Here is a 57,671-nt window from a genome sequence, read left to right as displayed (position 1 = left end):
GCTACACGGATATCGTCCCCGCCGTCCGTGGCAGTAATAGAATCATCGTTATAGATGGCTTCCATGCCCCAAGGGGTTTGATCAGAAGGGGTAGAGCTACGTTCACCCGTAGCTTGCGGCTGGTTCACTAAAGAGACTTTGTCCACTTTAGTAACGTTGAGGTTCTTATTCTTTTGCAATGCTTCATATTGTTGCTCTGTCACATTGGTCGAAAAACCTTGCTTGCCGAAGTCGTGTCGGACATCATACTTTTCCTTCGCTTGGTTTTTCGCCTGTTCATTCGTTGACTCAATCAATACACGCACCCAGTCATTTCCGTTTTCTTTCTCCGGAGATGCAAAGGCACTGACGGCAAACAGCGTCACCATCAATATGGTAGTCGTTAACGTAAAAAATGCCTTTTTCATTAACGCATGCCTCCCATTTATATTTTTGCAATAGATCGGCTGTTTTTTCGACAACCCCCTTTATTCAGAAAATTTGGTCTATTGCGTTGAATTTGATTGTAGCACAGGTTTTCAGGGGATTGATTGAGTAAGAGGAAGCAAATATATAGTTCTATATAACTATTTTGTTAAAATTTTTCGACATTTTATATAGAAATACTTGGATTATCATTGAATCTTTTGCCCTAATGTACAAAAAGAAACTGCCTGCTCCATATGGAGAAAACAGTTTCCCATTACGAATCAATTCACCAGTTGATTAACCTTCGTCAGGACAGATTCGATATCTTCTTCTGTAATGTGATAATTGGTAACAAACCGCACAGTATGAGCGCCAAATGGAACCGCTAAAATCCCCTCCGCTCTCAAGGCATCCAAAAACTGTTCTGCCGTATAGCCCGCACGCTTCGTATTGACCAGGATAATATTGGTTTCCACTTCATTTTCCACGGTCAACCCATCGAGCTCAGCAAGACCAGCAGCAAGCTTCTCCGCATGTTGATGATCTTCCACCAGCCGTTCTGTCATTTCATTCAAAGCGACTAATCCCGGTGCTGCCACAATACCGGACTGCCGAAGCCCGCCTCCAAGACGCTTTCGCCACTTTCTTGCCTGCTTAATAAAATCAGCAGAACCGGCGATAATCGAGCCCACAGGCGCTCCAAGTCCTTTCGACAAACAGAACTGCACGGTATCCGTTAATGCTGCATAGCGGTCTACCGAGATACCGGTCGCTGCTGCCGCATTGAACAACCGCGCACCATCAAGATGAATCGGAATGTGGTGCTCCCTGGCAATTTGAGCAATTGTTTTCATATTTTCTAAAGGCAGTACAGCACCACCCGCTTTGTTGTGGGTATTTTCCAGGCAAATAAGGCCGGTTTCCGGAAAATGAATGTCCTCACCGCGGATCGCCGAAGCCACATCTGCCGGGGACATCGCTCCCCTCTCTCCCTTGATCGTCCGCGGCTGCACACCTGCCAGCGCAGACATCGCCGCTCCTTCATAGACAAACAGATGGGCATCCTGCTCAAGGATCACTTCATCGCCTGGCTTGCAGTGGGTCAGGATGGCAATTTGATTGCCCTGGGTGCCGCTTGTTACAAAAAGCGCTGCATCTTTTCCCAGCATTTCCGCTGCCCGCTCCTCGAGCTTATTTACCGTCGGATCTTCTTCATATACATCATCGCCGACTTCCGCTTCATAGGCCGCCTGCCTCATCGCTTCTGTCGGTTTCGTTACTGTATCACTCCGCAAATCGATCATCGCCATTCCTCCAACTTGTTTCTTTTAGTAAAAGTGTACTAGATTACCAGATTGTTTACCAAAACGAAGCACTTTTCTGAATCATTGGATTGGTAAGCAAGTAACTTTTCCAATGGTTAATTTTGTATTAGGATGGTTAGAGTGTGTAACATCTTTAACTATTCACCGATGGAGGAAACTTTATGAAAGATCGAAATAAAGGAATCCTGTTATTGCTTATTTCTGCGTTTGGATTTTCAGTCATGGCGGCGTTCGTCAAGCTGTCAGGCGATTTGCCAACCGTGCAGAAAACCTGGTTCAGAAACGTCATATCTGTTATGATTTCATTCGCTTTTGTCATGTATTATAGAGAAAGCTTGTTTGGGAAAAAGGAAAACCAGAAGTACCTGCTCCTGCGGTCTGCGATGGGTACACTCGGCATGGTGCTGTTTTTCTATTCAATCGATGAACTCGTGCTATCCGATGCGGACATGCTGAATAAATTAAGTCCGTTTTTGACGATTATTTTCTCTGCCATTTTCCTGAAAGAGCGGGTCCAACTGTTCCAAATGGTGGCGATCATTATTGCATTCGTCGGAACGCTATTTATTATCAAGCCGCAATTTTCGGTGGATATCTTGCCTTATTTAGGCGGGATACTTGGGGCCGTGTTCGCCGCCGGAGCATATACGATGCTGCGACTTCTCGGTAATAAAGAAAAATTCTATACGGTCGTCTTCTATTTTTCCTTTTTCACCACGATGTCCCTGCTGCCCTTTGTGATCATTTTCTGGGAGCCAATGACCATGCAGCAGTTGATCTACCTGCTGTTAGCAGGCGTATTTGCGACGATGGGCCAATTCGGTATTACCGTTGCTTATAAGTTCGCACCAGCCAAGGAAATCTCGATTTTCTTCTATTCTACCGTGGTCTTTTCCACGCTGATCAGTATCGTCGTCATCAAACAGGTGCCCGACTTCATGAGCATCATAGGATACATCGTTATCTTCGGGGCATTGTTCTATATGTTCATCAAAAACAATCAGCTCGACAAGAAATATCAGGAAAAACAAAGCTAAAACGGCGGTCCTTAGGAAGGACACGCCGTTTTTTATTTTTCACTCTCTATTAAATCTGCTATTAAGATGTACCTATCCGGTGCAGAACCAATGAAGTCGAATGGGTAACAGGTAGATACAGTCAACGTAGCTTTGGGTTTTGGAACAATCACAGTACGATCGTCCTGATCAACAATTCTCACTTTCCTTACGCGATACGTGAACGCACCCGCTTCTGTTCTGACAGTCAATTCATCTCCGACGCCTACTTCACCCAGCCGCCGGAACACCGTATCCCGGTGTCCGGAAAGGACGGTGTTATCCTGCTCCCCTGGCAGCACGCTGCCAGCGAAGTGCCCGACACCTCTTTCTAATTCATCCTCATCCGTACCATGATAGATCGGCAGGCTTGTATAGAGCTTTGGAATAATCAGCTCACCCATATGGTCCCCCACCTCAGGAATAGACTCGTATAGCGACTGATTGTAACGGCTGGCCGTTTCTTTGACGGTCAGCTTCGTTTCCTTTTCTCCTGCAACCTGCACTGTATCTGCACTGGTTTTAAAAAGGTAGTAACCTTTCAAAAAAGGGTAGGCATTCGTGCTGGTGAACCATAACCCGAAAGCAATCAGCCCAACTCCTGTCAGCAGCAACGCCAGTCTCTTGTTACGGGCCCTTCTGGTTCCCATTTCCTATGCACCCTGTCTGCGAGAGCGGCGAATGGCCCAGACACCAAATCCCATTACACTTAAACCAATCAGCATATTAGTAAGGTAGCCTCCGTCTGTGTCAGGAAGCTTTCCTCCTTTAACTGTTTTAACCACAGATTCAGCAGCATTTTCCTGTTTTTTTACCGCAGGTTTGTCCGCTGTTGATTTACTTTCAGCTGCCTGTTCAACAGCCGGGAGATCTTTCGCCGTTTCTTTCAACAGGTCAGAACCGAACATATTACCAGTCAAAATAAAATCTGCTAAAAATTCACCTTGAAAGTTGTAGAGTTCCACACGGAGATCGTAGCCCTCTGCGTCTGTCATCTGCAGCAAATCTGCCAGAGTGACAGCCTTTTCTTCTCCGCTTGTCACCAGGAAGAACTTCGCCTCCATTTCAAACAGATCAAGCATTTCCTGCATGATGGACAGCAGCTCGGCAATTTGCTCCGCAGACAACTCCGTTGCTGTTTCAAAATCTTCAAAAGCCATCAGACGGGCGTATAGCGCATCCATACTAGCTTCCATTGACTCAAAATCCAGACTTTCCATATGGAGGAATAACCGGTTCAGCTCGTCCTCTGTCAATCCAAACTCCTGGAACAGCTCGTCGAAATTAATATCCACCGTCTCTTCGATTAAAAAGAACTCGATATCCTCAATAAACGTATAGTCCGCAACGGTTTCCCCATATTCAGACAGGATGGCATCAAGCTCCTGACGGGTAAGACCATAAGTGTCTAATAATTCTTGCAGACTTTCTTCCGTTATGATGGGACCAAGAAATTCTTTTAATTCTTCCATCGTTTCAAAATCACTGATCTGTAAATCGTAATACTCCCATAGATAAGTGTCTAACTCCGCCTCTGTCCACTGAAGCTCGGTAAGATACGTATCCAACTCTCCTTGTTTTATTGCTGCAAAACTAGTACCTGGAAAACTACTGACCAACATGACAACAGCGAAAACCAGTGACAGCAACCTTTTCAATCGTCATCTTCCTCTACAAATTAATAATTACTAGATAATTATAAGCGAGAAAGATTGAAAAAGGATACAACTATTTGCAGGTCAAAATATAAAGTTTTTTCCGTACAAACGGTACCAAATGTCATTTGCTAGAACAATGGTCATTCATAGGATAAGCCTGATCCCATTGGGAATAGTCCTTCAATATTCACCGGCAGCTTACCGCCAGGATTTTCACCAAAGATGACATCTACAGCACCTGTCCAAGCCGTAGGGTTCGCTGTACCCCAGCGATCCAATGCATAAGAGGCCAGATATGCATCTACTTCCGGAATTTCTTTAATATCATAAGGGAGACCAAGTGAAACGACGGCCACTGGCTTACCAGTCTCACGCAGCGCTTGTACCAGGTTCACTTGTCCTTCCGGCAGGACGCTTGCGGAATACGTAGGAACGATGATCCGATCGGCATCCTCGGCCAATTCCACAGCCTGTCCAATTTCTGATTCACTTGGATCAGCACTGGAGGAACTCCAGGTAGAAACGTCTCCTTCAGACTTCTCCCTGACCTTTTCTCCTATTTGATTAATATAGGTTGTTCCGGCAACCAATGTTGTCTCTTGGGATTGATTATCAAAAGGGAGCACGCCGTCATTTTTTAATAACGTCATCGAGTTGATTGCTATGTCAGATGCTGCCTCTTTATGAGCAGGTGTCTGGGTTATTTCCACTGCATCTTCAGGGTCTACCGTACGTTCTTCAAATAAATTGTATTTAAACTTTTTAGCCAAAATCCGCTCCAGCGCTTCATGCACCCGCTGCCTGGTGATTTCGCCTGTCTGATAAGCTTCATAAAGTGCATTGAAGGTTTCCAGCTGATCCTCCTGGTTTCCAGTCGCCATGATAATATCGGCACCGGCATTGATTGCAAGAACAGCAGCGTTACCCGCTCCCCAATTGTCATCAATAGCTTTCATGCTCATCGCATCTGTTACGATCAACCCATCAAAGCCCATTTCATCCCTTAAAAGGTCTGTGAGAACTTTTTTGGATAACGTAGCAGGAAGCTCTGGGTCGATGGCATCGATAATGACATGGGCGGTCATAATGGAATCCGTCCCAGCATCTATCGCTGCCTGGAATGGAGGCAGATGGACTTCATCTAAGGTATCACGATCATACGTAACCTGTGCCAGCCCATAATGGGAATCAACACTGGTGTCGCCATGGCCAGGAAAATGCTTAGCCGAAGCCATGACCCCTTCTTTCTGATTTCCAATGACTTGCGCAGCGGTCATATCCGCTACCAAGTCTGTGTCTTCTCCAAAAGAGCGAACCCCAATCACCGGGTTCTTCGGATTGGTATTCACATCGGCGACAGGAGAGTAGTTCCAATTGAAGCCCATTGCTCTTGCTTCTTTACCCGTAATGCTGGAGACAAGTTCAGCATATTCCAGGCTGTCCGTCGCCCCTATTCCCATTTGTCTTGGAAATGTAGTGGCGTCTTGAGGAACGCGTTGAGACGCACCATATTCCAGATCAGCAGAAATAATCAAAGGAATCGCCTTTTCTGTTTCCTCGGCCCACTCCTGCAACTTATTGTTGTAGGCGGCCTGGTGATCCGCTGTACGTTTTCCATATACGATTACGGAACCCGCTTTATACTCCTGAATCGCCTGTTTGGTAAATTCATTCGGCATACCTGACCCATCGTCGAAGGTAGAAGGCATTACCAGCTGGCCGATTTTTTCCCTATCCGTCATTTGAGCGATCATCCGCTTAATCATTCCTTTTTGTGCCTTTTCTGATTGTGTCTCTGGATGCAGGAATTGCTCTTTCTGACTTGTCTTAGCAGTAGCGGCAGGAATCAAAAGTGAAAATACAAGCATGAAACAACTGAGTGAAGCTAGTATTTTTTTCAATTTGAAGACCTCCATTCTCTTAGTAAAGACAATTCTCCAGCGGTAAGGCTCCCCTCCTTTACGACTAATTAAGGCTTAGAATACCAATTTTGCAGCATAGACGTCTATACCAGCGTGCGATAAATGTTAAATTCATACAATTATCGCATTGCGAATTCCCTAATGAAACTTGGAAAACTATGACTAATGGATGAATCCCTTGCTGGATGGGACTTTATAATAAAATTAATCTAAACTCCTCAAAAAATGTCGGAATCGCACTAATACAAAAGTTTTTTGGCGGATTGCTTGCTTTTCCTAAGCCCAGGTGCTATGATTAGAGCACTTATTATTGTTCGGATATGAGTGAAAGAAGAAAAATGTTTTCGTCTTGAATGAATATGAAGAGCAAGAAGAGTAATACAAAGTGGCACAGCCACACAGGAGGAATTACCATGGTAGAAGGTACAGTAAAATGGTTTAACGCAGAAAAAGGTTTCGGTTTCATCGAAGTAGAAGGACAAGACGATGTATTCGTTCACTTCTCTGCTATTCAAGGCGAAGGCTTCAAAACTCTTGAAGAAGGTCAAGCAGTAACTTTCGATATCGAAGAAGGTCAACGTGGACCTCAAGCTGCTAACGTTCAAAAATAATTGACGTTACAAAAAGGACTCCAATATGGGGTCCTTTTTTTGTGCTTGTAATCCCTCTCCCTCCCGAACATCATCCTCTTCCTTCCAAGTAAATCCCCCTAAATTACTGGGATATTTGTTACGCTTTACCAATTAAGAAATCGGGTAAGCAATAAATAATTACCGACAACCTGGAAGGAGCTTACCTATGGAAAACCTGATGTCCTTGATTGAAACAGGGGTAGCTGATATTTCTAACTTCCTCTGGACCTACGTATTAGCTATTATTCTCATTATCGGCGGTATATTTTTAACCGTTCAACTCAAGTTTTTCCAATTCCGTTTTTTCGGCCATGTACTCCAGCGTACGGTCGGCCAGATTTTTAAGAAAAATAAACACGAAGGTACCATCACGCCGTTTCAGGCATTTACCTCAGCTCTTGCTTCCACTGCAGGAGCTACCAACATCGTCGGGGTCCCGCTCGCCATTGCGATGGGCGGACCGGGCGCACTATTCTGGATGTGGATGGTCGCCTTGATCGGAATGGCTACCCGCTATTCTGAAATCCTTCTCGGATTGAAATACCGGGAACTGAATAAAGAAGGGGTCTGGGTTGGCGGACCACAATATTACATCAAAAAGGGACTCGGGTGGAACAAAATCGCGGCCTTATTCGCCTTTTTCCTTATGATTGAAATTATTCCAAGTGTCATGGTCCAGTCCAATTCCATTACCACCCAAGTCGAAGGAGCTTTTGGCTGGCCCGCCTGGATAACCGGAATAGCCATCACCATCCTGATTGGTATCATTGTTTTTGGCGGCATCAAACGAATCGGTAAGGTGACCGATAAACTCGTTCCATTCATGGTGATTTCCTATTTACTTATCTGTTTTATCGTTATTTTTGCCAATATCGAAACGATCCCAAGTGTTTTCGGATTGATTTTCGCCCACGCCTTTACTCCTATTTCCGCTGCCGGCGGTTTTGCCGGTGCTGGGATTGCTCAGGCGCTTCGCTGGGGAATTGCCCGTGGCCTTTACTCCAATGAAGCCGGGCTAGGAACGGGACCCGTTGCCCATGCGGCCGCTCAGACCGATCATCCGAGTAAACAGGCACTGTGGGGAATTTTCAGTGTCTTCGTCGATACCATTGTCATTTGTACCGTAACCGGCCTGACCGTACTCACCTCTGGTGCCTGGAAAGAGATCGGTTCCGATAACTCCGCCAACATGGTCAACGTAGCCTTCGGGGATGTATTCGGCGAGCAATTCGGCGGAGCTTTTGTGGCTATTTTCTTATTGTTCTTCGTCTTCACTACGGTAAGTGTCGTGATTTTCTTTGGAGAAAAACAGGCAGAGTACTTGTTTGGCCTGAAATTTTCAAAGGGCATGCGGATCGTCTATGTGATTTCCATCTACCTCGGTGCAATCGGTGGTCTGCAGTTCGTATGGCAGTTTCTTGATTTACTGCTGGCTGCTGTCGTCGTTTTCAACATTATCCCTGTGTTGTTCATGTATAGAGATATCAAGGCGATCACAGAGGATTATATCGAGCGGATTTACCGGGGGAAAGGCGGAAATCCTAAGGTAAAATTATTCACCGACGAAGCCAGAGGTTCCAAATGAAATAAAAGCCAGGAATTTATTCATGATATATTTGCGACTTTTTCAATATATTTGATACTGAGAGATATTCTCACAAAAAATAAGCCGGGGCGCTATGTCCCGGCTTATTTGTCGTCATTATCCACGAATCTTCCATGATGAGGGATGGCAATCGTATCAAATTCGCGATTCAGTTTTGCCAAATTCTCGGTCAATTCATCTCCGGTCATCGGATATCCATGACCAGTGACTGCCAAATTGGGCTTCAACGCTTCAAGCTTCCGAACAGATTCCCATGCGGTATCCCAGTCTGTTGTCAGATAACGCGGCGGGCCGCTGATTTCCTGTTCCTGGGTCAGCACTTTAAATAAATATTCCTGCTTTACGGTAATAAAAGCGTCTCCGACAATCAGCGAACGGTCCGACTCTCGGAAGAAAGAGACATGCCCCTGTGTGTGACCCGGGGTATGGACCCATTGCCAGCCCGGCATATGCGGCACACTGCCATCAGCAGGGAGGGGATGCACATGTGAGCCAAGGTCGATTCCTTCATTCGGAAACATGCGGGACATTTTAGCTACCATTCCGCCTTCGACACTTGTATCAGGCTCTGGGTAATCCATTTCACCGGTGAGATAAGGCATCTCCAACTCATGGGCATATACTGGTACATCCCAATGCTCCACTAGCTCTTCTACTGCACCCACGTGATCAAAGTGACCGTGCGTAAGGATAATTGCTTTCGGCTTGTTATTTTCACCATATAACTCCTGAGCCGTCGCTAGTATGTCATCTGCCGATTTCGGCATGCCGGCATCGACAAGCACCCAATCGTGCGGATGAACGGGACTTCCCACAAAGCAAACGTTGACCACTTGGATAGGAAGACAATGTATATCTGGCGTTAAAGGCTGTTCAATCCCACTGGAAACCGATGTGACAGGTATCAATCGATCCTTCATTAAAATTACCTCCTTCACTCCTTATTAATTATTGTCTTCCTAAAAATCGTTTTTATTAAACTTCTGGATGGTGTTGGTACTGCTCTAAATCCACCCGGCCCTCATCTGTTATTGTCACGTCTTCACTTTCCAGAGAGAGGCGCTGGACTTCACTCCCGGCTTCATCACGAATGACGATTTCCCCTTGTGCATTGACAACACGATGCCAGGGCAGCTTGTATTTTTGACTCATGGAGTGAAGAATACGCGCGACTTGTCTCGCTCCGCGCGGGCTGCCTGCCAGCCTTGCGATTTGCCCATAAGTCATAACTTTGCCTGGAGGAATCGTCGAAATAATTTTCACGACATCTTGCGTAAAGGATTCCATGATTATTCTCCTTTTAATAAGTGGATATAGGAAATGTTTAATACTATCCTACAAAAATTTTTATAAAAATACATCCACAAGTGGAAAAAGTTTAATTTTTCTGAGAGTTACTAACAATTATCCACAAATTTATTAACAATCCCTGTTAATTTTAACTTATTCACATAATACTCCCCAATACAAACAGGTTATGCACAGAACTTATTCACATATTCACAGGTCATACCAGTTATTTAGTATAGGAATTCATGTTCGCTACTATATATATATCATTTATCCTCATGTTACTAACATGCTGTGGATAATATCATAAAAAAACTGCCTCTTATTAAAAGAGACAGTGTAAATGCTTTAAAAGTCTTCTTGTGAGACGAGCGTGACTGTAGTTTCCTGTTGCTCCCCATTCCGGTAGAACGTAACCGTCATTTCATCGCCTACTTTTTTGTCATGATACAGGTGCTGTCGCAACTCGATGATATTCTGGATCGGTTCTCCATCCAGCTCCGTGATGACATCTAATTGCTCCAATCCTGCTTTAGATGCAGGAGACATTGGTTCTACGGTGCGGATATAAACACCGTTATCCACGTCCTCTGGAAGTTTCAATGTGTCGGAACGCTCACCTCTTGGTACATCAGATATAGAGTATGCCTCAACACCAAGGAATGGACGCTTCACTTGGCCTTCATTTTCTAATTCATCAATAATCGGTTTCGCTTCATCAATCGGAATAGCAAAGCCTATGCCTTCCACAGCAGAACGGGCAATTTTCATGGAATTGATACCAATCAACTGGCCTTCAATATTGATCAGGGCCCCTCCACTATTACCGGGATTGATCGCTGCATCCGTCTGAATGACATCCGCCTGCCAATCCGCTTCCCCGTCACCATTAAAATCCTGCGGAATCGCGCGCTGCTTGCCACTGATAATCCCCTTTGTGACAGAACCGGAGAATTGCAAACCTAATGGACTTCCAATCGCAATTGCCGGCTCGCCGACCTTGATATTTTCCGACTTGCCGATTGGAATCGCTTTTTCCACTTCCTCAGAAGGCATTTTTAGTACAGCTAAGTCTGTAAATAAATCACTGCCGACGATTTCTGCTGTAATCCGGCTCTCATTAGCCAGGGCGACTTCGACTTTATCGGCTCCCTGGATTACATGGTGGTTTGTGACAACATAGGCTGTGTCACCATCCACTTTATAGATGACCCCGGAACCCGTGCCTGCTTCCCCTTCTTCCTGCTCCTGCCAAAAATTAGCTCGTGATTGCAAATTGACAACCCCGACGACAGCCGGCGCGACGTCTTCAACAATCTCTGTGACTTGGGTAGTGACATCTACTTCGACACTCTGCGTATTGCCCGATATGTTCTGATCTTCATCAACAATTCGGTTTTCATCTTCTGCGCCTGACAAATCATAAGGAAGCAAATCTGACTGTATCAATGCCGGCATTGCTAATATCATTAAGACAGCGCCCAAGATGATTCCCACGACAGCTGGCATCGCCCAGCTTTTTTTCTTCTTTGGCTGATGACGTGTCTGTGAAGAATGGTCGTCATAATAACCCATCGGCTCACCCATTCCTTTCTATTTGTATTGGAATATCTTAGTAAAACCTGGCTTGTTGCCAGGAACTGCTTATGATCCCACTACATATAAAGGTGTCGGCTGATTTGGATCCGTGTCATGGAGTTCGATACGGGAATCCAGTTCAAATCCTCTTTCTGTCAGCAAATTGCTGACAGACATACGAGCAAGATCTTTCATATTGTTATCTTGACTTAAATGGGCTAAATAAATACGCTTTGTTCGATCCGTTATGATATCGGTCAATGCAAGTGCACAATCTTCATTGGATACATGACCAGAGTCGCCAAGGATTCTCCGTTTGACATTCCATGGATATCTTCCGACCCGAAGCATATCTACATCATGATTCGCTTCAAAAATATAGGCATCAGAACCTTCAACTATTTTTTTGATTCGTTCTGACACATATCCTAAATCGGTCACAAGAGAAACTTTTTTTCCGTTGTGCCGGAACGTATAAAACATCGGGTCTGCAGCATCATGGGAAACACCAAACGATTCCACGTCCAGATCCCCAAAAGACTTTACTTCTTCCATTCCAAAATGAAATTTTTGATCAAGCGTCAGTTTACCAAGGGAGCCTTCCATTGCATGCCACGTTTTTTCATTGGCGTAGATCGGCAGATTATACTTTCGTGCGATAATACCCAATCCCTTGATATGATCACTGTGTTCATGAGTGACCAGAATTTTAGTCAATTCTTTGGGGTTGATGCCCACATCCGCCATCGCCTGGTCGATCTTTTTTCCGCTCAGTCCGGCGTCGACTAAAATTTTCTCTTGTTCTGTTTCTATATAAAAAGCGTTTCCTGTACTTCCAGAAGCAAGTACGCTAAACTTCAAGGTCATAGATCGACCCTCCAACTGTATTATTCATTCGAATCATCACTTTCCAGACTTTCATCCGAAGCGTCTTTCTCTTCTGATTCCTCTTCTTCCGGAGGAATAGAGACCCCAGCCGTTTCCATTGTATCTAGAATAAACTCGTCCTCTTCTATATCCAGTACTTTTCCCTCGGTTGCATTGACAAAATATATTTCTTCACTGTTGACAGTGATTTTCCATGTCGGAGCAAATACTTGAATACCGGTCGGATCTTCCTTATTCGTCTTCGTCTTGGAATGATAACCGACAACCATATCCGTAATTTTGTCACCAGATGCAAGATCCCCATTATCATACAACTGATAGACGGCTGAAATCGGCTGAACAAGTTCCGTTTTTTCATTTTCCGATTCAATATTACCGAGTCTAGTTTGATAATAACCAGTAATGCTTCCATCTTCAACCAAAAACATCAATAAGCCACTTTCGTTAAAATAAATCGTCCGGTTATTATTTTTCTGGAAAAATAGCAGAACATTTTGTTCTTCGTTTTTCCCCCAATAAGCATACTGGTCCCCGTAGATAATGTAGTCGTCCACCTTATCCATGATCTCTTCACTGCTATCATCTTCTTCGAGAGGGATAGGGTCATTAAACTCAATATACAAGAGATTATCATTATTAAAATCGGGACGACTGATGCCTTCAATGCTGTCAAGGGCCTCCATATCCTCTTCTGAAAATTCGGCACGGCTTCCGTTAATAAATGCGATATCTTCCTGCTCCTCAGGGATTTCGGAGTAATCTATATTCTCCAAAGCAAGCTGTTCTTCTGCTGGCGTGCTTTCTTCAATTTGTTCTAAGTTTTCATCTTGCTTCCCTAAAAATTGCTGCAGTAAAAACAGGTCGAGAATTAGAAAGCTCAGGATAAACAGTGTTTTGATTTGCCCCCATTGCATTCTAATTCCCTCCTTTCAAAACCGAAAAGTTCTCATCAGGATCCACGTTATACCAATTGCCATTATATTTAATAAACCAGCTCGGCATCATCGTATAGACATCGTCATATTCATTGTCAGAAGGAACCATCCTATACCCGATTCGGATATCTTCAATCATGCGTTCGTTAAACTGTTTAGAACTTTCCAACTCAGCGAGAATATCTTCACCAGCGGCCAGCGTAACATTACCGCCTTCCTCCTGGTTCGTATCATAGGTGACAGCAATATGGATCAATGGTCTTTGGTAGATATATAATTCTTCCTGGCGATATTTGACCATGATTTCCGACAAATTACTTTTATCAAGGATTGGGTAACCATTGTAATTCATTTGATAAGATACCTGCTGGTCGGATATGTCACTTAAATGATAGTCACCTGTCCATCCTTCATGGGCGTTAATAAAGGACAGGCTTTCGCTTATAACCTTATCGGTGTCCAAAGGAAGGCCTTCTTTAGTCAATGCCTTTTCCAACTTCACGCTTTTTTCATCCGGGGCTATTCGCAGCTCACTATCAAAATCTGAAAAGATTTCTGTCCCATCACTTTTGATACTGCTTTTTACCCGCGATACGTCATCGAACAAGGTGTTCAATAAAGGTTCTGTACCGACGGGGCTGACAGAAATATCATGGCGTGCCAGGACCACTTCATTTTTTGGTATAAATAGACGGGTTTCTTCTGTCTGATAAGACATCATCTCAACTTTATTATCAAGGGATTGATGCTCCTGAACCATTGTCTGATAGGCATCTGTCGACTGCACTTGTGCCCGGACGGTATGTTCACCATCAGCTGAAATAAACAAAACATCGGTGATCGCTTCATTGCTTTCATCTAAAATAAATAATATATGCTTAAAGTTACCAGTCGGTATACTAACCTTTTCATCGTCACTGACTTTAAACAAATTCGGAATCATCTGTGTAGGAATTTCGGTAGGTAAGACGAATTCCGTCATATCATGATTGTCGGGAAAGCCGGTCTCACTTGTTTCAAAATTATATAGGTTGAAATTTTGGGTTTGTCTGTATAATTGGTGTTTACTTGCAGGGCTTTTATAGCTGTAATCACCTGAAAGGGTATGGAATATTATATTTTTCGGAACAATTACCTCACTGGTTGTCAGTGTCTGTCCATTCTCAATTTTTGTATTCTCAATAATCGGATCATCATCCTGGGTTTCATGATTCGGCTGATAATTCCATAAAGCGACAGTTAAAAACAAACTGAACATAATCAGTATAAACAAAATGATCGTCTTCAAGGTTTCAAAATTCATGCATTACCCCTCCGCTTCTTTTTTACAAGCGGCAATGTAAAGTGGATAGTCGTACCTCTATTTTCTTTGCTTTCCGCCCATATTTGACCATGATGTGCTTCAATCATTTCCCGGGCAATAGCAAGTCCAAGACCGGTTCCTCCCAGTTTACGGGTACGGGCTTTATCGACACGATAGAATCTGTCAAAGATCTTATCGACCTTTTCAGCCGGAATGCCCATCCCTTCATCTGATACACTGACTTGAATTTTATTATGAGCTGTTTTGGTATAAAAACGAATGGTTCCGCCTTCCGGTGAATACTTAATGGCGTTCGAAATAATATTATCCATGACCTGGGTTATTTTATCTTTGTCCATCCATACATAGACTTTTTCGTTCGGAAGGTTTCTTTCGAATTTAATCCCTTCCGGTTCATTCATTTCAAAGCGATCGATAATATGATGGTAAAAACCGTTAAATTCGACACGATCTTTGATTAATTCATGGCCTTGGTTGTCCATCTTCGACAATTGAAGCAAATCATTGACAAGGCGGATCATACGCTCGGTCTCATTTTGGGTGACGTCGAGGAACCTGGGTGCAATTTCTTTATCCTGCCACGCACCGTCGGTTAGTGCTTCCAAGTAACTTCTCATTGTAGTCAGCGGGGTGCGCAGCTCATGCGACACATTGGAAACGAATTCCCGGCGTTCCCGTTCTACTTTTTCCTGCTCGGTTACATCACTGATAACCGTGATAAACCCATTCATATTCTGACGTTCATCCAGAACATAGGAAAAATTGGCTTTCAGGACCATGTATTGCTCATCCGTGCTCATATCAATCAGCATCGAGCCGGCATCCTGCACTTCAGATATATCTGTAATCTGATCATTGATATCCAAAACATCAATCAGGGACTGTCCCTGGACGTCTTCAAAACTTCGACCGATCAACTGGGAAGCCGGTTTATTCATTAGCGTGATCGCTCCCAGCCTGTCTGTGGCGATGACACCGTCCGACATATTAGCCAATACGGAACTAAGCTTCCTCCGTTCACCTTCTGTGGTGGCTTGAGCAAGCTGGATTTTGTCATTCAAATCATTAAATGTGATAGCTAATTGACCGATTTCATCCGAGCCATAGACATTTACTTTTTGAGAGAAATCACCGGCCGCCATTTTCTTAGCCTGCTTTCTCATTTCCGTAATCGGTCTGGTGATCGTCCGGGCTACTAATATCCCCAATAAAGCAGTGATGGTAAGGGAAATTAAGGTTCCGTTAGCAAAGATGCCATTGATCTCACGCATTTGCTTGTATATTTCATTCATTTCAGCTTCGAGATATATAGCGCCGACCGTCTCCCCCTCTATCATAATGGGAAACGTTCGAACAAGTATCCGGTCATTTTCTTCACTAACCACGATTTTTTCTCTGGACTCCCCTAACAGCAACGTACTTTGGATATTAGAATCGCGTGTTTTCTTGCCAATATTATCCTGCTGTCCATATCCATAAGTCGCTAGAATCCGGCTGTTATTATCCACCACGTACAATTCGGAAATATCACTTACTTCGAAGTCACCGATAATGGATTGCACATCTGTTTCCAGGGAGTCATCATCCTCGGTCCGCTCTTGATCAAAAGACTGGGTCAGGCTGTAGGTCAGCCACTGGATCCGGTCGTTTATTGAACTTTTAAAGTTGTCTTCTAAGTTCTGCTCCAGGTTTTGGGCGAAATATGCTCCAATTACCTGAATCCCTAAGAGTAGGAGCAGAATGTAAACGAGTATGATCTTCAGGCGGACCGATTGGAAAAAGCCAACTTTATTCATAGAAAACTACTCCTGCTCTGGATTACGTAAATAATACCCTACGCCACGTCGTGTAACGATCCATGTCGGATTACTTGGGCTCTCCTCGATTTTTTCCCGCAACCTTCTCACGGTAACGTCAACCGTACGTACATCCCCATAATAATCATAACCCCATACAGTCTCGAGCAAATGTTCTCGCGTCATTACCTGTCCAATATGTTTCGCAAGATAGTGAAGCAATTCAAATTCACGGTGGGTCAACTCAATATAGTCTCCATCACGTGTAACCGTATAAGCATCCGGGTGGATGACCAGTCGGCCGATTTTAATATCCTTTGACTGGGTTGCCGGGTCTTCCGGTTCTTGGAAACGGCGGCGCAAGTTCGCTTTCACCCTGGCAATCAGTTCCCGATTATTAAACGGCTTCGTAACATAATCATCGGCACCAAGCTCAAGCCCCAGCACTTTATCAATTTCTGAGTCTTTTGCTGTCAGCATGATAATCGGCATATTGTGTTTTTTCCGGACTTCACGACAGACTTCGTTACCGTCTTTATTCGGAAGCATAATATCAAGCAGAATCAAATCCGGATTCTCTGCATCTGCAAGTTCGATCGCTTCATCGCCATCGTGGGCACAGACTACCGTATACCCTTCTTTTTCCAAGTTAAATTTTAAGATATCTGCAATTGGTTTTTCATCATCTACTACTAATATTTTTTGACTCATTGAATTCACATCCCTTTTCCATCCAAGTTTAGTTGATGCGTCTAGTTTATTTTACCTCATTTTCATGCAATTGTCTTTTTAAGGCAAACACTTACTCATACAATAACATAGCCGCGCTGCAAATACTTGCGCGCGGCTATGATTTCTAGTTCATTTATTTTGATACATATTTCAGCGGATTTACCGGTGAGCCATTCTTATGGACTTCAAAGTGTAGATGTACACCAGTTGATTGGCCGGTGGTACCCATCACACCGATTTTGTCTCCGGCAGCTACCTTATCGCCAACATTAACGCTGATAGAACTTAAGTGAGAATATGTTGTCTTGTAGCCATTTTTGTGATCAATTTCGACTTTATTTCCATATCCTCCACTATTGAACTGCGCATAGGTGACTTCACCGCCATCAGCAGCTTTGATCGTCTTGTCGCTGACTCCGGCGATATCAATGCCGTTATGGGCTTTCCCCCAGCGTTGTCCCATCTTACTTGTGATTGTCCCGCCTACGGCCGGCCAGGTAAACTTGCCGTCTCCTGTAGAAGGTTTCTCTTTCGTACCTTTGAGGATGATTTCTTTCTTAGGATCTTCTACTGTTTTTTCATCCAGTTTCTCTGTTTCGGTTGTTTCTCCATTCACTTTCGTAACGGCGTAATGGATTTCTTTCGTGCCATCAGAGCCCTTCTGCTCTACTTTTGTTTCGCCTTTATAAAGTTCATCTGTATTCTTAGTTTCTGTCTCATGTGCGATCTTGGCTTCCTTGATCTCTTCTTCTTTGACGATAACGTCCACATAAGACTCCATTTCAGTTACGGTAACATTTTCATCTTCTTTAAGATCATCATTGCTTTCAATCTCTTCGTTAATCTTGAAAAATTCTTCTTCCGTCATATCATACTTTTCAATAATATCACCGATGGTTTCTCCGTCTTTCACCGTGTGATCTTTTTCTGCTGCCTTTCCAGACTTCAGTAGATCCACCGCTTCTTCTACTGTGGCAACTTTCTCAGGGTCTACAGTAGTCTTTGCGTTAGAAATTTCCTCAGACAAGGAAACGTCCACTACAGCAGAATTTCCTTTCTCAATTTCTATATTTTTTTCATTTTCCATGTTTAACTCTGCTTCTTCCAGGGTAGATTCATCCATGTGTGCCAATTTTAATTGTTTGACGACGTCTTCTGCGTCTTCCTTGGTAGGGAGGTTAGCGATTGTTTCCCCGTCAATTTCTACCGTGTACACTTCTGCTTGTATATCTATTTCATTTTCTATCTGCTCCGTGACCTGACCGTTATCATTGGACGGTTCAAATAACTTTTCGGCCACAAAATTAACTTCATCCGCCGTGGTGAGATTCATATTTTCATATTCTTCTTGAGCTTCATCGATACGATCATCGATGACTTGTTCAACCATTTCCTTATCATCAACTGCACCTATGTAGCCTTCTCCTACATATACATGATAAACAGTGGAGAGTTCGCCTTCCGCCTGGACCGCAGGATGTACTAAAACCACGGTACTGAAAAGGAAGGTAAGCATTAATTTTTTCCAAAAACCCGTATTTCCTGACGACTGTTTCCTTCTGAAAAGTGTTTCCCTCACTACGAAAATCCTCCCAAGTCATCTTTATCTCTATCTCTAAATTACTTAATAATTTTGTCACTTCATCAATCTATCATAATGTAGAAGGTTGTCGAAACAGGAAACCTGCATTTGTAATACACTTATAATATCCATGGCAGATACAGGTAACATTAGCAAAATGCGCTTTAATTTACAGTTATTAAAAACGCAGTGATAGCAAGGGTTGAAGGGGAGTTGTCCAAATGTTTTTTCAATTGCATTACAATTTTGTTTCAATAAGTTAGAACTATTTGGCTTGTCGCAAGTTTTACGAAAGCCTTAGTAGTTCTTATATTTTGGTTCTTGTTAATCAATTTAAGCTTTTTAAAATGCAAAAAAGAGGCCTGAATATTTTCAGACCTCTTCTTCGCAGTGGCTTGGGACGGAATCGAACCGCCGACACACGGATTTTCAGTCCGTTGCTCTACCGACTGAGCTACCAAGCCATATTATATTATAGGATTCTTGCCACATGTTCATGTGAGTGTGCTCGTCGTCCAACTCATTTGATCACTCTTCTGACCTCATTTTGTTGGTTCTATGAAGTATCGAATATATAAGTGACAAAGCTCGCCTGCTTTCGACAACGTGGTTAATCGTATCATAATAATAGATAAAGTGGCAATAGTTTTTTAGAAATTAGTAAAAGAAAAATCAGCTCGATAACCATAAAAAGAGAGTCAGGAAATCAAGTGATTTCCTGACTCTCTTCTCTATGATCAATCTGCGCTGTATACACTGCGTACGACATTAGTCTGGGAACGATCTGGTCCTACGGAGAAAATCGACAATGGAATCCCGGTAAGCTGTGAGATACGTTCCACATAATGGCGGGCATTAGCCGGCAGCTCATGGAGACTTTTTACGCCTGTAATATCTTCCGTCCATCCTGGCATTTCTTCATAGACAGGTTCACATTCTGCAAGCACCTTTAAACTTGCCGGAAACTCCTCTATGATTTCACCCTTGTATCGGTAAGCGGTACAAATTTTCAATGTCTCTATTCCAGTCAATACATCAATGGAATTCAAGGACAAATCGGTTAGTCCACTTACACGGCGGGCATGACGTACGACCACACTGTCAAACCAGCCAACACGGCGTGGACGGCCGGTAGTCGTACCGTATTCACGACCGACTTCCCGTATTTGTTCGCCGACTTCATCGTCAAGTTCTGTGGGGAATGGTCCATCACCGACACGAGTAGTATAGGCCTTGGATACGCCGACCACATGCTTGATTTTTGTAGGACCAACGCCAGAACCAATGGTAACTCCACCTGCAATCGGGTTAGATGAAGTAACAAATGGATAGGTACCCTGGTCAATATCGAGCATGACCCCCTGTGCTCCTTCAAAAAGGACACGGCGTCCCTCATCCAGATTGTCATTCAAGACAACAGATGTATCGCACACATATTGCTTGATTTGCTGACCATACTCGTAGTATTCCTCTAAGATATCTTCCACGTGCATCGCTTCTGTATCGTATAGTTTTTCAAAATGGCGATTCTTCTCTTCCAGGTTAACCGCAAGCTTTTCATGGAAAGCATCCTTGTCCATCAAATCGGCGATACGGATACCGACACGGGCTGCTTTATCCATGTAGGCAGGGCCGATACCTTTTTTAGTTGTACCAATCTTGTTGGCACCTTTTTCTTCTTCCTGCAATTCGTCAAGCTTCAAATGGTACGGAAGAATAACATGGGCACGGTTGCTGATACGCAGATTGTCCGTCGATACGCCCTTATCATGTAAATATTCCAGTTCTTCTATGAGTGCCTTTGGATCGATTACCATTCCATTGCCAAGCACGCATATTTTATCATCAAAGAATATCCCGGATGGGATCAAGTGTAACTTATAAGTGACACCATCAAATTTAATCGTATGTCCTGCATTGTTTCCGCCTTGATAGCGGGCTACAACTTCGGCATTTTGGGATAGAAAGTCCGTGATTTTACCTTTTCCTTCATCTCCCCACTGGGTTCCTACTACAACTACTGAAGACATAAGGCACCTCCGCCATTGATTATAGTTCATGTGATATTTTATTTAGACACTCGTAAGTGTACCAATAGAAAAAGCATCCGTCAATCCAATAACCGAACATTAAAATTGCATTACATGTATTCGTTCGTGATTATTCCATTTATAGACGAAGGCATTCGACACTGGACCGACCGCTCGATATTCTAATTTCCATTTTATTAGTCGTATCGTCTGTTTTGTTGACGAAAAAATAATTTTTTTGGGCAATATGTAAAAAAGGTAAGCACAGGTTGTGCTCACCTTTCCCTCAGGCTGGTGGTATATCGCTTTCCTGGTAACGGTGATCGAGGTCGACGAACTTGTTGTATTGCTTTACAAAAGCAAGTTCGACCGTTCCAACCGGGCCATTACGCTGCTTGGCAAGGATGATTTCGATATTATTATTCTCGGATTCTTGTTCATAGTAATCTTCCCGATACAGGAAACCTACGATATCGGCATCCTGCTCGATACTTCCTGATTCCCGGAGGTCAGACATCATCGGACGCTTGTCCTGACGGGATTCCACGCCACGGGATAACTGTGATAAGGCGATCAATGGCACATTCAATTCCCGTGCTAACCCTTTTAAGGAACGGGAGATCTCGGAAACCTCCTGCTGCCTGTTTTCTTTGGAGTTGGCACTTCCCTGAATCAGCTGCAGGTAGTCGATCAGAATCATACCGAGCCCATTCTCCTGCTTTAAACGTCGGCATTTGGAACGAATATCACTGACACGGATTCCCGGTGTATCGTCAATATAGATACCAGCGTTAGAGAGGCTTCCCATCGCCATCGTCAGCTTTCCCCAGTCTTCCGCTTCAAGACTGCCTGTACGGAGCCTCTGGGCGTCGATATTGCCTTCCGCGCAAAGCATACGGGAAACAAGCTGATCAGCCCCCATCTCGAGGCTGAAAATAGCGACATTTTCATCGGTATTAATGGCAACATTCTGAGCAATATTCAACGCAAATGCCGTTTTACCCATCGAAGGACGGGCAGCGACGATAATCAAGTCATTACGCTGGAATCCGGAGGTGATTTTATCCAAATCACGATATCCGGTCGGAATACCGGTAACACCTTCTGAATTGTTGTGAAGCTGTTCAATATTGTCGTAAACGTCAATCAAAACGTCTTTAATGTTCTTGAAGGCCCCTGAGTTTTTCCGCTGGGAAACATCCAGGATATTCTTCTCGGCATCATTCAGGACACTGTCGACATCTTCTTCGTCAGAATAACCGGTAGTAACGATATCGGTGGCTGTTTTGATCAGCCGTCTTAAGATAGCCTTTTCATCGACAATACGGGCATAGTATTCGATATTAGCAGCTGTCGGAACGGAATTGGCCAGGTCACTTAAATAAGAGACGCCTCCGACTTCCTCCAGCACTTTGGCATTGGATAATGCCGTAGTTACGGTAACAAGGTCAATCGGTTCTCCTCGGTCCGATAGTGTTAACATCACTTCAAAAACACGCTGATGGCTGGCCCGGTAAAAATCATCAGGTAATAGTTTCTCTGCTGCGGTCGACATAGCTTCAGGCTCTAAAAAGATCGCACCGAGAACCGCCTGCTCGGCTTCAATATTATGAGGCGGGGTGCGATCATTCCAAAATTCACTCACTTGCTGTTCCTCCCCTTTAGAAGAAAAAAGGATGGCATTATTGCTCTTCCACGTGCACCTTGATCGTTCCTGTTACTTCCGGATGAAGTTTTACAGGTACGTTCGTGTAGCCGAGGGTGCGAATTGGATTATCAAGCTCAATCTTACGTTTATCAATTTTGATTTTATGGGTTTTCTTCAGTTCATCGGCAATTTGCTTGCTTGTGATTGAACCGAATAGACGGCCGCCATCACCGGATTTCGCTGTCAGTTTCACTTCAAGTCCGGCCAGTGTTTCTTTCAGCTTTTCAGCTTCTTCTAATTCTTCCTGTTCTAGTTGCTTTTCTTTATTTTTCTTGGCTTTCAGTTCTTTCATATTACCTGGTGTCGCTTCTTTAGCCAGGTTATTTTTCAGCAGATAGTTACGCGCGTAACCATCGGATACATTTTTAACTTCGCCTTTTTTCCCTTTCCCTTTGACATCTTCTAAGAAAATGACCTTCATTCCGATGTTCCTCCTTCAAAGTATTCATCAATGATATCTTGTAACAATGCCTTTGCATCGTTTATGGTTGTATCTTCTAATTGGGTGGCGGCGTTCGTCAAATGCCCGCCCCCATTCATGCGTTCCATGACAACCTGAACATTGACATCCCCAAGTGAACGCGCACTGATTCCGATGCGACCATCTTTTCGTTCAGATATGACAAAGGAAGCTACAACTCCACTCATCGTAAGCAGCGTGTCAGCGGCCTGCGCAATCAGTACAGGTCCGTAGGTCTCCCCTTCATTTCCTGTGGCTATGGCAACACCATCCCGGTAAATTTCCGCACGTTCAATCAATTGACTGCGCCGTACATAAATGTTCAAATCCTCTTTCATGAACTTTTGTACAAGGATGGTATCCGCCCCTTTGGAACGTAAATAAGAAGCAGCATCGAACGTTCTGGATCCCGTACGCAGGGTAAAGCTTTTTGTATCGACAATGATACCAGATAGAAGTGCTGTCGCTTCCAGCATGGAAAGCTTCAGCTTCTTCGGCTGGTATTCTAATAATTCCGTGACCAATTCTGCCGTGGATGATGCATAAGGTTCCATATAGACTAGCGTCGGATCGGATATAAACTCTTCAGCACGACGGTGGTGATCGATCACTACGACGTGCTCTGTCTTGCTTAACAGCTTTTCTTCCACCACCATGGATGGCTTATGCGTATCAACAACGACCAGCAGCGTTTCGGTATTGACCATATCCAAAGCATCTTCCCGTGAAATGAAATGAGACCATAGTTCGTCGTCTTCTCTCACTTCATCGATCATTTTATCGACGCCTGTATCGATTTCATCTTCATCCATGACGATAAAACCTTCTTTTTCATTAGCCTGGGCGATTTTCAAAATACCGATAGCGGCTCCGACAGCATCCATATCGGGAGCTTTATGACCCATAATCAAAACACGGTCGCTTTCCTTAACCAACTCTTTCAACGCATGAGAAATGACCCTTGCGCGTACACGTGTGCGTTTTTCCATTGGGTTCGTCTTTCCGCCATAGAAGCGGACTTTCCCGGTATCATCTTTAATGGCAACCTGATCGCCGCCCCTGCCAAGTGCAAGATCAAGACTGGATTGTGCCAGCTCCCCAAGTTCCGGAAGGCTGACCGGTCCCACACCGATGCCATAACTCAACGTTAATGGGACATTCTGGTTGGATATCAGCTCACGGACTTCATCTAAAATTTCAAACTTCGATTTCTCCAACTGATTTAGGATTTCCTGATTCATGACGGCAAGGAAACGTTCCTGCGAGGTTCTTTTCAAATAAATCCCATATTCGTTTGACCATTTATTTAATATGGACGTCACTTGCGAGTTTAAATGACTCTTGGCTGTATCATCCATGCCCTGGGTGATTTCCTCATAGTTATCAAGGAAAATAATCGACAATACCGTCTGTTCATTGTGATATAAGTGCTGTATCTCTGACTGTTTGGTCCGGTCAAACAGGTATAATAGCCGTTCGTCTTTTTTAATGAAAGTCTGGAACTCGTAATCACCAACCTGGATCCAGGCTTCATTTTTATCCTCTTTGATACAAGTAACCAAGTCCTCTGATAACTCCTGCAGTGATTGACCCACTAATGTTTCTTCATCCCTGGAAAAATCATTCATATAGGGATTTGTCCACTCGACGCGGTAGTTTTCACTAAACAGCACAATCCCGATCGGCATCTCTAATAACGCTTCCTCTCCGACTTTTTTGACCCGGTAGGAAAGCGTAGTAATATATTCCTCGGTTTCGTGAAGCATCGTCTGTTCGGCACGCACTGTATAATAGATAGATGCCGTAAGCAGTAATGTCATCAATAGACCGAGCGTCCATTCGTAATACCAAATGAAAGCAAGCAGGACGATGGACAATAAATAAATGATCCAAAAGTGTCTGCTTATCTTTGGTTTTTTAGCAAATTTCGTCATGAATGTCAGCTCCTACAATCAATATCCACGCATTCATTTTTTGTTTTCTTTGAGACGGCTGCGTAGCGAAAATCCTAAATCAATTATACCTAAGATTCTTACAAGATAAAGCAGAACTGTCGGTAAAAGGATCGTTAAAATGATAGACAAAACAGGAACTGCTTTTGACAGCTTTTTCACATGGGTATAGTAAAAGATAAACGCAAATCCCTGAAGCGCAATCAGTAAACCGGTCACAATGAAAACGTTAATAGCAGCAAGGTAAATCGTGCTGTGCGGATCGGTATTGATCCAGGTAAAGATCATACCAAAAAAGTAATACCATAAAATGGACGTCGGCAGCTTGAAATCTCTGAACTTAGCGAACTTCAAACCAGCCCTGTCCAGCCTGTTGATGATTTTGTAGCTGAGCAGCTGACTGATGAAAGCCATAACAAGCCCCATGATAGCAAACAAACTCGGAATGATATCCGGGAATTGCTTGAATTGTTCCTGCAGCGCCTGAATTTGTTCTTCTGTAGCTTCATTGTCGCCAGTGATGGTCTCCATCATTCCCTCAGTCATAGCAAATGATTCATCCATCATCGTATTGATTTCATCAATCCAATTAACCCCGAATAATAACTGAGTTACCAAAAACACAGCAACCAGACCCAACAGAAAGCCGACCGAACCGATTGCCAGTGTTTCATAGGAAGTTCGCTGTTTATAAAGGGATATCCCGATAAACAGCCCCCCGACTCCGGCCAGCAAGGTTAGTGGCAAAGAATAAATTGTTGCTACCAGCAACGAGAGTATAATAGCAGCGAACAGCATGAGGATCCCTGGTTTGCCGCCGTGCCGATAACTATATAGAATAAAAGGAACGGGCAGTGTAAAAAATACCACGATTCCAAGAAACGGAACAAAAACGTTTATCAATAACAATATCAGATAAACACCTGTCATTAAAGCCCCGTCTGTAATTTGTTTTGACCCCATCATTTCCCCTGACACTCCATTCATTCTCTAAAACAGATATATGCTTCGTTAATGCCTGTGTACCTCCTACCATTCTAACATGTTTCTTCTTGTTACAATAAACAAATACATATATTGACTGCACGGATTCTCTGAATAGCTTTGCCGGGATGATAATAGTTTGATAAGATAAGTCCAACACCAAATCCGAGGAGGCAAATGATGCGGACCGATTATCATGTACATATGCACGAAACAGGCGAGTTTTCCACCGACTATTTAAAAGAGTACCTGGCTAAAGCAAAAAAAGAGGGGATCGACGAGCTGGGGATCTCTGAACATGCCTATTTCTTCCAGGAAACAAAGGACATCATTTCTAATCCATGGATCGATAACCGCCGGGGCCTTGATTTCAAAGATTACCAGGCATTATTCGATCAAGCTGAAAAAGAGGGCTTACCTGTAAAAATGGGGATCGAAATGGATTATACGCCGGGGAAAGAAACTGAGATGAAAGCCTTCATCGATGCACACCCGTTCGATTACGTTATTGGTTCTGTCCACTGGATCGGCGATTGGGGAATCGATTTGGCAATATTTCGTGATGAATACGAAAAACGCGATATTAAGGAAGCTTACCGGCAATATTTTGACCAGGTCGTTACCCTGGCCGAATCGAAACTGTTTGATTTTGTCGGTCATATCGATTTAATTAAAATCTTTTCCTATTGGCCGGATGATAAAGATTTCCTTCATGAGCAATATGACCGTGCTGTAAAAGCACTGGCAGATTCCGGCACTTGTATCGAAATCAGCACAGCAGGTTTAAGGAAGCCGGTAGGAGAGATCTACCCCGATCCGGTTCTCTTGAAAAAATGCTATGAAGCAGACGTAGGAATTGTATTGTGTTCCGATGCCCATAAGCCGGACCATATCGGATATGCCTATGATCAGTCAGTGGAACTTGCGCGCTCCGTCGGTTATGATAAGCTGCACGTATTTTCCCAACGATCTTCGAAAACTGTTCCATTAGATTAAAAAACAATCCCCACAGCTCGAGCATATTGCTCAGCCGTGGGGATATTTTTATAACTGTAAACTATGAACCTGACGGACTTCTTCCATATGACTGATTTTTTCCGTGCAAGCTTCTTCTAATGGTTTATCGACCGTCAATACCATTACCGCATGTCCGCCAAGGTCGGTACGTCCTACCTGCATGGTGGCGATATTAATATTATCTTCCGCTAGCAAATTACCGACTTTACCAATTGCACCTGGTTTATCGTGGTGACGGATAACAACCAAATTTCCAGCTGGCAGGACATCGACAGAGTATTGGTCAAGCTTAACGATCCGCGGCCCAAGTCCATTAAGTAATGTCCCTGACACCGAGCGTGTTTCCTCATTCGTTTGGATTTCTACTGTAATCAGATTAGTGAAACCACGGGAATGGGTCGTTTTTTGCTCATTAATGATGATTCCGCGTTCATCAGCAGCCATAAAAGCATTGACTTCATTTATTCGTGAACCTAAATGAAGACGAAGAATTCCTTTAATAGTATTACGGGTCAACGGGTTCGTTTCATGATCCACCAACTCGCCTGCATAATAGATGTTGACCTTCTCTAATACGCCTTTTGTCAAACGAGAGATGAATTGGCCGAGTTTTTCTGAAAGAGTGAAATAAGGCGCCAGCTGTTCCATCACTTCTTCGGATACAGACGCGATATTCACCGGATTACGAGCATTACCGTCACGAAGGATATGAACGATATCTTTACTGACATCAACTGCAACATTTTCCTGAGCCTCAATTGTGCTGGCACCTAAATGGGGAGTAGCAATGACTTCATCCAATTCCAGCAGCTTATGACCAATTGCTGGTTCTTCTTCGAATACGTCCAAAGCAGCACCGGCAATCTGTTTTTCAACAATGGCATCATAGAGAGCATCTTCATCAATAATTCCACCCCGGGAACAGTTGATGATTCTCGCTGAAGGCTTCATCAGCTGGAAGGCTTCCCGATTAATCATATGTCTTGTTTCTTCCATCAAAGGTGTATGGAGCGTGATAAAGTCAGCTGTTTTCAGCACATCTTCTACACTGCCGTAATCGACACCCATTTTTTCAGCTTTCTCTTTTGTGAGAAATGGATCATAGGCAATGACATTCATCCGCTGGCCTTTCGCACGACGTGCTACTTCTGCTCCAATCCGGCCAAGACCGATGATACCAAGGGTCTTATCTTTCAATTCGACACCAATCATAGCTTTTCGTTCCCATTTATCTTTACGTAACAGGTTATAAGCCTGAGGGATATTCCGTGCCAGTGACATGAGCATTGCCATCGTATGCTCTGCAGCAGAGATGGTATTGCCATCCGGGGCATTGACGACGATAACCCCATGTTCGGTCGCTGCATCCAAATCGATATTATCGACCCCGACGCCTGCACGTCCGATCACTTTCAAATTTGGTGCCGCTTCGACAATTTCCCGGGAAATACGCGTTTGACTTCGGACAATCAACGCCTCCACAGTACTTACTTTTTCCAGCAATTCCTCATGTTCCATACCTGGTGTGTTGATGACCTCAACATCTTCTGCATTTTTTAAGGGGGTGAGGCCCTCTTCGCTAAGGGGGTCACAAATCAAGACACGAAAACTCATTACCCTGTCTCCTTTCCACTCTATACCGGATTTCCTTCAGTAATTTCCATCACTAAAGTGAATAATATTTTCTATCCTAACAAACCCTCCCTATTTGTCAATCTATTCAAACAATTGCCCCTCCTTTCTAAGCGCTTACATTGTTTTCACTGCAACATTTCACTTTTTTTAAGTAGATTAGTAATTTGAAGCTTATTCAATTAAAGGGCCGAGAAGTCGAAGACTTGATTTCGAGATATTGGTTGGAGGAGCGGGTCGTGGGGGAACGAGTCGCTTTCCACGGGAGTTCGTTGAGCCTCCTCGAGCTAACGCTCTGCGGGGTCTCACCTGGAACTCTTTTCCCGTAGGAGTCTCCCCGTTTCCCCATGCCATATAAGATACTCGAAATCGTGTTTCGAAAGTCCGGCCCTATTTTGTGATGAGAATTCTATTGCAATGGTAAGTTGACCGTATTTTCTGCTCAAAAAGCTCTCTATTTCTGATCGAAGTTTCGAGAAACTAACAAACGTATGGTGGCTGGGAAAACGGTGAGACTCCAGTGGGATGAACATGAGCGGTGAGATCCCGCAAGGCGAAGCCTGAGGAAGCTCACCACATGTCCACGGAAAGCAATCCGTTTTCCCAGCCACCATAATCGCTACCTAAAGTCTCGAAACTGAGTATTCAGCAATTGGGGGCTTATATGTAATATCAATAATGAGATTGAAATAAAAAAACCTCTGACGGAAGGACGGATCCTTCGGTCAGAGGTTTTGTCAGGCTTACTCGGTTACGTATGGCAATAGAGCCATTGTACGAGCACGCTTGATTGCTTTAGTCAATTTACGTTGATACTTAGCAGAAGTTCCAGTTACACGGCGAGGAAGAATTTTTCCACGCTCGGAAACGAAACGTCTTAGCAAGTCAACATCTTTATAGTCGATGTGTGTAATTCCGTTCGCTGTGAAGAAACACACTTTTCTGCGCTTTGCGCGACCGCGACGTGCCATGTGATATTCCCTCCTTACTTGATTTTAGAATGGTAGATCATCGTCTGATATATCTATTGGTTCCCCACTGTCTGCAAATGGGTCTTCATTTCGATTGTTGTTGTTATTATTTTGGTTTGCACCAAAATCGTTTTGACGAGGATTCTGATTTTGCTGGAATCCACCTGAACCTTGTCCTCCCCCTTGGGAAGAACCTTTGCTTTCCAGGAACTGCACACTGTCTGCCACAACTTCTGTGACAAAAACGCGCTTTCCTTCCTGGTTGTCAAAACTCCGGGATTGCAATCTTCCATCGACACCTACGAGGCTTCCTTTGTTCATGAAGTTCGCGAGGTTCTCGGCAGCGCGTCTCCAAACGACACAGTTGATGAAGTCAGCGTCCCGATCACCCTGCTGGTTTGAAAAAGGACGATTGACCGCGATGGTGAAGTTGGCAACTGCCACCCCGTTTGGTGTATAGCGTAGGTCCGGATCCCTCGTTAATCTGCCGACTAATACGACACGATTTAACATCAGAATCACTCCTTATTGGTCATCTTCGCGTACAGCAATATGACGGATAATATCATCAGAGAACTTCGCCTGGCGATCGAACTCATTGATAGCGTCACGATCACCTTTGAAGTTGATCGTTACATAGATACCGTCACGGTAGTCGTTGATTTCATAAGCAAGACGACGCTTGCCTAGCTCTTCAACTTTTTCAACCTCCGCACCTTTATCAGTAAGGATGCCGTTAAAACGCTCAACTAGTGAACTTTTAGCTTCCTCCTCGATGTTTGGGCGGATGATGTACATGATTTCATAATTTCTCATCCGTTTTCACCTCCTTGTGGACTTAGCGGCTCCTTTTTATAAAAAGGAGCAAGGAGTAATTTATCGTTAATTACTCACAATGTTGTATTATACCAAACGATTATGCAAAAAACAACAGTATTTAACGTGGGAAACGGAATCTACGCTTATACATTAAAACGGAAGTGGATGACATCGCCATCTTTCACGAGATAATCTTTTCCTTCGAGACGGACTTTTCCTTTGTCACGGGCAGCGCCCATGGATCCTGCTTCAACCAGATCATCATAGGAGACGGTCTCTGCACGGATGAATCCCCGCTCAAAATCAGTATGAATGATTCCGGCAGCCTGCGGGGCTTTCATTCCTAATGTAAATGTCCATGCCCGTACCTCCTGCTCGCCAGCTGTAAAATAAGTTGCCAGACCAAGCAGGTTGTAGGTGGCTTTGATCAATTGGTCCAAACCGGACTCAGCAATTCCTAGATCATCGAGGAATTCCTGTTTTTCTTCGCCATCAAGTTCAGCAATCTCGGATTCTATTTTGGCACACACGACTATGACTTCAGCATTTTCATTAGCGGCAAATTCGCGGATTTTTTCTACTTGAGGGTTGTCCGCATCGGTACCGATTTCTTCTTCACTGACATTGGCCACATAAAGAATAGGCTTAATAGTGAGCAAATGAAGGCCCTTAACGATTTTTAGCTGCTCATCTGTAAACTCGACAGCACGTGCCGGCTGCTCTTCTTCAAAAGCATCTTTCAATTTTGATAGCACATCATATTCTGCTACCGCTTCTTTATCTTTTTGGCGAGCCATCTTGGCAACACGGTCCATGCGCTTTGTAACGGTTTCTAAATCTGCGAGGATCAGTTCCAGGTTGATTGTTTCAATATCACTGATTGGATCGACCTGACCGGATACGTGGGTGATATTTTCATCCTGGAAGGCTCGGACGACATGGCAGATGGCGTCTACCTGGCGGATATGAGAAAGAAATTGGTTCCCCAGTCCTTCGCCCTTACTCGCCCCTTTGACAATACCTGCGATATCAGTGAATTCAAAAGCAGTCGGAATGGTTTTTTTCGGTTTGACAAGCTCTGTCAGTTTATCAAGACGAGCGTCAGGGACCTCTACGATACCGACATTCGGATCTATAGTACAAAACGGGTAGTTGGCAGACTCTGCGCCTGCTTGTGTAATTGCGTTAAACAAAGTCGATTTGCCTACGTTGGGCAAGCCGACGATTCCAGCTGTTAATGCCATAAAAGACTTTCACTCCTTAAGGATTTACATACATGTACGTTAGTCATACCAATTATAAGTTACTGCTTCACTAAAACACAAGTGCCAGAAAAATAGAAAACAAGGGCATCCGGAGCCCCTGTTTTTGAAAAGTCATACGTAGAAAATGTAATTTTTCACAGCAATTTCTATCGGCTTTTAATATTTTGGGTCATTCGGTTTCTGCCCGTTCCAGTACACGCTTCAGCTTCGTTTCAAAGCGTCGGCGAGGAATTAACACACTATGGTCACAGCCCATGCACTTAATGCGGATGTCCGCTCCCATACGGATGATTTTCCAGCGGTTGTCCCCGCATGGATGTGGTTTTTTCATTTCTACTACGTCATTCAATTGGAAATCTTTCTTAGCCATGAGCTTTCTTCCTCCATTCCATTAGACTTTCTGCTGTGATTCTTGTTCATGCCTAGAATACATGACAAGTCGAGGGAAAGGAATCTCGATTCCTTTTTCATCCAGTCTGTTTTTAACTTCTTTTCTAATTGCACGTCCAATCGCCCAATGTTCCATTGGATAGGTTTCAGCAATTATCCGCATCTGCACATCGGAGGCAGCTAAATTATGAACACCTAACAATTCTGGTACAGAAACCAACATCTCATATTTTTCAGGTAACTCTTCTAAAAGCTCAGCAATTACTTTTTCTGCTTGATCCATATCTTCCTCATAAGCAATGCTTACATCCACCACAGCAATACTATTATGGATGGAATAGTTAGTTACTTGTGTAATTGCTCCATTAGGAATAATATGAAGCTCACCTGTCCAGCTTTTTATCTTGGAAGTACGCAGCCCAATCTCTTCGACAAAGCCCTCGATACCGGAAATTCTAACGTAATCACCGACAGAAAACTGATCTTCAAAAATGATGAAGAAGCCGGTGATGATATCCCGTACCAGGTTTTGTGCACCGAAACCGATGGCAAGACCGGCAACCCCGGCACCTGCAAGTAATGCACCGATATTGAACCCGAATGTTTCCAGAATCATCATCAGGGCGTATAAATAAACAATATAGGTCAATGTATTTTCAACAAGTTTGACGAGGGTCGCTTCCCGCCTGCGCGGAATACTGAAGGGACCTCTTCTTTTTTCACTGAAATATTTAAGGACGACTTTTTTGGCAACTTTTATAATAGTTAAGGAAACGACTACAATCATAATAATCCGCAGCAAACCTTTTGCCATTGCTATCCAGACATCTGGCTGCATGATATAGTCTTGTAGTGCATTCCATTGCTCAGTTAAGAATTCCACAACGACCCTCCTGCCTAGAGATACTTTTGTTATTTTACATAATCATGTATCCATTTTATAGCGATTCACGATTGGATACAACAAAAGTGATGACAGGACATATAAATTCAGGATCCCATACAAAGGATACAGATATTCAATCAAGGTTGAAAAGCCGAAAGAGGTGAATGGGAGCATGAATGCGACTGCCATCATCGCAAGCATCCATAACGGCACGTCCAATAGGCGCCGAAATCGGGTAATTAAACCGAAGACTCCCGAGGCAGCAGTTGTAAAAATTGCGATCCATAATAAAGCAGACATAAATAACAGCATCTCAAACGGATAGCCTTTCAAAATGGCAAATAACGGAATTTCGTATAGCAGGATTTCTTCTGATATTTGAATGAGACTATTATTATAAAGATAAGAAATGGAACCAAGTACAACACCGCTTCCAATACTGGCCACCCATATTTCATTTTTTTGTTCCATCTGATTGCCGATCGCTCCAAGTACAGCTATAAGCGGCAGAATATTCAGTGCGGTGAACGGAAATGCTGCCATCCAGTTACTGGTTTCATGAAGATGAGAGAACAATGTCAATTCCTGGTCAAGGGTAAACAATAATAGTACAAGAAACAACCCGATAATCAGTAGCGGGAGGATGATACTATTAATCGATACAATACCTTTGACATCCCAAATAAATATTAAAATAAGCGGAATGACGATGGCGAGTACCCCGAAACGATAGGAATAGTGGAAGGCCTGCCAGGTAGCTCCACTTCCTGCCAGCATAACGACCGTCGTAGTAAATAAATAGAAAACGATCATCCAGTCATAGATTCCCGTCAGATGCTTACCGACAATTACCCGGAGTACAGGCAAATAATGACTCGATTTCTTCTCATAACTGATGGATAAAATGACATAGCAGCAAATCGTAAATAACACCGTGAACAGAATGATAGCCAGTCCACTTTCATGCCCGAAAAACTGCCACAGTTCCCGCCCGGAAGCATATCCCGCACCTATCATTGTCCCGATGATTAAGAACATCCACTTGCCGCCTGATTTCAACATAAGGTCGCTCCTCCACTTTTTCATTTTTTTGTGTATGTATAGAAAAGTTAAAAACTTTATATACTAATACCAATATGTATTTGGAGGAGAAGCTATGAATCTTCGGGACAGGTTTTTACATAAAGAAACGCGCTATCTCTATTCGGATCCTTTCGTTGTGCCGGAAATGAGTGAACGCCTCCTGGATTTGCTCCCCCAGGAAAGGGAAATAGTCGTCGTATGTATCGGAACAGACCGCTCTACGGGCGATTCATTTGGTCCGGTTGCCGGATCGATGATCAGGGATAATAACCCCAAACATTTTTCTGTCTATGGAACATTACCTGAACCTGTGCATGCACTGAATTTAAAAGATACGCTTGATGCTATCCGTGCTAAATATACCAGACCATTCATCATTGCTGTCGATGCCTGCCTCGGAAAAACTTCTTCCATTGGAATTCTCTCTGTCTCGAAAGGATCGCTGGCTCCGGGAGCTGCCTTAAAAAAAGACCTTCCAAAAGTGGGGGATGTCTCCATCAGTGGGATTGTCAATGTCGGCGGATTCATGGAATACTTCGTCCTGCAAAACACCAGACTTCATACCGTCATTGAAATGGCATCACAAGTCTCCCAGGTCTTCCACCGTGTCGATTTAGAACTACAATTGAGACAAAGAAAAAACCCGCCTTTTCGTAACCTATCTTCTAATTAACAGCCAAACGCCGAGCTTTCCCAATTAGGTAGCTCGGCGTTTTTAAAATAGCTTAGAAATATACAGAATAAAGCCGACGGTAAGCAAGGCCGGGAGCAGGTTTGCCACACGTATTTTCGTCAAATTCAATAGATTAAGACCGATAGCCACAATCATCAGCCCGCCGGTTGCGGTCATTTCAACAATAAACGCATCCAGCATGCTCTGCGGGATCCAGTGCGTAATCTGAGTAGCGGATAGGGCAATTCCACCCTGATATAATAGGACAGGGATAACGGAAAATACCACGCCAAACCCGAGTGTAGTCGTCAATACTAAGGCAACGAAGCCATCAATGATCGCTTTTGTGATCAATACTTCATGATCTCCCCTAAGACCCCCATCCAACGCGCCGATTACTGACATCGCCCCGATGACGAAAATTAAGGAAGCTGTGATAAAGCCCTGGGCTACTGTTGATTTTGAGTCTGGTTTAGCGACCTTGCTTTCAATCCACTTGCCGACATTTTCTAATTTTGTTTCCAGGTGTGTGCCTTCACCGATGATTGCTCCTGTCAGCAGGCTTAATAGTACCACCACTATATTCTCAGTCTGGAAACCCATTTGCAGGCCAATCAGAATGACGGCCAGCCCAATTCCATGCATGACTGTTTCTTTATATCGCTCCGGGATTTTCGTGAAAAATAGCCCAAGTACTGTACCCGCTATGATACAAACCCCATTTATTATTGTGCCGTATAAAGCCATATTGCTACATCTCCATATATCCATTTCTTATTTCATCAATTGCCTGGATCAATCGATCGATTTCTTCTTCTGTGTTATAAGGGCCGATGCTTGCCCGGACCGCCCCTTGATCAGAAGTCGCATAAAAATCGTGGGAAGTCGGGCTGCAGTGCAAACCTGCACGTACGGCAATTTGATAGTGGGAATCTAGAATCATAGCAATTTCCTGTGAAGAAATATCCCCGATATTGAAGGCTAATACCGGCATACGCTCAACGTCAGGTCCTGGTCCATAGATCATTACATCCTTTATTGCTGCCAACCCTTCCATCAACCTTATAGTCAAGTATGTTTCACGTGAAACACAGTTAATCTCATCCAGTTCCTGCAATGCCGCCTTCCATCCGGCAATTCCAGGTGTATTCAATGTTCCACTCTCATATTTTTCTGGCCAGCGATCCGGCTGGGTAGGGAGCTCCGAAAAGCTTCCTGTTCCTCCATAGACCAGCGGATCTAATTTTATTTCACCTTCGACGAGCAAAGCACCTGTCCCTTGGGGACCAAGCAGCCGCTTATGGCCAGGGAATGCCAACATGTCGATGCCAAGCTCTTTCATATGTATCGGAAAATGTCCCGCCGTCTGGGAAGCATCCACCAGCACTTTGCTATCTGTCTCTTTTATGATTTCCATCATAGACTTCAAGGGTGCAATTTCTCCTGTGATATTGGACGCATGGGAAATGACGACCAACTTCGTTTCCGGACGGATAACGGCCTTCAAATCAGCAGCCAATTCCTCGCTGTTCCCTTCAAGATAGGTAACTTCAATCTTCTTCTTTTCTTTCAAATGCTCTAACGGACGGCGGACAGAATTATGTTCAAACCGTGTCGTGATGACATGATCTCCTTCAGAAAATGGAAAGCCCGATATCGCCTGGTTCAAAGCCCCCGTCGCATTGGAGAAAAATAACACTTTTTTCGGATTGCTTACCCCGAATCGCTCGGCCAGCAGTTTCCTTGTGGTTTGGATGACTTTGGCGGCACGGTCTGCTAAAGCATGGTTGCCGCGTCCCGGATTAGCACCATAGTCGTTCACGGCTTCCACCATTGCCTCTGCTACGACCTTGGGCTTCGGGAAGGAAGACGCTGCCTGATCCAGATAAATCATGTGTCTACCTCCTGTTTGTAAAATTAGCTTATTGCCATGTCTTTAATTTCTTTAACTGCTAAAAAGACCTGGTTTCATGAGGCATCCACCAGGCCTTTCCCCTTATTCTGTTTCCAGCATTCCCAATATCCTGTTCAAATCATCATCAGAGAAAAATTCTATTTCAATTTTACCTTTTCGTTTCCCTCGATGAATCGTCACACCTGTACCAAAATGATTCCTTAAAGCTTCTTCCTGTTCTTGCAGGAAAACATCCTTCTTTTGATTACTGCGATTAACTTCTTTCTTCTTTTGCGTTTGATCATTCAATTGGGTGATCAGCAGTTCTACTTGTCTGACGTTCATGTATTCCTTCTGGATCTTATCGGCAACGGGAAGCAATTTATCTTTATCTTTCAAACCTAGTAAGGCTCTGCCATGCCCCATCGACAATTTTCCTTCATTTATCCAGCCGATGATCGGCTCAGGCAAGGTCAAAAGCCTCACCAAATTGGCAATATGGGAGCGGCTTTTACCCAGCCGTTTGGCCAGCGTTTCCTGAGTAATTCCCAGCTCATGGATCAGTTGCTTATAAGCCTGTGCTTCTTCAACCGGTGATAAATCTTCTCGTTGTAGATTCTCCAATAATGCCAGCTCCATCATCTGTTCATCTGTTAACTCTCTCACCACAGCAGGTACCGCTTCCAGTCCAGCTGTATCCGCCGCCCGATATCGCCTTTCGCCTACTACGATTTCATAGCCTTTGATGCTCTTACGAACAATCAGAGGCTGGAGGATGCCATGTTCTTCAATCGATTCCTTCAATTCCTGAATCGCTTTAGGATGAAAGGTTTTACGAGGCTGATACGGATTGGGACGGCACTGTTTTACCGGTATCTGTTTGATGCTTTCCTCTTTCGTGTTTTCGAAATCAGAAAAAATGGCGTTGAGACCCTTACCTAACCCTTTCGCCATTAGCAATCACTTCCTTTGCCAATTCTAAATATACTTCAGCACCGCGTGATTTCGGATCATAGAGAATGATAGGCTGGCCATGGCTTGGTGCTTCACTTAAACGTACGTTTCTTGGAATGATCGAACGATATACTTTTTCCTGGAAGTACTTTTTGACTTCTTCGATCACTTGAATGCCCAGATTAGTACGTGCATCCAGCATGGTCAGTAAAACTCCATCAATCATCAAGTCTTTATTCAAGTGCTTTTGGACTAATCGGATGGTATTCAATAATTGGCTCAGCCCTTCCAACGCGTAATATTCACATTGAACCGGGATGATAACAGCATCAGAGGCAGTCAATGAATTTATCGTCAACAGTCCCAGGGAAGGGGGACAGTCGATAATGATGTAATCATAACCCTCTTTCACTTCCTCTAACGCCTGCTTCAGCCTTACCTCCCGCGATATTGTCGGCACCAGTTCAATTTCTGCACCCGCCAGCTGGATGGTCGCGGGAATGATATCAAGGTTTTCGACTAATGTAGAGGTTCGAGTATGTTTCGCTCCTTGATCTTCAATCAATATATTGTAAATGCACTGGTCGACATCCCCTTTGTTAACCCCAACACCGCTTGTCGCGTTGCCTTGGGGATCGATATCGACGAGCAGTACCTTATGGTTCAAATATGCCAGGCATGCACTAAGATTGACCGCTGTAGTGGTCTTGCCTACCCCGCCCTTTTGATTGGCGATGGCGATTGTTCTCCCCATGATGTCACCTACCTACTTCTCCATAAAATATATCAAACAGACGAGGCTCGATGCCAACATCGCGCCCGCTCGTGAGGGTTCATAAAGTGTACACTACTATTCTATCACTTTTTTCTATATTCTGACTTTTATTTTTTTAAAAAGACGGTAAGCGATTGTTTTTCTTACTGGTTTAAACGGCACCAGTGTCCTATTAAAAATTCCCACCTTCTTACGAAGATGGGAATGAAGGGGTTATTTTTGATTTTTTTTCGGTATTTTTATGGTGATCTGGTAATAATCATCGTGATCCTGCTCATCTGTTTCGAGATTGATTCCAGTATCATTCACCATATTGAGGGATTGCCGAATAGTGTTCATGGCAATACGAATATCTTTATTGACACCTTTCATCCGTGGCTTTTTCTTTGGCTTTTTATCTTCTGTTTCTTTTTTGATCCGTTCTTCTGTCTGTTTGACATTTAGCTGCTTTTCAATGATTTCATGAAGAATCTTTTCCTGAAGCTGAGGATCTTTCACAGCAATCAATGCGCGGGCATGTCGCTCTGTAATCTCTTTATCCATGATTGCCTGCTGTACAGCCTCAGGGAGCTTAAGCAGGCGCATTTTATTAGCAATCGTCGATTGGCTTTTTCCAAGGCGCTGTGCGAGGGCCTCTTGTGTAAGCTCATGGATTTCAATCAGACGAGCATAGGCAGCCGCTTCTTCAATGACGGATAACTCTTCCCGCTGAAGGTTTTCAATCAAAGCCACAGATGCCGTTTCTGTATCATTCATTTCTCTAAGAATGGCCGGTACTTCTTCCCAGCCGAGAGACTGCACGGCTCTCCAACGTCTTTCCCCGGCAATCAATTCATAATCTTCTTCGTCAAGACGACGAACGACAATCGGCTGGATCATGCCATGTGTATGGATGGTCTGTGCCAGTTCCGCTATTTTTTCCGCATTAAAAACAGCCCGTGGCTGATAGCGGTTCGGCTGGACACGGTTGACGGGAATATGGATAACTTCATCCTTATTGTAATCTTTTTCGTCTAAAGCCTCTGCTTCGGATTCCTCGTCAGAATCCGGTTTATCTCCCAGGCCAAATAAGCGGCTGAAAGGATGTAACATGTTCAGACACCACCTTTTTTTGCGAGAAGCACACTCCATATTTGGTTCGTTCCACGTGAAACAATGACTGACTATAGAAAAAAGCGCTGCAGAATCGGAAGACTGCTGCGCACGAGTATGCCTTATACTTTCTTTCCCTATTTTATCATAAATATCTATTTAAAAGTATCACCGCGAATGATAATTTACAAATTTTATAGCTTCATAGAAAACATTCTAAAAATAAAATGCTTGCGCTCTACTTGTTCTTCCATTTTCATCTACTCTTATCAAAGCAGCAATACGGTAAGGCCCGGGGCGATAATAGAAACGAATACAGCGCTCAAAACCATAGCGATAGTACTGATGGAACCTTCCAAATCGTCGCGTTCCATGGATATAGCCGTACCGATGGCATGGGAAGCGCTGCCCATACCCACACCTCTCCCAATATAATGGTTGAGACGGAAATAGCGCAAAACAAACGGATGGATCAATACGCCGCCGATGCCTGCAATCATGACAAATACCGCGGCCAAAGGCATAGCACCGCCGCTCGTTTCTGCGATGGCCATAGCGACTGGAGTGGTAACGGATTTGGGAACGATCGAATTGATAATTAGTTCACTGAACCCCGCCCACTTGCTGAGGAAGAGTCCAGAAGTGATACCTACGACAGCACCGATGAACGTTCCAGTCACTACCGGAAGCAGCATTTTTTTTAACATATTCCGGTACTGATAGAGCGGATATGCTAACCCCACGACCGCAGGGCCAAGCAGGTGGTCAATCCACTGACCGCCGATCATGTAGGTTTCATAGGGTATTTGAAAGATGAGTAAAATCACGATCGTCACTACCGTAGACGAAATGATCGGGGCGGTGTATATATGACGACACTTTTTATAGAAGGTGACCGATCCCCAATATATGAGTATCGTCGAAACGATAACGGCGAGACCGATAATAAAATTATTCATAGGAACCATCCATTCTCCGGATCATTTTTTGAGCGACCGCTCCAGAAAGCCCCATTACGAGCGCCGTGCTGAACATGCCGATGGCAATCAAAAGCATGCCTTTTCCTTTAAAGATGTATGCATAGCTGACAATGCCGACAGTTGCCGGAATGAAGAAGAAAGGAAGATGAGTGATCATGAATCCCGCCCCTTTTTGTACCCACCGTTCCGACACTAATTTTAAGGAAAGGAGTGCGAAAAGGAGGATGAGCCCTATGACACTGCCGGGGATGAACAGGTGTAGCACCTTCTGGATTACTGACCCCAACCAGTAAAGGAAATAAAGACCTATGAGTTGTACGATGATAGTAACTGCTTTATTCATGATGAACCCTTCTTTTTTATATTTATTCGCTCAGTATACCATCTGTTGGATGTATCCACTATTCCAGACGCTTTTTTTAATATCTTCCGGTTTGATTTTACAATTAAAGCTCCCTTTAATGGAAGGCTCAGTTTCGAGATAGTTGGGTCCGTTACCGAAAGGTAAGGGATGGGCTGTGAAACGACTCGCTTTCCCACCGTCCCTAAACTCCCAAATAACATCTCGGAATCAAGTCTTCGACTTTTCGCACCTTTAATTGAAGAAGCCTTTTATAAAAATCAACAACTGCGTTTAATAGAAAAAACCGTACCTTAATAGGTACGGTGGCCATAAACCCTATTTGATTTAGAAAAGCAGGGTGTTTCTACTAAAACCTGTTATTGAATAGGTGTTTTGTTAGGAACGCCAGCTTTTCTTGGATATTTTTTAGGAGTTTTACGACGTTTTTCTATTAAAGCAATATTCCGTTCACTATTTTCTTCCGGAAGTTCAAAGGTATGCACCTCGGCTACTTCGCCACCGACAGTCCGAATTGCAAGTTGAGCATCTTCGAGTTCCTCTGACAAATTCGGACCTTTCATCGCCATGAACAGTCCGTCTTTTTGGGTCAGCGGAAGGCATAATTCACTTAATACGGCCATTCTCGCAACGGCGCGAGCCATGACCAGATCGTAACTTTCCCGGAATTTACTGTTCTTCCCGAAATTTTCTGCCCGATCATGATAAAAAGCGACATCACTTAATTCTAATTCATGGGCTAAGTGATTCAAAAAGGTGATTCGTTTCTGTAAAGAATCTACAATTGTCACTTTCAATTGCGGGAAAACGATTTTCAGGGGAAGGCTGGGGAAACCAGCCCCCGCTCCCACATCACAAATGTTCAACGGTTTCGTGAAGTCATGGTAAAAGGCGGCAGTGATGGAGTCATAAAAATGTTTCAAGTAGACGCCTTCTTCATCAGTAATCGCCGTCAGGTTCATTTTTTCATTCCATTCGACGAGAATTTCAAAATACTTACGGAATTGCTCCTGCTGCCGTTCCGATAGTTCAATTCCTTGTTCCTTCAGCTTGCTTAGAAAGGTATGCTTATCCATTGGTCCATCCTTTCCTCATTTATTCATTGGATACGCGTGCTATTTTTCCTTGTTCGATATAGACGAGCAAAATCGAAACATCGGATGGGTTGACACCGGAAATCCGGGAAGCCTGGCCGACGGAAAGTGGACGAACCTCTTTCAACTTTTCACGTGCTTCGGTCGCCAGTCCATTAATGGCATCGTAATCAATGTTATCTGGAACCTTCTTATCATCCATTTTCTTCATGCGTTCGATCTGCTGCAATGCTTTCGCTATATAGCCAGAATACTTCGTCTGTATTTCGACCTGCTCCTTAACATCAGCGGGCAATTCTTTTTCTGGAGCTGTCAATGCTTCAATCATTTCATAATTCATTTCTGGGCGGCGCAGCAGATCAGAGGAACGGACCGCTTCTTTTAACGGTGTACCTCCAGCTTGTTCAATAATTCGCTGAACTTGCTCATCCGGTTTGATGATGACCCCGTCTAAACGTTTGCGCTCTTCTTGGATCAGTCGCTTCTTTTCCTGGAACTTCGCATAACGTTCTTCCGTGATCATCCCCAGTTCATAACCGATATCGGTAAGACGAAGGTCCGCGTTATCATGGCGAAGCATAAGACGGAATTCGGCACGGGAAGTTAATAACCGGTATGGTTCGTTAGTTCCTTTTGTTACCAAATCATCTATCAGGACGCCTATATATGCCTGGGAACGATCAAGGATCAATGGATCAATATCCAGCGCTTTTGCTGCTGCATTGATACCTGCCATAATTCCCTGTCCGGCAGCTTCTTCATATCCGGAAGTACCATTGATCTGTCCAGCCGTGAACAAACCTTTGATTTCCTTCGTCTCAAGTGTCGGCCATAGCTGTGTCGGTACAACAGAATCATATTCAATCGCATATCCAGCACGCATGATTTCCGCTTTTTCAAGGCCTGGCACCGTTTCAATCATTTTCTTCTGGATGAACTCCGGAAGTGAAGTCGATAATCCCTGGACATACACCTCTTCCGTATTCCTTCCCTCCGGCTCAAGGAAAATCTGATGACGCGGTTTGTCATGGAAGCGGACAACCTTATCTTCAATGGAAGGACAATAACGCGGTCCTGTACCTTTAATCATCCCGGAATACATCGGGGAAAGGGTAAGGTTTTCATCAATGATCTGGTGGGTGTATTCATTTGTATACGTGAGCCAGCATGGTATTTGATCCATGATATACTCGGTCGTTTCATAAGAGAAGGCCCGTGGCTCTTCATCGCCAGGCTGGATTTCCGTCTTGGAATAATCAATCGTATGGCTGTTTACGCGCATAGGCGTCCCTGTTTTGAAACGAACCATTTCGATTCCCAACTCTTCCAGATGTTCCGATAGAGAAACAGTTGGGCGCTGGTTATTCGGACCACTTTCGTATTCCAAGTCTCCAATGATTACTTTACCCCGCATAAATGTTCCAGTCGTGACAACGACTGAATCTGCAGAATAAGCTGCCTTCGTTTCTGTGACGACACCCTTAATTTCTCCATCCTCGACTACGAGACGCTCTACCATCCCCTGGCGCAACGTCAGGTTTTCCTGATTCTCTAAAATTTGTTTCATTTCTTGTATATATAATGGTTTGTCCGCTTGTGCACGCAAAGCACGGACAGCGGGACCTTTTCTTGTATTCAGCATCCGCATTTGGATATGCGTTTTATCGATTACTTTACCCATAACGCCGCCGAGCGCGTCAATTTCGCGTACGACGACACCCTTAGCCGGTCCGCCAATCGACGGGTTACACGGCATAAAAGCGACCAAATCCAGGTTCAAGGTAAGCATCAGCGTCTTTGCTCCGCGTTTTGCCGAAGCTAGTGCCGCTTCACACCCGGCATGACCTGCACCAATAACGATCACATCATAATGTCCAGCATCGTAAGTCATTGGTTGTTGTCTCTCCTTTTAATAATTATTTTCCTAAACAGAATTGGGAAAACAGCTGATCGATCAAGCTTTCATGGACCGTATCCCCAACGATTTCTCCGAGGATTTCCCATGTCCGCGTCACATCTATTTGTACGACATCAATCGGCATGTCCATTTCCATGCCATTCAATGCATCTTCAAGCGCCTGTCGCGCCTGTTTTAAGAGTTGGACATGGCGGACATTCGACACATATGTCATATCTCCTGTATCCAATTCACCTTCAAAGAACACTTGTGAAATCGCCTGTTCCAGTTCATCGATCCCTTTTTCATGCAGGAGAGCGGTCGTGATGACCGGATGCTCCTGTGCCAGCTGCTTTACTGTGTCCATGTCCAGACGCTGTTCGAGATCGGTTTTATTGACGATGACGATCACATCTAAATCCCTGACCGCTTCAAAGAGTTTCTCATCTTCTTCTGTCAGTTCATCCCCATAGTTTAACACAAGCAGAATCAGATCCGCTTCTTTCAAAACCTGACGGGACTTTTCAACACCAATCCGTTCGACAATATCTTCCGTCTCGCGAATACCGGCCGTATCGACAAGGCGAAGCGGTACACCACGGACATTGACATATTCCTCAATCACATCACGAGTGGTCCCTGGTATCTCCGTGACAATCGCTTTATTTTCATGGACGAGCGCATTCATCAACGAAGATTTACCGACATTCGGCCGGCCGATGATTGCGGTCGCCAGTCCTTCGCGAAGAATTTTCCCCTGCTGGGCGGTCTGAAGCAGCTTTTTCACTTCTACCAGGACCTCTTGCGTTTTTTCTTCCATCAGGTTATGTGACATCTCTTCGACGTCATCATATTCCGGATAATCAATATTCACTTCCACATGGGCAAGTGTTTCTAATAATTGCTGTCGGAGACTTTGGATCAGCTTCGACAACCGGCCGTCCATCTGCTTCAAGGCGACATTCATTGCTCTGTCTGTTTTGGCACGGATCAGATCCATAACCGCTTCTGCCTGGGAAAGGTCAATTCGTCCATTTAAAAATGCACGCTTTGTGAATTCACCTGGCTCGGCAAGACGCGCTCCTTTAGCCAATACAATTTCAAGAACACGATTAACAGAAACCAATCCGCCGTGACAGTTAATTTCTACGACATCTTCTCTTGTAAAAGTCTTCGGTGCCTGCATGATCGAAACCATTACCTCTTCAGCGACTTCATCGGTTTCCGGATCGATGATTTTCCCGTAGTGCATCGTATGGGATTCAACTTTGGTCAAATCCTTCCCCAGAAATAAATCATTAGAAATCGACAGGGCATCAGGTCCGCTCAACCGGACGATGGCAATCGCTCCTTCCCCCATCGGCGTCGATATCGCCGTAATAGTATCTGTTTCCATTCCGCCCACCTCCTTCTTTCTCTGTTAACATCTATAATAAAAGCTGTATATATCAGTTATCCACAGAACATATAATTTCTATTGTCACTAACTTATTAGATTACCATATCTCCCTATCATTTGAAAAGATATCAACAACTCTATAACAAAAGAAACACTAATCCGATTATCCACATGTGCATAACTATAGTTTCGGTAACTCCTTTATTCCTTATACTGACCGCAATGGAAAACCAGACTGCTTACCCAAAACAAAAAAATATCCGCCAGCAACGCTGACGGAATACTTTAATATTTATTTTGAAGGACGAATCACGACATACCGCTTCGGTTCATTCCCGGCAGAATAAGTTTCAACTTTTCGATTATTCTGTAGGGCGGTATGGATGATTTTCCGTTCATAAGACGGCATCGGTTCGAGCTTGACATCCTGATTGGACTTCAACGCTTTTTCGGATAATCTGCTCGCTAGTGTTTCCAGCGTAGCTTTCCGGCGATTTCGATAACCTTCTGCATCCAAAACTGCTGTATAGTACTGATCGGTATAACGATTGATCGTCAAATGCAGTAAGTACTGCAGGGCGTTCAATGTCTGTCCGCGTTTGCCGATCAATAAAGCAATCTTATCGCCAATCAGCTCAAAATGAACTTCTCGGCCGTTAACGGTAGTTTTTACTTCGACGGAGGCACCCATATCTGAAGCAATTGCTTTGATATATCGTTCTGCTTCTTCGATCGGATCATGGGCAGGCAGTTCAGTTTCAGATTCTTCTGTTTCTGCTTGTACGTTGATGTTTATATCTGGTACTGTTTCCTGCTTTTTCAGTTCTGTGTTTACTTCTTGTTCAGGAGTCTCTTCTTTTGCATGCACCTTCGATACTTTTACAATCGACGGCTTGCTGCCAAAACCAAGAAATCCCTTCTTACCTTCATCAATAATTTCGACTTCTACAAGGTCCCTTGATGTTTGTAACTGCTCTAACGCTGATTGGACCGCTTCCTCAACTGTTTGTCCAGTAGCAGTTATTTGCTTCACTTAGTTTTTCCTCCCGTTTCTTGTTCTTTCATCATCGGTTTACGGATGAAAAGCGTCTGTGCGATCATAAACAAGTTACCTACTACCCAGTACAGGGCTAGTGCTGATGGGAAAAAGAATGCAAATGTACCAATCATGATCGGCATTAGGTAAAGCATCATTGTCATTTGTGGATTTTGCATGGCAGTTGAACCAGCCATCATCAGCTTTTGCTGAAGGAAAGTGGTGCCCGCTGTTACGATCGCCAAAATATAACTTGGTTCGCCAAGCTGCATCCACAAAAAGCTATGGGTCGCTACCTCAGATGTACGCATGATTGCATGGTAAAAACCGATCAAAATCGGCATTTGGACAATCAATGGCAAACATCCGGCTAATGGGTTCACGCCATGTTTTTGAAACAACTGCATTGTTTCCTGCTGAAGTTTTTGTTGTGTCTGTGCGTCTTTTGAGCTGAACTTTTCACGCAGCTCCTGTAATTCCGGTTGAATATCCTGCATCGCTTTTGAACTCTTCAATTGCTTGACGTTAAGCGGAAGCAAAACCAGACGGATGATAATGGTGATGATGATGATCGACAGACCATAGCTCTCACCAGTAATATCTGCAAAAAACTCGATTGATTGTGATAGCGGCCAAACTACATATTCATTCCAAAAACCAGTACTCTCAGCTGTGATGTTTTCATTTACCTGCGTACATCCTGAGAGGATGGTAAGTATTCCAGTCATGGCTAACAGCCACAAGACCTTTTTACGCAACGTCCCTTCCTCCTTACTCCCTGACTCATTTACTTTTCTATTTAACATTTTAGCATTTTCATATCAGACAATTCTATATTATATCTTAGACTTCTTTTCTTTCGATAATAACCTTGATTTCGACAAAACATGGGTGAGACTCTTTTTTACCTGGTGAAAATCCATATCTTTCGTCGGTTTACGGGCGATAATAACTAAATCATATCTGGGATCAATCGTATTTTCAAGCTCATGGAAGGCTTGTCTTAAGTATCGCTTGATCTGGTTCCTGACAACCGCAACACCAATACGTTTGCTCACAGACAAGCCGATCCGGAAGTGTTCCTGTTTTTCCTTTTTCAAGTAATAGAGAACTAATTGCCGATTGGCAAACGATTTTCCATTTTTGAAAACTTGCTGGAATTCTTCATTTTTTTTGATTCGGTATTCTTTCCTCATGAGCTTATTCCTCCATAATAACGAGAAAAAAGACCACTGACTTCATTCAGTGGCCTATGCAGATAGAACTTTTCTTCCTTTACGACGACGACGAGCAAGAACTTTACGTCCGTTTTTCGTGCTCATGCGCGTGCGGAAACCATGTACCTTTTTACGCTTACGGTTATTTGGTTGAAATGTACGTTTCATTATATAGACACCTCCTGGTGAAAATTAAAATTTCTAAATGCTAAAAGGCAGTCTAAACAATTATAAATAAACCATAACAAAAATGTCAACTCTATAATTATATTAATTCGAAGATTAACTGGATCGAACTTCTCTCCGTCCCTAAAAACTTTCCTCAGACCCAGCCGCCAGGCGTTATATAACAGGCTGTATCATAACAACTCGCCAACTCTATTTTACAAGGTATTTCAAATGCTATACAATCTACTTTTGTAATTAATCCACAGGCAATGTTAATATATTTTTCGACGCATTCTGACTATCCACAACAAATATTGACAAGCTAATCACAAAATATAGTATTGTGGATATTTTCTGTCTACAAGCTGTTGTGATTGTGGATAAACATTCAAAAACCGTTGCAACACAAGGATTTATCTGGTATCATATTTGTGTTTTAACCTTGGGAAAAAGTTCTCTGGATAAAATGTTCTCCACAGACTGTGGATAAACTGTGGATAGCTATACACATGCTTGTTTTTAAAGTTATTCACAGACTTGTGGAAAATGAAAATAAGTTGTCGGAAATTGGAGTGTGAACTGTTTTTTCCATCCACACCAATTAAATATAATTTTCCTGAATAGGATTGTACAAACATTATACATCGCAGCCTTTCGAGCTCTTTCTTTCGTTCGAAAAAGAGAACGGAAGGTTTTTTGCACTTTTAAGAACGTTCATCTTAGTTATGGGAAATCTATAAGAAAAGCGAGCTTCCATAGGGATCTGACGATAAGCAAAGTTTTTCTAATTTTACGTGTTACTGGAGGAAAGGGGTGAGACGATTTGGAAAATATTCATGAACTCTGGGACAGCACCTTAGAGAAAATGAAGGAGAAAATCAGCAAGCCAAGCTTTGAAACCTGGTTAAAGGCGACAAAAGCCGATTCATTGCAGGAAAATACCTTAACCATAGTAGCTCCCAATGAATTTGCACGCGATTGGCTTGAGAACCAATATTCCAAATTGATCAGCGAAACAGTTTATGAAGTTACCGGGGCGGAATTGAATACAAGATTCATCATTCCTGAAAATAAGGAACAATCGATGGACGATGTAAAGCTGGCCGCAAAAAAGATACCGGACGTAAAGCAGAATGATGGAGAGGAATCTCCGCAAAGTATGCTCAATTCTAAGTACACGTTCGATACATTTGTAATCGGATCTGGCAACCGTTTTGCACACGCGGCATCGTTGGCAGTAGCGGAAGCACCGGCCAAAGCATATAACCCGCTATTCATTTATGGAGGAGTAGGACTGGGCAAGACTCACTTGATGCACGCCATCGGTCATTATGTACTGGATCATAATCCAAATGCGAAAGTAGTCTATCTATCTTCTGAAAAATTCACCAACGAATTCATTAATTCTATTCGTGATAATAAAGCCGTCAACTTTCGAAATAAATATCGAAGTGTCGACGTCCTATTAATTGACGATATTCAATTCCTGGCAGGGAAAGAACAGACCCAGGAGGAGTTTTTCCATACATTCAATACCTTACATGAAGAAAGTAAACAGATTGTCATTAGCAGTGACCGTCCTCCAAAGGAGATCCCAACACTGGAAGACAGACTCCGGTCCCGATTCGAATGGGGCCTGATTACAGATATTACTCCACCAGATTTGGAAACACGGATCGCCATTCTCCGCAAAAAAGCGAAAGCGGAAGGGCTCGATATCCCGAATGAAGTGATGCTTTATATCGCCAATCAAATTGATACCAATATTCGCGAACTTGAAGGTGCTCTTATACGTGTTGTTGCTTATTCTTCCTTAATTAATCGCGATATCAATGCCTCATTGGCAGCAGAAGCATTGAAAGATATTATTCCGAGCTCCCAGCCGAAAGTGATTACCATTGAAGCGATTCAGGAAATGGTCGGAGAAAAATACAATGTCCGTTTAGAAGATTTTGCTGCAAAGAAACGTACCAAACAAGTAGCTTTTCCTCGTCAGATTGCTATGTTCTTATCTCGTGAACTTACTGATTTTTCTTTACCGAAGATCGGAGAGGAATTTGGGGGAAGAGACCATACCACGGTCATCCATGCGCATGAAAAAATTTCAAAGATGCTGGCTGAAGATCAGAATCTGCAGCGTGAACTCGATGAATTGAAAGAACGACTGAAATCTCACTAACGTTAATATGTGTATAACTTGTTCAAAGTCATCAACAGTCTATCCACATGTGGGTAGACTGTGTCTACTGCAGTTTAACCATGGTTATCCACATATACACAGCGCCTATTACTACTGCTACGATTTTTTTATTAAACATAAATATATATAATGACTCATTAGGAGGATTTTTTAATGAAATTCATCATCCAACGCGAACAATTGATGGAAAGCGTTCAAAATGTCATGAAGGCAATTTCTTCCCGGACAACGATACCGATTCTTACAGGGATGAAATTAGAAGCAGGTGAACAAGGTGTAAAGCTTACTGGAAGTGATTCTGATATTTCGATTGAATCGTTCATTCCGGCTGAGGAAGATGGCATTGTCTATGTTGAACAAATTGAACCAGGAAGCATTGTATTACAGGCCAAATACTTTCCGGATATTGTTAGAAAGCTTCCCCAAAACACAGTGGAAATCGAAACAGACGATCACCGTAATGTTACGATCCGGTCTGGAAGTGCTGAATTTCACCTGAATGGTCAGGATGCCGAAGAATATCCACAACTGCCGCAACTGCATGCAGAGGACAGCTTCGAACTACCGATCGATCTATTGAAAAACTTGATTCGTCAGACTGTATTTGCTGTCTCCACTTCTGAAACACGTCCCATTCTTACTGGTGTCAATGTCAAAATAGAAGATGGAATATTACAATTTACAGCTACAGACAGCCACCGTCTTGCTTCAAGAAAACTTCCGCTTGAAAATCAGGAAACGGAAATTTCATTCAACCATGTCGTTATTCCTGGAAAAAGTTTGACCGAGTTGAATAAGATTCTGGCGGATTCTGAGCAGACAATTGAGATCAGTGTGACAGATAACCAAATCCTCTTCCGTACGAAGAATCTTTATTTCTTATCACGCTTGCTGGATGGAAATTATCCAGAGACATCCCGGCTGATTCCGGATGAAAGTAAGACCGTAGTGACGATTGATGCCAAAGAATTACTCCAGTCGATTGACCGTGCTTCATTATTGGCAAGAGAAAATCGGAACAATGTTGTACGACTAATTACCAAAGGCGGCGAACAAATAGAAATCAACGGTAACTCACCGGAAGTAGGGAATGTTGTGGAAGAAGTGGCTGCCGAATCAATTGAAGGAGAAGAATTGAAGATTTCTTTCAGTGCTAAATATATGATGGATGCGTTGAAAGCAGTCGGAAGTGACCAGGTAAAAGTGGAATTCACTGGTGCTATGCGCCCATTCCTGATCCGCGCTATCGACAATGACCAAGTACTACAGCTGATCCTTCCTGTCCGTACCTACTAATTTATTCCAAAAGAGCCGACGTCCAACCAGCGTCCGGCTCTTTTTTAGATACGGATAACATGGAAATGGGGCAGCACATTTTTATAAGTAGGCTCATCCTTTTCTTTACTGCTTTTTTTTAGTAAAATAGAAAGATAGGCAAACTACTTGGTTAGGGTGAGAATAATGGACGATAAAATAGAAATTTCCACTGATTATATCCAGCTGGGACAATTTCTTAAATTGGCAAATATTGTCGAATCTGGCGGAATGGTCAAAGTTTTTCTTTCGGAATATGAAGTTTATGTCAACAATGAATTAGAAAATCGCCGCGGGAGAAAATTGTATGCGGGCGATGTGGTGGAAATTCCCGGATTGGGGAGCTTCGAAGTCGTACGTGAAGGTTGAACCTGTGCGGTTGAAAGGAAATTCAGATGTATATTAAAGATATCAAGCTGAGATCATTCCGTAACTATGAGCGTATCCAACTGGAATTCGACGATAAGGTCAACGTCATTATCGGAGAGAATGCCCAGGGGAAAACGAATCTTATGGAAGCCATCTACCTGCTAGCATTTACCAAGTCTCATCGTACGCCAAGAGATAAGGAACTTATCCAATGGGACGAAGAGTATGCTAAAATAGAAGGTAGTATATATAAACGCAACCGTCGATTTCCATTAGAAATCATCCTTTCGAAAAAAGGAAAAAAAGCAAAGCTGAATCATTTGGAACAGAAACGCCTCAGTGACTATATCGGGGCGTTGAATGTCGTTATGTTTGCACCTGAGGATCTGAACCTTGTCAAAGGGAGTCCTCAGGTGCGTCGTAGGTTTATTGACATGGAAATAGGCCAGATCCAGCCTGCTTACATTTACCATTTAGGCCAGTATCAGAAGGTGTTGAAGCAGCGCAATCACCTGTTAAAAGACTTGCAGCGTCATCGTCGGACCGACAAAACGATGCTGTATGTCCTGACTGATCAGTTGATTGAGCATGCAAGCACCCTGCTTGAACGTCGTTTCAAATTTTTGAAGCTGCTTAGAAACTGGGCTGGTCCGATTCATGAAAGCATCAGCAGACAGCTCGAACAGCTGGAAGTTCTTTATGATGCCAGTGTAGAAGTATCAGAAGCTATGGATTTGGAAACAATTAGTAATAGATATCAAGAAAAGTTTTCCAAAATCGAAGATAAGGAAATAGACCGCGGGACTACCCTGGCCGGCCCTCATCGTGATGACCTTATTTTTCATGTGAATGGAAAAGATGTACAAACCTATGGTTCTCAGGGGCAGCAGCGGACAACTGCTTTATCTTTGAAACTGGCAGAAATTGAACTGATTCATAGTGAAGTGGGAGAATATCCCATTTTGCTTCTCGATGATGTCCTTAGTGAGCTGGACGACTTCCGGCAGTCTCATTTGCTCCATACGATTCAAGGGAAGGTCCAGACATTTGTGTCGACGACTAGTATCGATGGGATAGAGCATCACGTGTTGAAAGAGGCAGAAATTTTTCGTGTCGAAAACGGCACAATAGAAATCCAGAAATGAGGTGGAACGTTGTTCATTCATATCGGTGACGATCAAGTAATTCGTTCGAAAGATGTGGTGGCTATCATTGATCACAACTTGATTTCTTCCTCATCTATCATCGAAGAAATGATTTACAACCAGAGGAAAGAAAAAAATGTCGTAGAAATGCAGACACAGGAAGCGAAGGCGATCGTTATCACCGAGGACCGGATCTACTTCAGCCCCTTGTCTGTCATGACGTTGAAAAAACGTGCCAATATGATGGCCACTTTAAATAAATTAGAAGATTTCTCTGAAATCATCGAAGAAGAAGTATGAGGAAAGACACAGCGTTTAAAGAGATATTTTTCCAGGATGGGAACGATAACTTCTGGAGGGAATGTAGGTGAAAAACCGTGAGTGAAGAAGCAATGAAAAATCGCGAATCTTATGATGAGAATCAGATACAGGTATTAGAAGGTTTAGAAGCAGTCCGTAAACGTCCGGGTATGTATATCGGTTCAACCAATGAAAAAGGACTTCATCATCTCGTATGGGAAATCGTCGATAACAGTATCGATGAAGCAATGGCCGGTTATTGCGATAAAATCCAGGTCATCATCGAAGAAGACAACAGCATTACGGTTACTGACAATGGCCGTGGAATTCCAGTCGGTATGCACGAGAAAGCGGGACGTCCGGCCGTAGAAGTAATCATGACCGTCCTTCACGCCGGTGGTAAATTCGGTGGCGGTGGTTATAAAGTATCCGGCGGGCTGCATGGTGTAGGCGCCTCTGTCGTCAACGCCCTTTCGACTTATTTGGAAGTGTTTGTCCACCGGGATGGCAAGGTTCATTACCAAAAGTTTGAGCGTGGTGTTCCAGTCGGAGACTTGAAAGTGATCGATGACACAGAGATTACAGGGACACGAATCCATTTCAAGCCGGATCCGGAAATCTTCTCGGAAACGGAAGAGTACAATTATGATACGCTCGCCTATCGTATACGTGAGCTTGCCTACCTGAATAAAGGGTTGACCATTTCTATCCAGGACAAGCGTGTCGAAGAACCAGAAGAGAAAGATTTTCATTATGAGGGCGGAATCGTCTCTTATGTGGAACATATGAACCGGACTCGCGAAGTCATTCATGAGCCATTCTATGCAGAAGCAGAGCAGGACGAAATAGCAGTGGAAATAGCAATTCAATACAATGATGGCTTTGCCAGCAATATTTACTCTTTTACAAATAACATTCATACCTATGAGGGCGGAACACACGAATCTGGATTTAAGACTGGATTGACGCGTGTCATCAATGATTATGCCCGCAAAAACAATATGTTCAAAGAGAATGATCCAAACCTGACTGGAGAAGATGTGCGGGAAGGGTTGACGGCGATCGTTTCAATCAAGCATCCCGACCCGCAGTTTGAAGGCCAGACAAAGACGAAACTTGGAAACAGTGAAGCTCGTACGGTAACCGATCACTTATTCTCTGAAACTTTTTCTAAGTTCCTTTATGAAAACCCGGCAATGGCCAAAGTGATTGTAGAAAAAGGCCTGATGGCTTCAAGAGCACGGATGGCAGCTAAGAAAGCTCGTGAATTGACCCGCCGTAAAAATGCTTTGGAAGTTTCCAACCTTCCAGGTAAGCTGGCTGACTGTTCTTCCCGTGACCCGAATATCAGTGAACTATATATCGTTGAGGGGGACTCGGCTGGCGGTTCAGCAAAACAAGGACGAGACCGTCACTTTCAGGCGATTCTGCCATTACGAGGAAAAATCATCAATGTCGAAAAAGCACGTCTCGATAAAATCCTTTCAAATAATGAAATAAGAACAATCATTACGGCACTTGGAACAGGGATCGGGGAAGAATTCGACCTTGCCAAAGCCCGTTACCATAAAGTCGTCATCATGACTGATGCCGATGTCGACGGTGCCCATATCCGTACGCTATTGTTGACGTTCTTCTATCGCTATATGCGTCCACTGATTGAGAGCGGTTATGTGTATATCGCCATGCCGCCCCTATACAAGGTTACCCAGGGCAAGGCTGTCCATTATACGTATTCTGACAAGCAGCTCGAAGCATTGCTTGCGGAATTGTCAAATTCACCAAAGCCTGGCTATCAGCGCTATAAGGGACTTGGTGAGATGAATCCAGAACAGCTTTGGGAAACGACGATGGATCCGGAAACACGTACGTTGAAGCAAGTCAACATGGAGGATGCCATCGAAGCGGACGAAACCTTTGACATCCTGATGGGGGATAAAGTAGAGCCTCGTCGTAACTTTATCCAGGATAATGCCCAATATGTTAAAAATCTTGATATTTAAAATTGGATTTGTAACTCAATCCGTTAATTTTCTATAAATCATTCACAAGGAACATTCCCTTGTCAGATAACAAATCTGATAGATAGTAATGCAATGAAGGCTGCAGCAATCGCTGTAGTCTTCCTTCCTCATATGTGATAGGAGGTAATTTCATGGTGGATCAACCAAATCGTCCACGTGTCCAAGAAGTTAATATCAGCCAGGAGATGCGGACTTCATTCCTGGACTATGCCATGAGTGTCATCGTAGCCAGGGCATTGCCTGATGTCCGGGACGGTCTGAAGCCTGTCCATCGGAGAATATTATATGCGATGAACGACCTTGGTATGCATTCCGATAAAGCATACAAGAAATCCGCTCGTATCGTTGGTGAGGTTATCGGTAAGTATCACCCTCACGGTGATTCGGCTGTTTACGATACGATGGTTCGGATGGCACAGGATTTCAACTACCGCTATATGCTCGTCGACGGTCATGGAAACTTCGGTTCTGTCGATGGTGATGCAGCAGCTGCAATGCGTTATACAGAAGCCCGTATGTCAAAAATCTCAATGGAAATCCTGAGAGATATCAATAAAGATACCATCGATTATACGGATAACTACGATGGGGCAGAAAAAGAACCAGTCGTCCTTCCAGCACGATTCCCCAACCTGTTGGTGAACGGAACATCCGGGATTGCAGTCGGTATGGCAACCAATGTACCGCCTCATCAGCTTGGAGAAGTCATAAATGGCGTGCTTGCCTTAAGTAAGGATCCGGATATCACCATCCAGGAACTGATGGAAAATTACATTTATGGGCCAGATTTTCCTACTGGCGGCCAAATTCTTGGAATGAGCGGTATCCGTAAAGCCTATGAAACTGGGAAAGGATCGATAACGATCCGCGCCAATGTGGAAATCGAAGAGCAGGCAAACGGAAAATCTCGTATGATTGTGACGGAACTTCCTTATCAAGTAAACAAAGCCCGGCTTGTAGAAAAGATTGCGGAGCTTGCCAGAGACAAGAAAGTAGAAGGAATCACCGATCTTCGTGACGAATCCGATCGAAATGGCATGCGTGTTGTCATCGAGCTGCGAAAAGATGTCAATCCGAATGTAATGCTTAATAATTTATATAAACAAACAGCTTTACAGACTTCTTTCGGTATCAATATGCTGGCCCTAGTTGATGGTCATCCGAAAGTATTGAACTTGAAGCAAGTGCTGGAGCATTACCTGGAGCATCAAAAAGTAGTCATCAGACGTCGTACTGCCTACGAACTTAGAAAAGCAGAAGCACGGGCTCATATCTTAGAAGGTTTGCGAGTTGCTCTTGACCACCTTGATGAAGTTATTAAGTTGATTCGAGAGTCGAAGACAACTGAGATAGCCCGAGAAGGCCTGATGACCCGTTTTGAATTGTCAGAGAAGCAGGCTCAGGCGATCCTGGATATGCGTCTTCAGCGTTTGACTGGTTTAGAGCGTGAAAAAATTGAGGATGAATATCAGGAGCTCGTAAAATTGATTGCCGAACTTCGCGCGATCCTGGCGGATGAAGAAAAGGTATTGGAAATCATTCGCGATGAATTGACAGAAGTGAAAGAACGTTTCAATGATTCACGCCGGACAGAAATCGTTATAGGCGGAACCGACTTCATTGAAGATGAAGACTTGATCCCTGAAGAAACAATTATCGTGACATTGACTCACCAGGGGTATATCAAACGCCTTCCAGCTTCAACTTATCGAACCCAGCGCAGGGGAGGACGAGGCGTGCAGGGTATGGGCACACACGAAGATGATTTTGTCGAACATCTGCTGTCCACATCCACCCATAACACCTTGCTGTTCTTTTCGAATAAAGGGAAGGTTTATAAGGCAAAAGGTTATGAAGTACCTGAATTTGGCCGGACCGCCAAGGGGATTCCGATCATCAATATGCTCGAAATCGAGCGGGACGAATGGATCAATGCGGTCATTGCAGTCGAGGAATTTGTCGATGACTGGTACTTCTTCTTCACCACACGGAAGGGGATTTCCAAACGGACATCCATTTCCCAATTTGCCAATATCCGTAAAGGCGGGCTGATTGCCCTTAACCTTCGGGAGGAAGATGAATTGATTTCTGTTCGTCTTACAGATGGTAAGAAAGATATTATGATCGGTACACGTGATGGTATGCTGATCCGCTTTGAAGAAGATCAGGTGCGTACAATGGGACGAACAGCTGCCGGAGTCAAGGGGATTTCGTTACGCGATGGTGATGAGGTCGTGTCGATGGAAATCCTGGAAAATGACCTGCAAGTGTTGACCGTCACCGACAAAGGTTTCGGAAAACGCACGCCGGCTGACGATTACCGGATCACGAACCGTGGTGGTAAAGGAATTTTGACATGCAACCTGACAGAACGTAATGGCAAAGTAGTAGCCGTCAAAGCGGTCACAGGCGAAGAAGACGTCATGATCATTACTGCTACGGGAGTATTGATCCGTATGCCGATGGAGGGGATTTCCGAAACCGGCCGTAATACACAGGGAGTACGATTGATCCGTCTGCAGGAAGACGAATCAGTTGCTACCGTGGCTGTGCTTGAACCGGAAGAAGAGGAAGAGGCACCGGAGGAAGCGCAGGAAGCTGCAGAAACAGTACTGGAAAACGAAGAAACAACTGAAGAAAGCCCATCCGACAACGAAGAATAATTGTAAACTTCATAAAGTGTAGATAAAGCCGTCCGATAATGTATATAGGACGGCTTTATTTTTTTATACATGGTATGGAAGTGAGGTATCAGGGCGTGCAGATCCACCCGTCACAATTAGTCCCCGGCTGCATCATTACAAAAGATGTCTTCGGAAAAACAAATCGACCATTAATTTATAAAAATACC

Annotated in this window: 54 protein-coding genes and 1 tRNA gene (2 of these 55 cut by a window edge); 13 read left to right on the top strand and 42 right to left on the bottom strand. The window is 43.7% G+C overall.

The window, feature by feature from the left end:
- Nucleotides 1-407: the 5' end (the start) of a S8 family peptidase gene (locus FHS45_RS11585; protein ID WP_062443487.1), read on the bottom strand. Its footprint begins 844 nt before the window's first position; only the first 407 of its 1,251 coding nucleotides appear in the window; its start codon is at nt 405-407; its stop codon lies off the left edge, out of view.
- A 282-nt stretch (nt 408-689) separates the two neighbouring features.
- Entirely contained in the window at nt 690-1,712 is a 1,023-nt protein-coding gene (gene ltaE / locus FHS45_RS11580; RefSeq protein ID WP_062443491.1) for a low-specificity L-threonine aldolase, read from the bottom strand.
- Nucleotides 1,713-1,894: 182 nt separating this feature from the next.
- On the opposite strand from ltaE, the gene FHS45_RS11575 reads away from it, so the two are divergent.
- On the top strand, nt 1,895-2,770 hold the full coding sequence (locus FHS45_RS11575; protein ID WP_062443495.1) for a DMT family transporter: 876 nt from the start codon (nt 1,895-1,897) through the stop codon (nt 2,768-2,770).
- A gap of 32 nt (nt 2,771-2,802) precedes the next feature.
- Here the strand turns inward: FHS45_RS11575 and FHS45_RS11570 are convergent, their stop codons facing one another.
- From FHS45_RS11570 to FHS45_RS11560, 3 genes are all read right to left on the bottom strand, one after another.
- Nucleotides 2,803-3,438 carry a class D sortase gene (locus FHS45_RS11570; RefSeq protein WP_062443500.1) on the bottom strand — a complete coding sequence of 212 codons (636 nt, stop codon included), beginning with the start codon at nt 3,436-3,438 and terminating at the stop codon, nt 2,803-2,805.
- A 3-nt stretch (nt 3,439-3,441) separates the two neighbouring features.
- Nucleotides 3,442-4,437 carry a processed acidic surface protein gene (locus FHS45_RS11565; protein ID WP_279588092.1) on the bottom strand — a complete coding sequence of 332 codons (996 nt, stop codon included), beginning with the start codon at nt 4,435-4,437 and terminating at the stop codon, nt 3,442-3,444.
- A 149-nt stretch (nt 4,438-4,586) separates the two neighbouring features.
- The gene (locus FHS45_RS11560) at nt 4,587-6,347 is read right to left on the bottom strand and encodes a glycoside hydrolase family 3 protein (protein WP_062443508.1); all 1,761 of its coding nucleotides are present in this window, start codon (nt 6,345-6,347) and stop codon (nt 4,587-4,589) included.
- 434 nt (nt 6,348-6,781) lie between these two features.
- Here FHS45_RS11560 and FHS45_RS11555 point away from each other — a divergent pair, with 434 nt between their 5' ends.
- Nucleotides 6,782-6,979, top strand: coding sequence for a cold-shock protein (locus tag FHS45_RS11555; RefSeq protein WP_062443511.1), 198 nt, complete (start codon nt 6,782-6,784; stop codon nt 6,977-6,979).
- A gap of 187 nt (nt 6,980-7,166) precedes the next feature.
- Nucleotides 7,167-8,585: an alanine/glycine:cation symporter family protein gene (locus FHS45_RS11550; RefSeq protein WP_062443514.1), complete on the top strand. Its 1,419-nt coding sequence runs from the start codon at nt 7,167-7,169 to the stop codon at nt 8,583-8,585.
- A 104-nt stretch (nt 8,586-8,689) separates the two neighbouring features.
- Here the strand turns inward: FHS45_RS11550 and FHS45_RS11545 are convergent, their stop codons facing one another.
- The 15 genes from FHS45_RS11545 to FHS45_RS11475 form a co-directional block, all read right to left on the bottom strand.
- Nucleotides 8,690-9,526 (bottom strand): MBL fold metallo-hydrolase, encoded by an 837-nt coding sequence (locus FHS45_RS11545; RefSeq protein ID WP_062443517.1) that lies wholly within the window; start codon nt 9,524-9,526, stop codon nt 8,690-8,692.
- Between the two features lie 55 nt (nt 9,527-9,581).
- Nucleotides 9,582-9,893: an MGMT family protein gene (locus FHS45_RS11540; RefSeq protein ID WP_062443520.1), complete on the bottom strand. Its 312-nt coding sequence runs from the start codon at nt 9,891-9,893 to the stop codon at nt 9,582-9,584.
- Between the two features lie 351 nt (nt 9,894-10,244).
- Nucleotides 10,245-11,471 (bottom strand): S1C family serine protease, encoded by a 1,227-nt coding sequence (locus FHS45_RS11535; protein ID WP_062443524.1) that lies wholly within the window; start codon nt 11,469-11,471, stop codon nt 10,245-10,247.
- Between the two features lie 69 nt (nt 11,472-11,540).
- The gene (locus tag FHS45_RS11530) at nt 11,541-12,341 is read right to left on the bottom strand and encodes an MBL fold metallo-hydrolase (RefSeq protein WP_062443528.1); all 801 of its coding nucleotides are present in this window, start codon (nt 12,339-12,341) and stop codon (nt 11,541-11,543) included.
- A gap of 20 nt (nt 12,342-12,361) precedes the next feature.
- Nucleotides 12,362-13,276, bottom strand: a complete 915-nt coding sequence (locus tag FHS45_RS11525; RefSeq protein WP_062443532.1) for a two-component system regulatory protein YycI — start codon at nt 13,274-13,276, stop codon at nt 12,362-12,364.
- A gap of 1 nt (nt 13,277) precedes the next feature.
- The gene (locus FHS45_RS11520) at nt 13,278-14,600 is read right to left on the bottom strand and encodes a YycH family regulatory protein (protein ID WP_062443535.1); all 1,323 of its coding nucleotides are present in this window, start codon (nt 14,598-14,600) and stop codon (nt 13,278-13,280) included.
- A complete protein-coding gene (gene walK / locus FHS45_RS11515) occupies nt 14,597-16,417 on the bottom strand; it encodes a cell wall metabolism sensor histidine kinase WalK (RefSeq protein WP_062443539.1) in 1,821 nt (606 codons plus the stop codon). The genes FHS45_RS11520 and walK overlap by 4 nt, the downstream gene beginning before the upstream one ends.
- A gap of 6 nt (nt 16,418-16,423) precedes the next feature.
- On the bottom strand, nt 16,424-17,128 hold the full coding sequence (yycF, locus tag FHS45_RS11510) for a response regulator YycF (protein ID WP_062443543.1): 705 nt from the start codon (nt 17,126-17,128) through the stop codon (nt 16,424-16,426).
- Between the two features lie 154 nt (nt 17,129-17,282).
- Entirely contained in the window at nt 17,283-18,641 is a 1,359-nt protein-coding gene (locus FHS45_RS20475; protein WP_166761409.1) for a peptidoglycan DD-metalloendopeptidase family protein, read from the bottom strand.
- Nucleotides 18,642-19,122: 481 nt separating this feature from the next.
- Nucleotides 19,123-19,195 (bottom strand) — tRNA-Phe (locus FHS45_RS11500).
- A gap of 273 nt (nt 19,196-19,468) precedes the next feature.
- Complete coding sequence (locus FHS45_RS11495) at nt 19,469-20,761, bottom strand: adenylosuccinate synthase (protein ID WP_062443548.1); 1,293 nt, start codon at nt 20,759-20,761, stop codon at nt 19,469-19,471.
- Between the two features lie 286 nt (nt 20,762-21,047).
- Nucleotides 21,048-22,406 carry a replicative DNA helicase gene (gene dnaB / locus FHS45_RS11490; protein WP_062443552.1) on the bottom strand — a complete coding sequence of 453 codons (1,359 nt, stop codon included), beginning with the start codon at nt 22,404-22,406 and terminating at the stop codon, nt 21,048-21,050.
- A gap of 37 nt (nt 22,407-22,443) precedes the next feature.
- A complete protein-coding gene (gene rplI / locus FHS45_RS11485) occupies nt 22,444-22,890 on the bottom strand; it encodes a 50S ribosomal protein L9 (RefSeq protein WP_062443554.1) in 447 nt (148 codons plus the stop codon).
- Nucleotides 22,887-24,863 (bottom strand): DHH family phosphoesterase, encoded by a 1,977-nt coding sequence (locus FHS45_RS11480; RefSeq protein WP_062443557.1) that lies wholly within the window; start codon nt 24,861-24,863, stop codon nt 22,887-22,889. Before FHS45_RS11480 ends, rplI begins: the two co-directional genes overlap by 4 nt.
- Nucleotides 24,864-24,896: 33 nt before the next feature.
- Nucleotides 24,897-25,868 (bottom strand): YybS family protein, encoded by a 972-nt coding sequence (locus FHS45_RS11475; protein ID WP_243847140.1) that lies wholly within the window; start codon nt 25,866-25,868, stop codon nt 24,897-24,899.
- A gap of 177 nt (nt 25,869-26,045) precedes the next feature.
- Between FHS45_RS11475 and FHS45_RS11470 the strand changes: the two genes are divergently transcribed.
- Nucleotides 26,046-26,861, top strand: a complete 816-nt coding sequence (locus tag FHS45_RS11470; RefSeq protein WP_062443561.1) for a histidinol-phosphatase HisJ family protein — start codon at nt 26,046-26,048, stop codon at nt 26,859-26,861.
- Nucleotides 26,862-26,909: 48 nt separating this feature from the next.
- Here FHS45_RS11470 and serA read toward each other — a convergent pair whose 3' ends face one another.
- The 8 genes from serA to FHS45_RS11430 all read right to left on the bottom strand — a co-directional run bounded on the left by serA (nt 26,910) and on the right by FHS45_RS11430 (nt 33,907).
- Nucleotides 26,910-28,496, bottom strand: a complete 1,587-nt coding sequence (gene serA, locus FHS45_RS11465; protein ID WP_062443565.1) for a phosphoglycerate dehydrogenase — start codon at nt 28,494-28,496, stop codon at nt 26,910-26,912.
- A 761-nt stretch (nt 28,497-29,257) separates the two neighbouring features.
- Nucleotides 29,258-29,485 (bottom strand): 30S ribosomal protein S18, encoded by a 228-nt coding sequence (gene rpsR, locus FHS45_RS11460; RefSeq protein WP_062443568.1) that lies wholly within the window; start codon nt 29,483-29,485, stop codon nt 29,258-29,260.
- A gap of 24 nt (nt 29,486-29,509) precedes the next feature.
- The gene (gene ssb, locus FHS45_RS11455) at nt 29,510-29,998 is read right to left on the bottom strand and encodes a single-stranded DNA-binding protein (protein ID WP_062443571.1); all 489 of its coding nucleotides are present in this window, start codon (nt 29,996-29,998) and stop codon (nt 29,510-29,512) included.
- A 12-nt stretch (nt 29,999-30,010) separates the two neighbouring features.
- The gene (gene rpsF, locus FHS45_RS11450) at nt 30,011-30,301 is read right to left on the bottom strand and encodes a 30S ribosomal protein S6 (RefSeq protein WP_062443575.1); all 291 of its coding nucleotides are present in this window, start codon (nt 30,299-30,301) and stop codon (nt 30,011-30,013) included.
- A 146-nt stretch (nt 30,302-30,447) separates the two neighbouring features.
- Complete coding sequence (gene ychF / locus FHS45_RS11445; protein WP_062443577.1) at nt 30,448-31,548, bottom strand: redox-regulated ATPase YchF; 1,101 nt, start codon at nt 31,546-31,548, stop codon at nt 30,448-30,450.
- A 190-nt stretch (nt 31,549-31,738) separates the two neighbouring features.
- Nucleotides 31,739-31,939 (bottom strand): DUF951 domain-containing protein, encoded by a 201-nt coding sequence (locus FHS45_RS11440; RefSeq protein WP_062443580.1) that lies wholly within the window; start codon nt 31,937-31,939, stop codon nt 31,739-31,741.
- Between the two features lie 21 nt (nt 31,940-31,960).
- Nucleotides 31,961-32,842, bottom strand: a complete 882-nt coding sequence (locus FHS45_RS11435) for a mechanosensitive ion channel family protein (protein ID WP_371872047.1) — start codon at nt 32,840-32,842, stop codon at nt 31,961-31,963.
- Between the two features lie 42 nt (nt 32,843-32,884).
- Nucleotides 32,885-33,907, bottom strand: coding sequence for a YkvI family membrane protein (locus FHS45_RS11430; RefSeq protein ID WP_062443583.1), 1,023 nt, complete (start codon nt 33,905-33,907; stop codon nt 32,885-32,887).
- A gap of 94 nt (nt 33,908-34,001) precedes the next feature.
- Between FHS45_RS11430 and yyaC the strand changes: the two genes are divergently transcribed.
- On the top strand, nt 34,002-34,601 hold the full coding sequence (gene yyaC / locus FHS45_RS11425) for a spore protease YyaC (RefSeq protein WP_062443586.1): 600 nt from the start codon (nt 34,002-34,004) through the stop codon (nt 34,599-34,601).
- Between the two features lie 42 nt (nt 34,602-34,643).
- On the opposite strand, the gene FHS45_RS11420 is transcribed toward yyaC, so the two are convergent.
- The 14 genes from FHS45_RS11420 to rpmH form a co-directional block, all read right to left on the bottom strand.
- Nucleotides 34,644-35,348, bottom strand: a complete 705-nt coding sequence (locus FHS45_RS11420; protein WP_062443591.1) for a DUF554 domain-containing protein — start codon at nt 35,346-35,348, stop codon at nt 34,644-34,646.
- 4 nt (nt 35,349-35,352) lie between these two features.
- Nucleotides 35,353-36,495, bottom strand: coding sequence for an aminotransferase class V-fold PLP-dependent enzyme (locus FHS45_RS11415; protein WP_062443595.1), 1,143 nt, complete (start codon nt 36,493-36,495; stop codon nt 35,353-35,355).
- A 102-nt stretch (nt 36,496-36,597) separates the two neighbouring features.
- Nucleotides 36,598-37,449 (bottom strand): ParB/RepB/Spo0J family partition protein, encoded by an 852-nt coding sequence (locus FHS45_RS11410; RefSeq protein ID WP_062443598.1) that lies wholly within the window; start codon nt 37,447-37,449, stop codon nt 36,598-36,600.
- Complete coding sequence (locus FHS45_RS11405) at nt 37,430-38,203, bottom strand: ParA family protein (RefSeq protein ID WP_062443601.1); 774 nt, start codon at nt 38,201-38,203, stop codon at nt 37,430-37,432. Before FHS45_RS11405 ends, FHS45_RS11410 begins: the two co-directional genes overlap by 20 nt.
- A gap of 234 nt (nt 38,204-38,437) precedes the next feature.
- Nucleotides 38,438-39,316: a nucleoid occlusion protein gene (gene noc / locus FHS45_RS11400; RefSeq protein ID WP_062443603.1), complete on the bottom strand. Its 879-nt coding sequence runs from the start codon at nt 39,314-39,316 to the stop codon at nt 38,438-38,440.
- Nucleotides 39,317-39,585: 269 nt separating this feature from the next.
- The gene (locus tag FHS45_RS11395) at nt 39,586-40,275 is read right to left on the bottom strand and encodes an LrgB family protein (protein WP_062443606.1); all 690 of its coding nucleotides are present in this window, start codon (nt 40,273-40,275) and stop codon (nt 39,586-39,588) included.
- Nucleotides 40,268-40,639, bottom strand: a complete 372-nt coding sequence (locus tag FHS45_RS11390; RefSeq protein WP_062443609.1) for a CidA/LrgA family protein — start codon at nt 40,637-40,639, stop codon at nt 40,268-40,270. The genes FHS45_RS11395 and FHS45_RS11390 overlap by 8 nt, the downstream gene beginning before the upstream one ends.
- A 377-nt stretch (nt 40,640-41,016) precedes the next feature.
- Entirely contained in the window at nt 41,017-41,733 is a 717-nt protein-coding gene (gene rsmG / locus FHS45_RS11385) for a 16S rRNA (guanine(527)-N(7))-methyltransferase RsmG (protein ID WP_062443613.1), read from the bottom strand.
- 19 nt (nt 41,734-41,752) lie between these two features.
- On the bottom strand, nt 41,753-43,642 hold the full coding sequence (gene mnmG / locus FHS45_RS11380; protein WP_062443617.1) for a tRNA uridine-5-carboxymethylaminomethyl(34) synthesis enzyme MnmG: 1,890 nt from the start codon (nt 43,640-43,642) through the stop codon (nt 41,753-41,755).
- A gap of 25 nt (nt 43,643-43,667) precedes the next feature.
- Complete coding sequence (gene mnmE, locus FHS45_RS11375) at nt 43,668-45,044, bottom strand: tRNA uridine-5-carboxymethylaminomethyl(34) synthesis GTPase MnmE (protein WP_062443620.1); 1,377 nt, start codon at nt 45,042-45,044, stop codon at nt 43,668-43,670.
- Between the two features lie 295 nt (nt 45,045-45,339).
- Nucleotides 45,340-46,080 (bottom strand): RNA-binding cell elongation regulator Jag/EloR, encoded by a 741-nt coding sequence (gene jag, locus FHS45_RS11370; RefSeq protein ID WP_062443623.1) that lies wholly within the window; start codon nt 46,078-46,080, stop codon nt 45,340-45,342.
- A complete protein-coding gene (gene spoIIIJ, locus FHS45_RS11365) occupies nt 46,077-46,841 on the bottom strand; it encodes a YidC family membrane integrase SpoIIIJ (protein WP_062443626.1) in 765 nt (254 codons plus the stop codon). Before spoIIIJ ends, jag begins: the two co-directional genes overlap by 4 nt.
- 78 nt (nt 46,842-46,919) lie before the next feature.
- Entirely contained in the window at nt 46,920-47,279 is a 360-nt protein-coding gene (rnpA, locus tag FHS45_RS11360) for a ribonuclease P protein component (RefSeq protein ID WP_062443629.1), read from the bottom strand.
- A 54-nt stretch (nt 47,280-47,333) separates the two neighbouring features.
- Nucleotides 47,334-47,468 carry a 50S ribosomal protein L34 gene (gene rpmH / locus FHS45_RS11355; protein ID WP_019377820.1) on the bottom strand — a complete coding sequence of 45 codons (135 nt, stop codon included), beginning with the start codon at nt 47,466-47,468 and terminating at the stop codon, nt 47,334-47,336.
- A gap of 823 nt (nt 47,469-48,291) precedes the next feature.
- Between rpmH and dnaA the strand changes: the two genes are divergently transcribed.
- The 8 genes from dnaA to FHS45_RS11315 all read left to right on the top strand — a co-directional run.
- Nucleotides 48,292-49,647, top strand: a complete 1,356-nt coding sequence (gene dnaA, locus FHS45_RS11350; protein ID WP_062443633.1) for a chromosomal replication initiator protein DnaA — start codon at nt 48,292-48,294, stop codon at nt 49,645-49,647.
- Between the two features lie 174 nt (nt 49,648-49,821).
- Nucleotides 49,822-50,964 carry a DNA polymerase III subunit beta gene (gene dnaN / locus FHS45_RS11345; protein WP_062443637.1) on the top strand — a complete coding sequence of 381 codons (1,143 nt, stop codon included), beginning with the start codon at nt 49,822-49,824 and terminating at the stop codon, nt 50,962-50,964.
- A 165-nt stretch (nt 50,965-51,129) separates the two neighbouring features.
- Nucleotides 51,130-51,351: a S4 domain-containing protein YaaA gene (gene yaaA / locus FHS45_RS11340; protein ID WP_062443639.1), complete on the top strand. Its 222-nt coding sequence runs from the start codon at nt 51,130-51,132 to the stop codon at nt 51,349-51,351.
- Between the two features lie 26 nt (nt 51,352-51,377).
- Nucleotides 51,378-52,496 (top strand): DNA replication/repair protein RecF, encoded by a 1,119-nt coding sequence (gene recF, locus FHS45_RS11335; RefSeq protein ID WP_062443641.1) that lies wholly within the window; start codon nt 51,378-51,380, stop codon nt 52,494-52,496.
- 9 nt (nt 52,497-52,505) lie between these two features.
- On the top strand, nt 52,506-52,796 hold the full coding sequence (remB, locus tag FHS45_RS11330) for an extracellular matrix regulator RemB (RefSeq protein WP_062443643.1): 291 nt from the start codon (nt 52,506-52,508) through the stop codon (nt 52,794-52,796).
- Nucleotides 52,797-52,888: 92 nt separating this feature from the next.
- Nucleotides 52,889-54,799 carry a DNA topoisomerase (ATP-hydrolyzing) subunit B gene (gene gyrB, locus FHS45_RS11325; protein WP_062447642.1) on the top strand — a complete coding sequence of 637 codons (1,911 nt, stop codon included), beginning with the start codon at nt 52,889-52,891 and terminating at the stop codon, nt 54,797-54,799.
- A 152-nt stretch (nt 54,800-54,951) separates the two neighbouring features.
- Complete coding sequence (gene gyrA, locus FHS45_RS11320; protein ID WP_062443645.1) at nt 54,952-57,483, top strand: DNA gyrase subunit A; 2,532 nt, start codon at nt 54,952-54,954, stop codon at nt 57,481-57,483.
- Between the two features lie 74 nt (nt 57,484-57,557).
- Nucleotides 57,558-57,671 carry the beginning of an HD-GYP domain-containing protein gene (locus FHS45_RS11315; RefSeq protein ID WP_208416429.1) on the top strand. 999 nt of this gene lie beyond the right edge of the window, so 114 of the gene's 1,113 nt are visible here — the first part of the coding sequence; its start codon is at nt 57,558-57,560; its stop codon lies off the right edge, out of view.

The sequence above is a fragment of the Thalassobacillus devorans genome (assembly GCF_011761345.1).
Classification (GTDB): domain Bacteria; phylum Bacillota; class Bacilli; order Bacillales; family Halobacillaceae; genus Thalassobacillus; species Thalassobacillus devorans.
The sequence above is the reverse complement of the archived record's forward strand: the minus strand, read 5'-3'. Positions and strand labels throughout refer to the sequence as shown.

Bases quoted from the DNA above. Each gene is read 5' to 3' on its own strand.
- FHS45_RS11395 (WP_062443606.1), bottom strand. From the start codon at position 40,275: ATGAATAATTTTATTATCGGTCTCGCCGTTATCGTTTCGACGATACTC.
- rplI (WP_062443554.1), bottom strand. From the start codon at position 22,890: ATGAAGGTCATTTTCTTAGAAGATGTCAAAGGGAAAGGGAAAAAAGGC.
- FHS45_RS11405 (WP_062443601.1), bottom strand. From the start codon at position 38,203: ATGGGGAGAACAATCGCCATCGCCAATCAAAAGGGCGGGGTAGGCAAG.
- FHS45_RS11535 (WP_062443524.1), bottom strand. From the start codon at position 11,471: ATGGGTTATTATGACGACCATTCTTCACAGACACGTCATCAGCCAAAG.
- rpsF (WP_062443575.1), bottom strand. From the start codon at position 30,301: ATGAGAAATTATGAAATCATGTACATCATCCGCCCAAACATCGAGGAG.
- FHS45_RS11530 (WP_062443528.1), bottom strand. From the start codon at position 12,341: ATGACCTTGAAGTTTAGCGTACTTGCTTCTGGAAGTACAGGAAACGCT.
- ltaE (WP_062443491.1), bottom strand. From the start codon at position 1,712: ATGATCGATTTGCGGAGTGATACAGTAACGAAACCGACAGAAGCGATG.
- yycF (WP_062443543.1), bottom strand. From the start codon at position 17,128: ATGAGTCAAAAAATATTAGTAGTAGATGATGAAAAACCAATTGCAGAT.
- FHS45_RS11470 (WP_062443561.1), top strand. From the start codon at position 26,046: ATGCGGACCGATTATCATGTACATATGCACGAAACAGGCGAGTTTTCC.
- rpsR (WP_062443568.1), bottom strand. From the start codon at position 29,485: ATGGCACGTCGCGGTCGCGCAAAGCGCAGAAAAGTGTGTTTCTTCACA.
- FHS45_RS11475 (WP_243847140.1), bottom strand. From the start codon at position 25,868: ATGAATGGAGTGTCAGGGGAAATGATGGGGTCAAAACAAATTACAGAC.
- rpmH (WP_019377820.1), bottom strand. From the start codon at position 47,468: ATGAAACGTACATTTCAACCAAATAACCGTAAGCGTAAAAAGGTACAT.
- yyaC (WP_062443586.1), top strand. From the start codon at position 34,002: ATGAATCTTCGGGACAGGTTTTTACATAAAGAAACGCGCTATCTCTAT.
- ssb (WP_062443571.1), bottom strand. From the start codon at position 29,998: ATGTTAAATCGTGTCGTATTAGTCGGCAGATTAACGAGGGATCCGGAC.
- rsmG (WP_062443613.1), bottom strand. From the start codon at position 41,733: ATGGATAAGCATACCTTTCTAAGCAAGCTGAAGGAACAAGGAATTGAA.
- yaaA (WP_062443639.1), top strand. From the start codon at position 51,130: ATGGACGATAAAATAGAAATTTCCACTGATTATATCCAGCTGGGACAA.
- rnpA (WP_062443629.1), bottom strand. From the start codon at position 47,279: ATGAGGAAAGAATACCGAATCAAAAAAAATGAAGAATTCCAGCAAGTT.
- FHS45_RS11555 (WP_062443511.1), top strand. From the start codon at position 6,782: ATGGTAGAAGGTACAGTAAAATGGTTTAACGCAGAAAAAGGTTTCGGT.
- FHS45_RS11415 (WP_062443595.1), bottom strand. From the start codon at position 36,495: ATGATTTATCTGGATCAGGCAGCGTCTTCCTTCCCGAAGCCCAAGGTC.
- FHS45_RS11495 (WP_062443548.1), bottom strand. From the start codon at position 20,761: ATGTCTTCAGTAGTTGTAGTAGGAACCCAGTGGGGAGATGAAGGAAAA.
- FHS45_RS11540 (WP_062443520.1), bottom strand. From the start codon at position 9,893: ATGGAATCCTTTACGCAAGATGTCGTGAAAATTATTTCGACGATTCCT.
- serA (WP_062443565.1), bottom strand. From the start codon at position 28,496: ATGAGTTTTCGTGTCTTGATTTGTGACCCCCTTAGCGAAGAGGGCCTC.
- FHS45_RS11420 (WP_062443591.1), bottom strand. From the start codon at position 35,348: ATGGCTTTATACGGCACAATAATAAATGGGGTTTGTATCATAGCGGGT.
- recF (WP_062443641.1), top strand. From the start codon at position 51,378: ATGTATATTAAAGATATCAAGCTGAGATCATTCCGTAACTATGAGCGT.
- walK (WP_062443539.1), bottom strand. From the start codon at position 16,417: ATGAATAAAGTTGGCTTTTTCCAATCGGTCCGCCTGAAGATCATACTC.
- gyrB (WP_062447642.1), top strand. From the start codon at position 52,889: ATGAAAAATCGCGAATCTTATGATGAGAATCAGATACAGGTATTAGAA.
- FHS45_RS11520 (WP_062443535.1), bottom strand. From the start codon at position 14,600: ATGAATTTTGAAACCTTGAAGACGATCATTTTGTTTATACTGATTATG.
- FHS45_RS11575 (WP_062443495.1), top strand. From the start codon at position 1,895: ATGAAAGATCGAAATAAAGGAATCCTGTTATTGCTTATTTCTGCGTTT.
- FHS45_RS11570 (WP_062443500.1), bottom strand. From the start codon at position 3,438: ATGGGAACCAGAAGGGCCCGTAACAAGAGACTGGCGTTGCTGCTGACA.
- FHS45_RS11525 (WP_062443532.1), bottom strand. From the start codon at position 13,276: ATGCAATGGGGGCAAATCAAAACACTGTTTATCCTGAGCTTTCTAATT.
- FHS45_RS11545 (WP_062443517.1), bottom strand. From the start codon at position 9,526: ATGAAGGATCGATTGATACCTGTCACATCGGTTTCCAGTGGGATTGAA.
- FHS45_RS11390 (WP_062443609.1), bottom strand. From the start codon at position 40,639: ATGAATAAAGCAGTTACTATCATCGTACAACTCATAGGTCTTTATTTC.
- noc (WP_062443603.1), bottom strand. From the start codon at position 39,316: ATGTTACATCCTTTCAGCCGCTTATTTGGCCTGGGAGATAAACCGGAT.
- FHS45_RS11480 (WP_062443557.1), bottom strand. From the start codon at position 24,863: ATGACGAAATTTGCTAAAAAACCAAAGATAAGCAGACACTTTTGGATC.
- FHS45_RS11440 (WP_062443580.1), bottom strand. From the start codon at position 31,939: ATGGCTAAGAAAGATTTCCAATTGAATGACGTAGTAGAAATGAAAAAA.
- mnmG (WP_062443617.1), bottom strand. From the start codon at position 43,642: ATGACTTACGATGCTGGACATTATGATGTGATCGTTATTGGTGCAGGT.
- ychF (WP_062443577.1), bottom strand. From the start codon at position 31,548: ATGGCATTAACAGCTGGAATCGTCGGCTTGCCCAACGTAGGCAAATCG.
- mnmE (WP_062443620.1), bottom strand. From the start codon at position 45,044: ATGGAAACAGATACTATTACGGCGATATCGACGCCGATGGGGGAAGGA.
- FHS45_RS11550 (WP_062443514.1), top strand. From the start codon at position 7,167: ATGGAAAACCTGATGTCCTTGATTGAAACAGGGGTAGCTGATATTTCT.
- FHS45_RS11430 (WP_062443583.1), bottom strand. From the start codon at position 33,907: ATGTTGAAATCAGGCGGCAAGTGGATGTTCTTAATCATCGGGACAATG.
- dnaN (WP_062443637.1), top strand. From the start codon at position 49,822: ATGAAATTCATCATCCAACGCGAACAATTGATGGAAAGCGTTCAAAAT.
- FHS45_RS11410 (WP_062443598.1), bottom strand. From the start codon at position 37,449: ATGGCGAAAGGGTTAGGTAAGGGTCTCAACGCCATTTTTTCTGATTTC.
- gyrA (WP_062443645.1), top strand. From the start codon at position 54,952: ATGGTGGATCAACCAAATCGTCCACGTGTCCAAGAAGTTAATATCAGC.